51 protein-coding genes are annotated in these 46,897 nt (G+C 51.2%); 34 read left to right on the top strand and 17 right to left on the bottom strand.

Going from position 1 to position 46,897, the window contains the following annotated elements; all coding sequences use genetic code 11:
- The 6 genes from IGR76_02305 to IGR76_02330 form a co-directional block, all read left to right on the top strand.
- On the top strand, positions 1–176 hold a 176-nt coding region (locus tag IGR76_02305; protein ID MBF2077365.1), incomplete at its 5' end, for an IS5/IS1182 family transposase.
- A 123-nt stretch (positions 177–299) separates the two neighbouring features.
- Positions 300–551: a hypothetical protein gene (locus IGR76_02310; GenBank protein ID MBF2077366.1), complete on the top strand. Its 252-nt coding sequence runs from the start codon at positions 300–302 to the stop codon at positions 549–551.
- A complete protein-coding gene (locus tag IGR76_02315; GenBank protein MBF2077367.1) occupies positions 548–2,104 on the top strand; it encodes a glycosyltransferase family 39 protein in 1,557 nt (518 codons plus the stop codon). The genes IGR76_02310 and IGR76_02315 overlap by 4 nt, the downstream gene beginning before the upstream one ends.
- Before the next feature lie 282 nt (positions 2,105–2,386).
- Positions 2,387–2,728, top strand: coding sequence for a hypothetical protein (locus IGR76_02320; protein ID MBF2077368.1), 342 nt, complete (start codon positions 2,387–2,389; stop codon positions 2,726–2,728).
- Positions 2,676–2,942 carry a hypothetical protein gene (locus tag IGR76_02325; GenBank protein MBF2077369.1) on the top strand — a complete coding sequence of 89 codons (267 nt, stop codon included), beginning with the start codon at positions 2,676–2,678 and terminating at the stop codon, positions 2,940–2,942. The genes IGR76_02320 and IGR76_02325 overlap by 53 nt, the downstream gene beginning before the upstream one ends.
- Before the next feature lie 268 nt (positions 2,943–3,210).
- A complete protein-coding gene (locus IGR76_02330) occupies positions 3,211–3,507 on the top strand; it encodes a 4a-hydroxytetrahydrobiopterin dehydratase (protein MBF2077370.1) in 297 nt (98 codons plus the stop codon).
- Between the two features lie 23 nt (positions 3,508–3,530).
- Here the strand turns inward: IGR76_02330 and secF are convergent, their stop codons facing one another.
- Together secF and secD are read right to left on the bottom strand one after the other, a co-directional pair.
- On the bottom strand, positions 3,531–4,565 hold the full coding sequence (gene secF, locus IGR76_02335; protein MBF2077371.1) for a protein translocase subunit SecF: 1,035 nt from the start codon (positions 4,563–4,565) through the stop codon (positions 3,531–3,533).
- Positions 4,562–5,992 carry a protein translocase subunit SecD gene (gene secD, locus IGR76_02340; protein MBF2077372.1) on the bottom strand — a complete coding sequence of 477 codons (1,431 nt, stop codon included), beginning with the start codon at positions 5,990–5,992 and terminating at the stop codon, positions 4,562–4,564. The genes secF and secD overlap by 4 nt, the downstream gene beginning before the upstream one ends.
- A 238-nt stretch (positions 5,993–6,230) precedes the next feature.
- Here secD and IGR76_02345 point away from each other — a divergent pair, with 238 nt between their 5' ends.
- The 4 genes from IGR76_02345 (at position 6,231) to IGR76_02360 (ending at position 10,203) form a co-directional block, all read left to right on the top strand.
- On the top strand, positions 6,231–7,544 hold the full coding sequence (locus IGR76_02345; GenBank protein MBF2077373.1) for a glutamate-5-semialdehyde dehydrogenase: 1,314 nt from the start codon (positions 6,231–6,233) through the stop codon (positions 7,542–7,544).
- A 33-nt stretch (positions 7,545–7,577) separates the two neighbouring features.
- Positions 7,578–8,057 (top strand): hypothetical protein, encoded by a 480-nt coding sequence (locus IGR76_02350; GenBank protein ID MBF2077374.1) that lies wholly within the window; start codon positions 7,578–7,580, stop codon positions 8,055–8,057.
- A 2-nt stretch (positions 8,058–8,059) separates the two neighbouring features.
- Positions 8,060–8,440: a dihydroneopterin aldolase gene (gene folB / locus IGR76_02355; GenBank protein ID MBF2077375.1), complete on the top strand. Its 381-nt coding sequence runs from the start codon at positions 8,060–8,062 to the stop codon at positions 8,438–8,440.
- A 149-nt stretch (positions 8,441–8,589) separates the two neighbouring features.
- Positions 8,590–10,203 (top strand): FkbM family methyltransferase, encoded by a 1,614-nt coding sequence (locus tag IGR76_02360; protein ID MBF2077376.1) that lies wholly within the window; start codon positions 8,590–8,592, stop codon positions 10,201–10,203.
- Between the two features lie 435 nt (positions 10,204–10,638).
- On the opposite strand, the gene IGR76_02365 is transcribed toward IGR76_02360, so the two are convergent.
- Together IGR76_02365 and IGR76_02370 are read right to left on the bottom strand one after the other, a co-directional pair.
- On the bottom strand, positions 10,639–11,373 hold the full coding sequence (locus IGR76_02365; GenBank protein ID MBF2077377.1) for a circadian clock KaiB family protein: 735 nt from the start codon (positions 11,371–11,373) through the stop codon (positions 10,639–10,641).
- Between the two features lie 17 nt (positions 11,374–11,390).
- On the bottom strand, positions 11,391–12,773 hold the full coding sequence (locus IGR76_02370) for a PilT/PilU family type 4a pilus ATPase (protein ID MBF2077378.1): 1,383 nt from the start codon (positions 12,771–12,773) through the stop codon (positions 11,391–11,393).
- Between the two features lie 414 nt (positions 12,774–13,187).
- Here IGR76_02370 and rpsO point away from each other — a divergent pair, with 414 nt between their 5' ends.
- On the top strand, positions 13,188–13,457 hold the full coding sequence (gene rpsO / locus IGR76_02375; protein ID MBF2077379.1) for a 30S ribosomal protein S15: 270 nt from the start codon (positions 13,188–13,190) through the stop codon (positions 13,455–13,457).
- Positions 13,458–13,478: 21 nt separating this feature from the next.
- Positions 13,479–14,006: a PAM68 family protein gene (locus IGR76_02380; GenBank protein MBF2077380.1), complete on the top strand. Its 528-nt coding sequence runs from the start codon at positions 13,479–13,481 to the stop codon at positions 14,004–14,006.
- A 100-nt stretch (positions 14,007–14,106) separates the two neighbouring features.
- Here the strand turns inward: IGR76_02380 and IGR76_02385 are convergent, their stop codons facing one another.
- The 3 genes from IGR76_02385 to IGR76_02395 form a co-directional block, all read right to left on the bottom strand.
- Positions 14,107–15,483, bottom strand: a complete 1,377-nt coding sequence (locus IGR76_02385; protein ID MBF2077381.1) for a hypothetical protein — start codon at positions 15,481–15,483, stop codon at positions 14,107–14,109.
- Between the two features lie 167 nt (positions 15,484–15,650).
- Positions 15,651–16,781, bottom strand: coding sequence for a HetZ-related protein 2 (locus IGR76_02390; GenBank protein ID MBF2077382.1), 1,131 nt, complete (start codon positions 16,779–16,781; stop codon positions 15,651–15,653).
- Between the two features lie 146 nt (positions 16,782–16,927).
- Complete coding sequence (locus tag IGR76_02395; GenBank protein MBF2077383.1) at positions 16,928–17,197, bottom strand: hypothetical protein; 270 nt, start codon at positions 17,195–17,197, stop codon at positions 16,928–16,930.
- 147 nt (positions 17,198–17,344) lie between these two features.
- On the opposite strand from IGR76_02395, the gene IGR76_02400 reads away from it, so the two are divergent.
- The 4 genes from IGR76_02400 to cysK all read left to right on the top strand — a co-directional run bounded on the left by IGR76_02400 (position 17,345) and on the right by cysK (position 21,212).
- A complete protein-coding gene (locus tag IGR76_02400; GenBank protein MBF2077384.1) occupies positions 17,345–18,397 on the top strand; it encodes a dipeptide epimerase in 1,053 nt (350 codons plus the stop codon).
- 64 nt (positions 18,398–18,461) lie between these two features.
- Entirely contained in the window at positions 18,462–19,436 is a 975-nt protein-coding gene (locus IGR76_02405; GenBank protein MBF2077385.1) for a DUF1611 domain-containing protein, read from the top strand.
- A 279-nt stretch (positions 19,437–19,715) separates the two neighbouring features.
- The gene (locus IGR76_02410; protein MBF2077386.1) at positions 19,716–20,153 is read left to right on the top strand and encodes an Rrf2 family transcriptional regulator; all 438 of its coding nucleotides are present in this window, start codon (positions 19,716–19,718) and stop codon (positions 20,151–20,153) included.
- 96 nt (positions 20,154–20,249) lie between these two features.
- Entirely contained in the window at positions 20,250–21,212 is a 963-nt protein-coding gene (gene cysK, locus IGR76_02415) for a cysteine synthase A (GenBank protein ID MBF2077387.1), read from the top strand.
- 8 nt (positions 21,213–21,220) lie between these two features.
- Here cysK and nrtS read toward each other — a convergent pair whose 3' ends face one another.
- Entirely contained in the window at positions 21,221–21,487 is a 267-nt protein-coding gene (gene nrtS, locus IGR76_02420; protein ID MBF2077388.1) for a nitrate/nitrite transporter NrtS, read from the bottom strand.
- 60 nt (positions 21,488–21,547) lie between these two features.
- Here nrtS and IGR76_02425 point away from each other — a divergent pair, with 60 nt between their 5' ends.
- From IGR76_02425 to IGR76_02490, 14 genes are all read left to right on the top strand, one after another.
- On the top strand, positions 21,548–22,255 hold the full coding sequence (locus tag IGR76_02425; GenBank protein MBF2077389.1) for a J domain-containing protein: 708 nt from the start codon (positions 21,548–21,550) through the stop codon (positions 22,253–22,255).
- A 174-nt stretch (positions 22,256–22,429) separates the two neighbouring features.
- On the top strand, positions 22,430–23,794 hold the full coding sequence (gene der / locus IGR76_02430) for a ribosome biogenesis GTPase Der (GenBank protein MBF2077390.1): 1,365 nt from the start codon (positions 22,430–22,432) through the stop codon (positions 23,792–23,794).
- A 5-nt stretch (positions 23,795–23,799) separates the two neighbouring features.
- Positions 23,800–24,747, top strand: coding sequence for a hypothetical protein (locus IGR76_02435; protein ID MBF2077391.1), 948 nt, complete (start codon positions 23,800–23,802; stop codon positions 24,745–24,747).
- A complete protein-coding gene (locus IGR76_02440; protein ID MBF2077392.1) occupies positions 24,744–26,183 on the top strand; it encodes an anthranilate synthase component I in 1,440 nt (479 codons plus the stop codon). Before IGR76_02435 ends, IGR76_02440 begins: the two co-directional genes overlap by 4 nt.
- 247 nt (positions 26,184–26,430) lie before the next feature.
- Positions 26,431–26,844, top strand: a complete 414-nt coding sequence (acpS, locus tag IGR76_02445) for a holo-ACP synthase (GenBank protein MBF2077393.1) — start codon at positions 26,431–26,433, stop codon at positions 26,842–26,844.
- Between the two features lie 184 nt (positions 26,845–27,028).
- Positions 27,029–27,226 (top strand): PipX family protein, encoded by a 198-nt coding sequence (locus IGR76_02450; GenBank protein MBF2077394.1) that lies wholly within the window; start codon positions 27,029–27,031, stop codon positions 27,224–27,226.
- Positions 27,227–27,404: 178 nt separating this feature from the next.
- Positions 27,405–28,091 carry a YggS family pyridoxal phosphate-dependent enzyme gene (locus tag IGR76_02455; protein ID MBF2077395.1) on the top strand — a complete coding sequence of 229 codons (687 nt, stop codon included), beginning with the start codon at positions 27,405–27,407 and terminating at the stop codon, positions 28,089–28,091.
- A gap of 902 nt (positions 28,092–28,993) precedes the next feature.
- Positions 28,994–29,590, top strand: coding sequence for a cell division protein SepF (locus tag IGR76_02460; GenBank protein ID MBF2077396.1), 597 nt, complete (start codon positions 28,994–28,996; stop codon positions 29,588–29,590).
- Positions 29,591–29,721: 131 nt separating this feature from the next.
- Complete coding sequence (gene proC / locus IGR76_02465; GenBank protein MBF2077397.1) at positions 29,722–30,525, top strand: pyrroline-5-carboxylate reductase; 804 nt, start codon at positions 29,722–29,724, stop codon at positions 30,523–30,525.
- A gap of 137 nt (positions 30,526–30,662) precedes the next feature.
- Positions 30,663–30,956, top strand: a complete 294-nt coding sequence (locus tag IGR76_02470) for a hypothetical protein (protein ID MBF2077398.1) — start codon at positions 30,663–30,665, stop codon at positions 30,954–30,956.
- A 65-nt stretch (positions 30,957–31,021) separates the two neighbouring features.
- Positions 31,022–31,246 carry a protein kinase family protein gene (locus IGR76_02475; GenBank protein ID MBF2077399.1) on the top strand — a complete coding sequence of 75 codons (225 nt, stop codon included), beginning with the start codon at positions 31,022–31,024 and terminating at the stop codon, positions 31,244–31,246.
- Entirely contained in the window at positions 31,218–32,060 is an 843-nt protein-coding gene (locus tag IGR76_02480) for a GUN4 domain-containing protein (GenBank protein MBF2077400.1), read from the top strand. The genes IGR76_02475 and IGR76_02480 overlap by 29 nt, the downstream gene beginning before the upstream one ends.
- Before the next feature lie 34 nt (positions 32,061–32,094).
- A complete protein-coding gene (locus IGR76_02485) occupies positions 32,095–32,247 on the top strand; it encodes a hypothetical protein (protein ID MBF2077401.1) in 153 nt (50 codons plus the stop codon).
- 231 nt (positions 32,248–32,478) lie between these two features.
- The gene (locus IGR76_02490) at positions 32,479–33,489 is read left to right on the top strand and encodes an ABC transporter permease (protein ID MBF2077402.1); all 1,011 of its coding nucleotides are present in this window, start codon (positions 32,479–32,481) and stop codon (positions 33,487–33,489) included.
- Positions 33,490–34,363: 874 nt separating this feature from the next.
- Here IGR76_02490 and mutY read toward each other — a convergent pair.
- The 7 genes from mutY to efp form a co-directional block, all read right to left on the bottom strand.
- Positions 34,364–35,464 (bottom strand): A/G-specific adenine glycosylase, encoded by a 1,101-nt coding sequence (gene mutY, locus IGR76_02495; GenBank protein MBF2077403.1) that lies wholly within the window; start codon positions 35,462–35,464, stop codon positions 34,364–34,366.
- Positions 35,465–35,618: 154 nt separating this feature from the next.
- Positions 35,619–35,972, bottom strand: coding sequence for a DUF760 domain-containing protein (locus IGR76_02500; protein ID MBF2077404.1), 354 nt, complete (start codon positions 35,970–35,972; stop codon positions 35,619–35,621).
- Positions 35,973–36,139: 167 nt separating this feature from the next.
- Positions 36,140–37,444 (bottom strand): type III glutamate--ammonia ligase, encoded by a 1,305-nt coding sequence (glnT, locus tag IGR76_02505; protein MBF2077405.1) that lies wholly within the window; start codon positions 37,442–37,444, stop codon positions 36,140–36,142.
- A 131-nt stretch (positions 37,445–37,575) separates the two neighbouring features.
- Positions 37,576–38,589, bottom strand: coding sequence for an alpha/beta fold hydrolase (locus tag IGR76_02510; protein ID MBF2077406.1), 1,014 nt, complete (start codon positions 38,587–38,589; stop codon positions 37,576–37,578).
- A complete protein-coding gene (locus IGR76_02515; GenBank protein ID MBF2077407.1) occupies positions 38,586–39,548 on the bottom strand; it encodes a fatty acid desaturase family protein in 963 nt (320 codons plus the stop codon). The genes IGR76_02510 and IGR76_02515 overlap by 4 nt, the downstream gene beginning before the upstream one ends.
- 268 nt (positions 39,549–39,816) lie before the next feature.
- Positions 39,817–40,356 carry an acetyl-CoA carboxylase biotin carboxyl carrier protein gene (accB, locus tag IGR76_02520; protein MBF2077408.1) on the bottom strand — a complete coding sequence of 180 codons (540 nt, stop codon included), beginning with the start codon at positions 40,354–40,356 and terminating at the stop codon, positions 39,817–39,819.
- 84 nt (positions 40,357–40,440) lie between these two features.
- Positions 40,441–40,998: an elongation factor P gene (gene efp / locus IGR76_02525; protein ID MBF2077409.1), complete on the bottom strand. Its 558-nt coding sequence runs from the start codon at positions 40,996–40,998 to the stop codon at positions 40,441–40,443.
- 160 nt (positions 40,999–41,158) lie between these two features.
- On the opposite strand from efp, the gene IGR76_02530 reads away from it, so the two are divergent.
- A complete protein-coding gene (locus IGR76_02530) occupies positions 41,159–42,277 on the top strand; it encodes a peptidylprolyl isomerase (GenBank protein MBF2077410.1) in 1,119 nt (372 codons plus the stop codon).
- Between the two features lie 22 nt (positions 42,278–42,299).
- Positions 42,300–43,322: a thiamine-phosphate kinase gene (locus IGR76_02535; GenBank protein ID MBF2077411.1), complete on the top strand. Its 1,023-nt coding sequence runs from the start codon at positions 42,300–42,302 to the stop codon at positions 43,320–43,322.
- Here IGR76_02535 and IGR76_02540 read toward each other — a convergent pair.
- Both IGR76_02540 and IGR76_02545 read right to left on the bottom strand, forming a co-directional pair.
- Positions 43,315–43,659, bottom strand: coding sequence for a hypothetical protein (locus tag IGR76_02540; protein MBF2077412.1), 345 nt, complete (start codon positions 43,657–43,659; stop codon positions 43,315–43,317). The two genes, IGR76_02535 and IGR76_02540, sit on opposite strands and share 8 nt — an antisense overlap.
- An 89-nt stretch (positions 43,660–43,748) precedes the next feature.
- Positions 43,749–44,477, bottom strand: a complete 729-nt coding sequence (locus tag IGR76_02545) for a sigma-70 family RNA polymerase sigma factor (GenBank protein ID MBF2077413.1) — start codon at positions 44,475–44,477, stop codon at positions 43,749–43,751.
- 544 nt (positions 44,478–45,021) lie between these two features.
- Here IGR76_02545 and nuoH point away from each other — a divergent pair.
- Both nuoH and ndhI read left to right on the top strand, forming a co-directional pair.
- The gene (gene nuoH / locus IGR76_02550; protein MBF2077414.1) at positions 45,022–46,140 is read left to right on the top strand and encodes an NADH-quinone oxidoreductase subunit NuoH; all 1,119 of its coding nucleotides are present in this window, start codon (positions 45,022–45,024) and stop codon (positions 46,138–46,140) included.
- Between the two features lie 127 nt (positions 46,141–46,267).
- Entirely contained in the window at positions 46,268–46,864 is a 597-nt protein-coding gene (gene ndhI, locus IGR76_02555; GenBank protein ID MBF2077415.1) for an NAD(P)H-quinone oxidoreductase subunit I, read from the top strand.
- Positions 46,865–46,897 lie beyond the last annotated feature (33 nt).

Here is a 46,897-nt window from a genome sequence, read left to right on the forward strand (position 1 = left end):
GCTATCATCGTCGTTCGATTGCTGAAACTACCATGTTCCGCTTTAAGACTATTTTTGGGGGCAATCTCAGTGCACGTCAATTTGACAATCAAGCCGTGGAATTGTTCATCAAATGTGTTGCGCTCAACCGCATGATTCAGATCGCTAAACCCGATAGCTACAAGGTTGAAGGTTAATACCAGGACACTCTCAAGGCGAACCTGACCGTTTTTCTAATCATGCAACAAAGCCGAAAAAAACTATAGATTTCTGACGTCCACACGAAACTCAAAAGAATACATGGCCTTCCATCAATGTGGATGATTGAAATCATTGGCACTTTTCCGAATCCTGTTGTACCAATTTCAAAAATTCCGGCTACAGATGAAAGGCTGACATCCCTGATGGTGCAACGCATTCATAACTCAAAACTGAGCATTTCTCCTGCGGAGACGCTGCGCGAACAAAACTCAGAATTGGTATTAGCCAATATCAAAGGCTCTCTTGAATTGGGGTACCAGAGCCTCTACGCTAACAGCAGGCTTATTATGGATGGGAAACGGTTGTTGTGACGGATTTAAAGACTCAGCGATCGCGCTGGCTACGAACGTTTGTCATTGTTGTGGTAGTCCTTGGCGTCTTCTTTCGGGGGTATAACCTGGATCGCAAGGTGTTTTGGTATGACGAAACCATGACGCTGCTGCGCGTATCGGGCAACACCAATGAAACCATTGTGCAAAATGCCTATGATGCCGATATCACAACGGTGGAAGCCCTCCTGACCACCTACCAGTTTCCCAATGTAGACCACGGTTGGGATGATACCCTGGCTGCCCTGAAGGAACATCCAGAGCATTCGCCGCTGTATTACCTGATGGTGCGGGGATGGCTGCAACTCTTTGGCCATTCCACTGCTACGATTCGGGCACTATCTCTGATTTTTGGTCTTTTAGTGTTGCCCTGTGCCTACTGGTTAGGGGTGGAACTGTTTCGAGAGAGGAGGTATGGATGGGCGATCGCCACCATCATGGCAATTTCTCCTTTTCATGTCCTATATTCCCAGGAAGCCCGTGAGTATAGTTTATGGACGCTGACGATTTTGCTCTCTAGCGCCACGCTACTCTGGGCAGAGCGGCGCAAAACCATTCGCGAATGGGGACTGTACGGAGTGACGATAGCTCTAGGGCTGTATACCCATCCCTTTTCCGGATTTGTCTCCATCAGCCACGGCATTTATGTGTTAGCAAGCGATGGATTCCGCTGGACAAAACGACTTACAGCTTACCTCCTAGCATCTGCGTTGGGTATGCTCTTGTTTCTGCCGTGGCTCTGGATTGTCATCCAGCACTTTTCAAAGTTTGTGAGTAATACCCAATCCGTCGGTTTAGAGCGGGAGGGGGTGATGCCGCTGTTTTGGGCATTGAACTTGAGCCGTGTCTTTTTTGACCTGAACCAGGGACCCAGCGCGATTAATCCGCTGCACTACATCCTGGTTGGGCTAGCGATCTATGCGCTGTATTACCTGTACCAGCACGGGCCGCGCCATGCCTGGATTTTTGTGATGACGTTGGCGGGTGTTACCGGACTTGCCTTACTGATGCCGGATATTATTTGGGGGGGTCGTCGCTCTAGCATTACCCGCTACGCGATTCCGTCTTACATTGGCTTACAGATTGCGATCGCCTATCTGTTTGCCCATCACCTGACCACGGATCTAACCGCACCGAACTGGAAACGCTGGCGGACTGGGGCGATTGCCTTTGTGGCGTTGGGCGTGATTTCGATGGCGGTGAGTTCGCAAATTCCGGTGTGGTGGCACAAAAGCTACGCCAAGAGTCGCTACAATCCGACAACGGCAGCGATCGTGAATCAGAGTCCGAATCCGCTGGTAGTCACCAATGAACTGCCGGGATCAATCCTGTCTTTTAGCCATCTGTTGCGTCCGGATGTGCATTTGCAACTGATTACCCGATCGAAAAATATAGCGATTCCAGTGGAGGAGTACGATCCAACTTTTCTATACAAGTCCACCCCCCGCTTCAGGCGGGATCTGGAATCGCAAAACCTAACATTAACGCCCCAGTATGAGGAGGATTGGCTGTGGACGATCGATTCCAAATCTTAATTTGGCAAGCCCTACACCAGTTCATTCAACCAAAATCTGGTCAGTGCTCTAGTTCGCGACTGGAGCAGTGGTTGAAGAGTTACTTATCAGCATCCATATTGTGAATCCGTCATTTGTACCCGTCTAAATATCATGCCGGGATAAAAACCCATGATATGTTTTTGGCGCGGCGCTTGCGCCGCGCCAAAAACAGGGTTGGTTTTCGTGAGCATTTCAGCAGACTTGATATAAAGCAGGAGAACATTAGACCCACGATATGAGGAAACTCGACTTGGCAGATTCATGAGTGGCATTAATCGTGAAATTATCTTAGATTCTAGACATACTGCAAAGCATCTACCTGAAACACCACAAGTACAAAAATTACTGCGACGAGGTAGAGCTGCCCACGTGTTCAATAATGCAGCCACAATAGAAAGAGTGGCTCAAGCAATTATTGAGAGAGGAGAGTTTACAGGGGTCATTCGAGGATATGAGCGTTACGGCTTATATTTTGCTGAGGCGATTGGTTACCGAATCAATCCTGAGAATGGCTCAAGCACTCCACTATTCTATGGAGAGGTAAAAATTGATGCAGAAAGTCGATACCACATCATCCCCCGCACTCGACCCAGCCAAGAATGATTGGAGTTTTGTTGAAGTCTGGATTGATCCAATGCTGTCTCCTCCTTATGTTCTATTGTTGCTAGGTGACCCAGCAGGCCATTGTCGTGTCCACGATCCGACCGAGAATTATAAAGTGATTTTCAGCAGCGAAACCTATGATGAAGCCCAGACTTGGTTACTGGAAGACGAGTATGAACCTGTTGAAGGGAGACTTTCGGTAACCGATCTGTAGGTGAGAAAACTAAGGATTGAGAGAACTCATTGAGTTGAGGGAACGAAGGGTTGAGAGCGTTTTGGTAGCATTACCACAGTTATTTGCCGCCGCTTCTATCAGATGCCAAATGACAAAACAAGCCTCTTGAGATCCCAAGGTTATCTATCATTCGTTCATATTTTTACAAAAACTATAGCGGTTCTCGGAGTAATGTGCGATGCCTCACGGAATGGTCACACGAAGTCTAATCACAGGGCTGTTGGGTTTTAGTATCGCATCAGGGGCGATCGCCCAACCCCTACTGCTCACCCCTACCGAAATAACCGAACATCTGCAAACCCTACCGAACTGGACGACTGACGGACAAACCCTGCAATGCACGTTTCAGTTTGAGAACTTTGTGCAGTCGGTAGATTTTGTAAACCGACTGGTGGAACCTGCGGAAACCATTGGACACCATCCCGATATCGCCATTGCCCATAACCGAGTGACAGTGAGCTTTACGACCCACGATGCCGGAGGGCTGACGCAGCTTGATTTTGACGGTGCAGGGGCGATCGCTGAACCCTGCCCTGCCCGCTAACTTTAACCGCATGCTGATTTTAGCTATTCGTCATTCGGTTCCGGCTCATCGAATCCCGTAAACTCCGCCTCAATAATAGGAGACACCTCCGCCTCAACGGTATCAGCCCCAGATTCCTCTTCTACCAGTTCAAGCTGAGGCTGAGGCTGACGTTCGCGCCAGAGAGCCAGCAACGTACTCGCAATAAAGATACTGGAATAGGCTCCAGCGATAAACCCGATAATCAGTGCCAAGGCAAAATACTTGAGGGTTTCGCCACCAAAGAGGAAGATAGCGACCAAACTCAAGATCGTTGTCAAGGTAGTGTTAATCGAACGAGTCAGAGTTTGATTAACCGCATCGTCCACCACCGTGTCGATGTCCATTCCCGGATTGAGCTTAATCGTTTCCCGGACGCGATCGTAGATAACCACGGTGTCATTCACCGAGAAACCCACGATGGTGAGCAGCGCCACGATGAAAAGGCTATCCACCTCGACCTGAAGCACCAGACCCAGGATCGCAAAGATACCCATCGTCACCAGCACGTCGTGTAACAGCGCCACCAATGCAAACGCGGCATAGTCCAACTGAAACCGAATGGTGAGATAGGCCGTAATCCCAGCAAAGGAAATCAACAAGGCCAGCAAGCCGGAGGTAAAAATTTGCCGCCCTACCGTTGGCCCCACCGTATCAATTTGGGTGGATTGGGGATCAAATGGCCCAACACCTGAGTTGAGAGCATCCAGCAATGTTGTCCGCTCATCAACGCTCAACACCGAGGTGCGGATCGAAACGGCGGTGCCACCGTCTCCAACCAACTGAATGCTGCTATTACCCAAACCTTGAGAAGTCAGCACGCTTCGCAGTTCGCCAATATTAATGGGCTGATCGCACAAGCCCGCCTGGGAACAATCCAACTGAAGCTGTAGACGGGTGCCGCCCACAAAGTCAATGCTGGGACGAAGGGGTGAGCCGATCTGAGTCCATGAAATGATCATGGCGACGATGCCACTCAGAATAACCGCTAGGGAAACGCTCCACCAGAGCGATCGCTGCTTGATAACGTTCAATTTCATAGGGTTGTCTTCGGTTCTGTAGAGAGGGCAGAGGTCTTCAGGTTCGGGCAAAATAGCTCCGGTTTGCGGAGATTAGGGAAGCTGAGGGCAAACAGAAGCAAGGTGCGGCTACAGGTAATCGCGGTGAACATGCTAATGCCAACCCCGATCGCCAGAGTGAGGGCAAAGCCCTTCACCAAACCTGTACCGAAGAAGAACAGGGCGGCACAGGCAATCAGCGTCGTCACGTTACTGTCCAAAATACTGGAGAATGCGCGATAGAACCCAGATTCTACTGAGCGATACAGGGTTTTCCCAGAACGGAGTTCCTCACGAGTCCGCTCAAAAATCAGGACGTTTGCATCCACGGCCATGCCGATACTCAGAATAAATCCGGCAATTCCCGGCAAAGTCAGGGTTACGCCGAGCAGACTAAACGTAGCAAAGGTCAGCAGTGCGTACACCAGCAGCGACAGGTCGGCAATGATTCCTGGCAGTCGATAGTAGGCCACCATGAAGAGTAGCACCAAAACCAAACCACCAGCACCGGCATAGAGACTGCGCTGAATGCTATCTCGTCCCAGGGTTGCACCCACCGTGCGATTCTCCACGATTTCGACGGGAACGGGCAATGCTCCTCCTCGAAGCTGAATCGCCAGTTCGTTTGCAGATTCGGCATTGAATCCTCCGGTGATGCTGGCTCGTCCGCCAGTAATCCCCGTTTCGGCAAACTTCACATCTACCGATGGCGCACTAATCAACTGATTGTCGAGGAAGATCCCGATAGTGCGACCTGTCCCAGCCACACTCTTCGACAATGCTGCAAACTGGTCACCCCCTTGAGCATCAAACTCTAGCCCCACTTCCCATGCAGTTTGATTGATGGGCGCAGCATAGGCATTACGGAGGCGTTCTCCCGTTAGTCCGGTTTTGTCAAACAAGGCGGCAATCGATTCATCGCTAGAACGAATTTCCTCTTGTTTTTTCGCAATTTCCTCTGGGTCAGTGAGGGAGGATAAATCATTCCGCAACTGGTCGTTTTCCAGCATCAGCACCTGCAACACTTGCAGCGACGTTCCTTCTTTCTGCGCCCGGAAATCGAGCTGAGCCGTTTCACCCAGAACCCGTTCAGCCTGTTCCGGATCGCTAACCCCTGGCAACTGCACCAAAAGCTGGTTATTGTTGGGAACCGTTTGCACGACGGCATCAGACACGCCCAATCCATTAATACGTCGGCTGACGACTTCCTGCACCGAGTCTAATTTCTCTGGCGTAATTTCCGGAACTTCAGGAGTAGGGCTAACTTGTAAGGTAAGCTGAGTCCCCCCTTGGAGATCCAGTCCTAACGGTACAGGCGACTCGCCATCGCGCAGGGGCATTACAATCAGTAGACTCGCCGCAACGACAAAACTAATAATGACAACCAGAAGGGAACGTTGACGACCCATATCCTTAAATAACGGTGAGGGTGAGCAAGAGACAAGTTGATGGAGTGGCGATCGCCCTTGGCAGGAAAACTCCCTGACCCACGATTACCACAACCGTTATCATAGCGGGATTTGAAACGGTATCGCCCAGAACAGTTAAGATTTCCAAGCTCAGCCGAATTCTTGCCAGATCCTGGGACTGAATTGGTAATCTGGAGGAATACCGAATTCCTCTGAGATGTCTTGATTTAGGATTGCCATGACTGCTTCCCAAGTTGCACCCCGATCGCTGATTGAAACGGCTCAGCAAACGCAACAGGCCGCCCGCCATCTGGCGCTTTTCTCTGCTGAGCAGCGCAACCAAGCCCTAGAGGCGATCGCCCAGGCATTGGAGGCCGCTGCCCCCGACATTTTGGCCGCCAATCAAGACGATTGTCGGGTTGCCCAGGCGGAAGGCTTAGCGAGTGCCCTCTATGGTCGTTTGAAACTAGACGAAAGCAAGCTGCAAGGCGTCATCGCAGGGGTGCGGGATGTGCAGAAATTAGCCGATCCCCTCGGGCAAATCCAGATTCATCGGGAATTGGATACCGGACTGGTGCTGCAACGGATCACCTGTCCCCTTGGTGTTTTGGGGGTCATCTTTGAGGCGCGACCCGACGCCGTGGTGCAAATTGCGTCCTTGGCAGTGAAATCTGGAAATGGCGTGATTTTGAAAGGGGGTAAAGAAGCGGTTCGCTCTTGCGAGGCATTGGTCAACGCGATTCAATCCGGTTTAGCGAAAACTGCCGTTGATCCAAGCGTCGTTCATTTGCTGACCACTCGTGAGGAAACCCTAGAACTGTTGCGGCTCGATCAGTATGTAAATCTAATTATTCCCCGTGGTTCCAATAGCTTTGTGCGGTTCGTGCAGGAAAACACTCGCATTCCGGTGTTGGGACACGCGGACGGAATTTGTCATCTTTATATTGACGAAGCGGCGGATTTATCAAAGGCTGTCCCCATTACTGTTGATGCGAAAACCCAGTATCCCTCTGCGTGCAACACGATTGAAACGCTATTGATTCATCAGGCGATCGCCCCTCAAGCGTTGCCGCAGATTGCCGATGCTCTGGAGGCAAAGGGCGTAGAGTTGCGGGGAGATCAGCGTACTCTAGCGATTTTGGGTGGCGATCGCGTTCAGCCTGCAACGGATGCAGACTGGGCAACGGAATACAGCGATCTGATTTTGGCGATTAAAGTGGTGGACTCGCTGCATGAGGCGATCGCCCACATCAACACCTATGGTTCTCGCCATACGGACGCGATCGTTACCGAATCCGCAGAGATCGCAACCGTTTTTCGGGGTCAGGTGGACGCGGCGGGCGTCTTTCACAACTGCTCCACTCGCTTTGCCGATGGCTTTCGCTACGGATTTGGGGCAGAAGTGGGAATCAGCACTCAAAAAATGCCCCCCCGTGGCCCTGTAGGTCTAGAAGGATTGGTGACTTACAAATATCATCTTGTGGGCAATGGCCATATTGCCGCAACCTACACAGGTGCAGCACCCAAAGCCTTTACCCACCGAGATCTCTAGTCTGTATCTATTTTTAACCGGGGAGATTCAGGGATGGTTCCACCGCACGAACCGCTACCGTGGCAATGCAATACCGATACAACGCTTGTTCCGCTGACCTTCGATGGTGAAACCGTTGGCTTTTTGAAACCTGAGTACGCGCTGCGCCTAGTCGATTTGCTAAATGACGAAAAGCGCTACCGTCGAGCCTTGAAACTGGCGTGCGAGGAACTGGTGCGCCGCTCCAATGGGCGACTGGGGACAACGGAGATGTTGTTTAAGGAGTATCTAGAACGTGCCAAGACTCCCAGCATAGGAACGCCTGCGATCGCCCTTCTTCTGCGCCATCGCCAGGAAGAGTTAGGTGTGACGGATAAGGAGTTTGTCCAGTTCTGCGATTCCTATCGGCTATCGCCTGATAAATTGCAAGCGATTGATGACGGAGATACCCTAATCGAACATACGATGGTTGCCTCGTTGGCTCGTATCCTGGGCCTTCCCCTCGAAGATGTAATCCAGATTGCAGGCGAATAGGGATGACGCACGATCGCATTTACCTAACTGGAATTCGCGCCTACGGCTATGTCGGCTATATTCCTGAAGAGCAGGTCTTGGGACAGTGGTTTGAGGTCGATGTGACGCTGTGGATTGATCTATCAAAAGCTGGAAAGAGCGATCGCATCCACGACACCCATGACTACCGTAAAACGATTGATACGGTCATTTCATTAGTCAAAACTAGTACGTTCGCCTTAATTGAAGCGCTGGCAGAGGCGATCGCCCAAGCCATCCTATCCAAGGATGAACGGCTAGACCAAGTTCAGGTGCGGGTGAGTAAACCTGCGGCTCCGATTCCTGACTATGCGGGCAGGATTGCGGTTGAGGTGTTGAGAGGGCGATCGCCTAATCCTTTATGAGTCTAACCGTCCCAACATTAGCGTCCCGGTTATGACATGATGTGACAGCAAATTTCTATCTGTTTACAAATAGGATTTATACGGTCAAAAAGCTATAGAACAGGGATGTATTTGTCCTTTTTCATGCCGCCTAATCTTCTCTGTCAATCATGAATTCAAGTTCATCGGCTCTCTACCGCGAGTACCTTCAACATCGATGTCTCCATCTATCCCCTGAAGATTTCAGTACTGCCTTTGATTCCGCCCTTAGTCAAATCTCAACCTTTGACTGCGCCGAACCTGAAACGGCGGTCGAACTGAATGATTTTGGCGTCATGGCGTTGATTGAAGCGGATCAAGCAGATGATCTATCCATGAAGGAACTCTATTTCCAGACTGCCCTTGAAGCCTTTCAGTCGGGTGCTAGAGTTGGAGGCTACCCATTGTGCAATGCCCACTTAGCGATTATGGAAAAAATGGTGGGCGATCGCAGCGCATCAGGGCAAAGTGCCTATACAGGATTAATCCAGTCTTTCTTGCAAAGCAATCCATCTGCACCTCATCCTCCCTTGGGTCTGATCTATCTACCTCGAAAAACGGGGATAGGTGCGATTGAAACTGGCGAGATTTTACACGCTGTGTATCAAGCTCGAAATGGTCTAGAACAAGCCACATTAATTCTAGCAGCCACCCTCTGCGATGCTAACCTTGCCTTCTACACGCCGAATGGATTACGAACCCTACATCTACTTGGACACCTTACACTTCAATCCAGCATCCTAAAGATGCGTTTGGGGATTGCGAGCTTCTATCAAAATCAACTGGAGGGATTACACTATCTGCACCAGGCTCATACTTTAAATCCTAATAATGTCGCTGTTCTGCAAACCCTATTTCTAGCATGCTTAGATATCGGAAGTCGTGACGTAGCTGAGCGTTGGCTGATGCATACTCAGCAGATGCTTATGCAAACCAACTCCAACAGTCCAGAGTGGTACTGGGTAAATCAACAATCTTTAGAGTCATCCTTTACCTACGTACCGTTTGATGGTCTTCAGCTTGCGGTTGAATCTAGTCTCAATAGTATTGTCACGTCCGTGGTGTTAGCCCAAGGAGACTGGTTTGAAGATGAATTAACGTTTTGGCGACATCATCTGCAACCGGGCATGGTTGTAATTGATGTTGGTGCTAACGTGGGAATCTATACTTTTAGTGCAGCAAAACAAGTCGGAAGCACAGGCAAAGTTTTTGCTGTTGAACCGTTTTCAGCTTGTGTGCATCGGTTGCAAGAAACACGTCGTGTTAATCAACTGGATTGGGTGCATATCTGCCCAGGTGCAGCTAGTAATCGCTCTGGCAAAGCTCGGCTTGGCTTAGATAAAGCAAGTGAACTCAATCAAATCATTGCCGATGATGCGAATCCCTCAGTCCAATTTGAAGAAGTCCAGTGCTTTACGCTAGATGAGTTAGTTGAAAAAGAGCAGTTAACACGCTTAGACTGGCTCAAAATTGATGCTGAAGGACACGAAATTCAGGTTCTAGAGGGTAGCCATTCTTTACTGACCCAGTTTAGACCCAATATTCTTTATGAAAATATAGCTGGCGCGATCCATAAGACGAACTTACCAGTGGCAGAGTTTTTGATTAAAAACGAATATGTTCTATACACTTACCAGCCTTACTTTGATTATTTAATTCCGCTCGGCTCGCTTGAAAACTTAAAAGGAAAACTTAATATTATTGCAATTCATCAATCTCGCGTAAACGATTTTTCACAACGATAAGGTGTGAGCATTGGCTTGGAGAAGCTCTCAAGACCAGTAAACGAATTGTTTAAAATGACAACAGCATCCAAACTAATCAACTCTGAACAATTTCCTGCTATTTTCAATCTTAAATAGAGGTGTGAAAATCCTTTTGAAATAACCTCTGAACTTCGATCAGCGGCGATTTCCATTAACCTCTCAGTTCTTTAGCTTAGGAAATATCAGCGTCTTTTGTGGATGCTGCTGTGGTTAAACGAGACAGATTTAAGTAAAACAGCTATCTTTACCTCTTTCACCTAGTTAACGTTTGGTTTTGGCTGTTTAATCTGCCAGTTGAAGCATGTGCTTCATGTATCTAAGATATCGATTTAAACAGCGGGGATCAACTGAATGACATCAAAGTTTAAGCTTCAGAGTCTTCCACTCTTAGAATGTTTGCGAAGTATTTCAGTTCTAAAGGTCGAGGGTTTGACGAAGCTTTTCAAGATCATCTAATCTCCCAACAATGCGCTTTACAGGCAGTGGCCAAACTCGCATTAGAGTAGGTGTTGCGCTGATTTGATGATATTCGGCTTGTTCTGGATGCCGCTGAACGTCAATGACTTTGAGCGTATAGGGCTGCTGTAAGTCATGTTTTAAGACTTCATAGAGAGTTTTGAGTGCTTTTTCAGTCGTGGCGCTGTTTCCTGCAACAAAGAGGCGCAGAACGCATCCCTGGGATTCGACGGATGTAGGAGCGATCGCCAACGGTAAAAGTCGGTGTTGACTGGGCATTGCAGCGTCTACGGGAATAATGAGGTCATGGGTATCCCATAGTTCTGGAAACTGTTGCCTGTGAGACTGTAAGACACTTAAATCACAAACATCTGGATCATTGGATGCAATGTTCCACACCAAATTCTCCATGCCAAACACGGCATTCAGAAGTGATTGATATTGGATAACCCTGGGACAGGCTTCTGCAAAAATGTGGCGAGTCTGGGCGTGGGAGTCGATCACGTAGTCTAGAGTGGCAGTGTAACAAGAGACTAAAAAGTGAGGAGGCTCTGAAAGCTCCAGCGCCTCTTGAAATGCCACACAAAGTTGAAGATGCCATCGATAGGATTTATGTGGATCAATGCAATAGGCCAGATCCCCACCGGGCGTGAATAACGCGATCCCCCTAAAGGATTGGTGAGGATTTGGCACATCAAACCCTGGGGGCACTACACTCGACCCCGCAGGATCTGAGACATTTCGTTGGTTTTGGGTGACATTTCCAATGCCGTTTCTTCCGTAATTCGACCTGCTTCGTACAGCTTATACAGGGACTGGTTCATGGTCACCATGCCATCGAAGTTACAGTTCGGGATAATCGCATCGATTTCATCCACCTCGCCGCGGCGGATAAAGTCACGAATGGCATCAGTGTTGATCATGATTTCGTGGAAGGCTGCCCGCTTGCCGTCGGTCGTACGACACAAGCCCTGGGCAATAACCGCAACTAAGGATTCTGCGATCGCCAGTCGCATTGGCTCTTGCTCAGCGGGTTCATATAGACCTAAAATCCGCTCAATGGTTTTAACCGCACTGTTGGTGTGCAAGGTTCCAATCACTAAGTGACCTGTTTGAGCAGCCTTCAGAGCCGTATTGACGGTTTCTCGGTCACGCATTTCACCCACGAGGATGATATCTGGATCTTCCCGCAGGGATGCCTTAAGTGCATTATCAAACTTGAGGGTATGTAACCCGACTTCGCGCTGCTTAATGAGCGATCGCCGACTTTGGTGAACGAATTCCACCGGATCCTCAATGGTGATGATGTGCTTCGGCATCTCCTTATTGATGTAGTCAATCATCGCCGCCATTGTGGTGGACTTGCCCGAACCCGTGGGTCCAGTCACCAAAATCAAACCTTTGTGATAGTGGCAAATATCCTTGAAGACCGGAGGAAGATTGAGTTCTTCCATCGTCAAAATCTTGAGCGGAATCAGTCGCATCACCATGGCAGGGCCGCGCAAGGTGTCAAAGATATTAATCCGCACCCGGGCAAAGTCGTACTGGGCGGCACCGTCAAAGTCCAGATGGTCTTTGAAATATTGAATGTCCTTATCGGGCAGCACTTCTTCTAACCAACTGAAGAAAGTTGGCTCATCTGTAGCTGGATATTCCGTCGTTTCAATTTCACCCCGGTTGCGGAATCGTGGGATTTCGTTAACGCCCACGTGAATATCGGAAAACCCTTTATCAAAGGCTTCTTTCACTAACTGGGCTAGGGTCGGTGAACCAGCACTCGGCTTGTTCCGGGTGGCTGTACTGCGGATTGGGGGCGGCGCGGCAGGGGCACCAACGCGGGGTGGGCCGGAAGGAACACCCGCAGGCGGCGGGGCGGTGGGTGGCCGATTGGCCGCAGGTGGCGCAGTCCGCTGAGCTGCAGGGGGCCGTGGTGGTGCTGATCCCATCGGAGCAGTGGCACCGGGAGGCATTGGCAGCGTTTGCGGTGATAGCTGCTCAGTGGCATCCGCAGAATTTCCGACGGGTGGACGAGCAGGGGGGGGAGGAACGGGGGGCATTCCCATGGGTTTAGGCGGACGTTGTGCTTCTGTCATAGGACGCTTCAGAATTAATGAAGAGCTAGAAAATCACAGATGGGCGATCGCTCACCCTGGCCACTATTATTTTGGATACCAAGTCTAGACAATGTGCTAACTGACCACGTTAGGCACGCTAGTTGAGCTCGAACAGTAACCAATAGTTGCTTGCTGTTGCTCACCATATTAACGGCACCCAGAGGCTTTCCTCTGGAGGAGGGGCTCAACCCCTGTGCCTGAGCTGTAGTTAGCTTTGGCTGCCAGACAAAACTCCACGCTAGAAAAACTCAGCGCTTTATTCAGGGTTCCCGCAAGTACGCCTTTCACTATCATGAGCGTTTGACACGAAATTTTCCGACTCATGGAGCTTAGAGCTATGATAATATAGATTACTCTATTGTGAATTACGGGCTAAAAAAGTAAGTAACGTCCATGGCTTTGCTGCAAGAGCGTAAACACGAAATTATTTCCGAATACCAGCGGCACGATACAGACACCGGGTCTGCAGATGTGCAGGTTGCAATGTTAACTGAGCGTATTAATCGCTTGAGCGAGCATTTGCGAAGCAATAAGAAAGATCACTCGTCTCGTCGAGGATTGCTGAAGATCATTGGTCAGCGCAAACGTTTGCTAAGCTACATTTCTAAGCAAGATCAGCAGCGCTATCGTGCGTTGATTGAGCGTTTAGGCATTCGCGGCTAATAGTACTGGTACTCACATTCCATGTCGTCAGAAGAAACGCCGAAGAAGAAGGCACCAGAGGGTGATTCCGCAAAAAAGGAAGCTCCCTCTGAGCGTATCTTTTTACCGTTTGAGCCAAAGCGCAAAAAAGCAACTCAGGCAGTCCGGAAAGCGACGGCTCCGACTGCATCCCCTCGCTCTAAGGCTGTGTCCTCCCCATCATCGTCTGTGACCTCTGATATTCCTGAGGTAGTCAATCGAAGGATGCTGAAACGCATGGCCACATTTTGTGGTGTGCCAACGTTTTTAGGCATCTCAACATTCTTTGTGAGCTACTTTGTTACCACACGTGAACTCTTTACGCTCCCCCACACGGCCGTTTTGCTGGTTAGCTTAGGCTTTTTTGGCTTAGGGGTAATTGGCTTGAGTTATGGCGCGCTGTCGGCCTCATGGGATGAGGCTGATCCGGGTAGCGTTTTGGGGGTCTCAGAGTTTCAGACGAACCTTGGCCGTCTGCGGGGCGCATGGCAAGAGGCGGGAGACCGAAAGCGACAGAGTAAGGATAAGTAATTAGCCAAGAGATTGATTCTGGCAAGCGCACCTGAGGTTGTATAGCAACAGAAGAGATAGCAAGGGACAAGGGGTGGATGAGTGCTCTCGAGTTCGAGTTCTAGGATTCTTCGTCGGTAATGGTTTGTAAATCGTGGAGCTGGTCTGAAATCTGGTCTAATGCTTTTTGGAGGTCGAGGAGTTTATTAATACTTCCTCGTACAGACTTAGGTTCTACGTTTGCTCGGCTTCGAATTTCCGCGAGTTTCGTATTAAGCTTGTGGGCTAGTATGAGTGCATCATCACCCAAGCGATCAATTTGCTTTTGTTCATAGAAACGAAGGGCGGCCCCCCGGAGGACTAGAAGCGTTGCTTCTTCGCCGTGGACGCCGCGCATAAAGCGACATCGCAATAGAATATGTTCGTTTCCGTAGATGCGCTCGACTTCCGTTTGTTGGGGCGTCTCAATTGGTCGTAGGGGAACGTGAACAAGACGCTTTAACTCGTTGATCAGGGATTGACAGTAGTCGGGTTTTAATTGATCGACAACGGCTTTTAGAACTCCGTTTTCGCTCCACAAGACTCGTCCCAAACGTTTCTGTTGTTCGATGTAGAGTCGCCCGATTCCGGTTTCAAGCACACGCACGAGGAGTTCTTGAAGCAAAATACTAGGGCTGAGGCGTTGTCCGATCTCTTCAATAGCTTCGTTGCGGTGATGAGCTTGGAGGGATAGTACCGGAACTGAGGATTGAATGAGAGGGGGCATGGCCGCAGGAGTGGTGTATCCCTTTGGCGCGTTGGGATTGATGTGGTGAGGCGTTGGCTCTGGCGCTGCTCTGTTTGAGAAACGCTGTTTGGGGTCAATCGTTGGCTTGGAGGTTAGAGGCGGAGGCGGGGAACTCAGTTCTGGAACAATTGTTTCTGTCTGGGGAGGAGGTGTATCTGGAGAAGAAAGGGGATGAACATCGGCGCTGGGAAAGGACTGAGAATCCTGTAGCCCCTCTTGAAACTGGCGCAAACTTGTTTCATCCAGAATCAAGGTTTGGCGATCGCCCTGATCGGTGGAGGGCGTTGAATTCGACCAATCGTTAGAACCGGTAGGGGGGGGATGGCCTTCTGAGCCTGTCAACGGGATCGGCGTCTCTGGCCGTTTGGCACTGACGTAGTTGAGATAGGCTGACAAAGCAGTTTGCAGCGCGGCTGAGGAAATGGGTTCAACGACTAAGGAATAGTTGACGTAGGAAATCATGCGGCGTACGTAATCGGTGGCCGCAACATCAGTAGCGCTGACCATGCCTAAATGAAGCCGACTTCCTTCAGCATACAGCGGCAGAACCTGGTGATAGAGACAGGCTTCAAACGGCATTAGCCCATCAATAAGTAAGAACATCTGCTCCACATTTAAGCGCCTGGCTAGATTTCCCTCAAACTGAGACAGAACGTTCTTATAGATAGGCGTTAAGGCTGGGTTAGGGCGATCGCTGGAAGAAAACGACATGGTAGGGTCATGATGGAGGATAGTTTCTGTGAAGCAGAATGCGGTTGATCGGGTGAGTAAAGATGGGCGATCGGCTACGATCACACTATGACTGGGATAGCTCAGTCTAAGCCGATCCCGGGTTGGATTAAAGGGAAGGGGCGTAGAGAATAGAATCGGCGTGAACGCTACGCTCCACTGCGGATACTTTGAGCTGCCAAGTAAAGCTTACTCCATTCTCCCAAGATGTAGCTTGTCTTAAGGTTTAATTCCTTCGCAATCATGTCAGCGGTGTGCCCGTCCTTAAGACGATTGAGCAGACGTTGCTGTTCAGTCGTCAGATCATCCCAGAACCTAGTCCATTGCTCAGGGGTGAGACCCAGGTTATGGTCGCGAAGGGAAACACCGAGCCAAGCCGCGACCATGTCTGGCTGCGTCTTAAGACTGAATACACGGATGGCGTGATAGCTGACCTTCTCCCGGAGACGATAAATTTGTTTGATCGGCACGTCCAGCATCGTGGCGATCGCATCTTGAGAGTGCCCTTCCAGATAGAGATTTAGCCATTGGGCGGCTAGGGGTTCCACCTCCTTTTCGAGATACTGGGAAAACTCTTTGCGTACCTGTTCCCGCATGAGCTGCTGTTCTTCCGATGCTTCGCGGTCTTGGTGATCGGCGATCGCCTGATTATCCAGCAAGCTAACCGGATTTTCGGAGTCATCCGGCGTAATTTCTTCGGACACGAGCCGAATTAAATCCCCAGCGGGTACCTGGGTCATGCCGCCCCGCTGCGATCGTCGGAGATAGTTCACAAAGCGATAAACCAGCAAGGGCTGATTGCGAATGGGGCGCAAGCAGTATTCCTCCACGCTGGCTAGCATGAGAATATTCCGGAGGCGTGGATTTTGGGTGCATTCCGCGATCCAGGTCATTTGCTGGCGCATATAGGTATCACTTTGCATCAGCTCTTGAATCACCTCTTGCAGCACGTCCATGACCGTTTGGCTGCGATCGCGTGATAATGATACCCAGGTGCGAATTTTGCTGCGAATCAGGAAAAGGCTACCCAATCGTTGCAGCAGCTTGCGGTAGGCTTGATCGGGATGAGCTCCTAAGTAGCGCTGCAGCAAGATGCGATAACGATAATCTATGGCTTGTCGGGCAATGCCAAGCTGTTCTGGCGTCATCTCGTCGTATCGTTCTAGGTCTGAACCCAACAGCCAGGCGATAATACTTTCCCGATCGGTGCTGGAGTGCGCTGCACAATCCGACTCTAGTCGCGATCGCCAGGTTTCTCTCAGTTCCTCAGCCAATGCCATAGCGCTATTTCCCTTGCGTGCAGATTTCCAAACCTATAAAAGTGTGCATAAATATTAGCGTTTATGATTCACCTTCAATCACGATGGGGTGTGATCCCTCTCAATGTCAGGGGCAACTTTGCCAAAGAAACGCTGTGCGCTTGTAGCTACAACTCGTCTGAATCGTCAATAGTTGCTACCAATCGGCGGAGGGCATCGGTCAGTTGAGCTACGTGTGCCAGAGCATTGTCTTGGTTCTCGGCGAGGGTTTGCACCGAGTCACTCAAGGCAAAAATTTGATAGCCTTGCTGCTGTACCTGATGCGCGAGTGAGTCAACCCGAGTTGCTAGGCGCTCAACAGTCTCTGTGGTGGCAATAACCGCCTCGCCAATTTGTCTAACGATTTCTTCCAAGCGTTTCGATTGAACGTCGTCCACTCCTGCCTAAATCCTATTGATGTCTAAGAACTGCTAACTACTCTATCGTTTCTCAGCCTATCTAAGCCTACTTTATAGTTATGGTATCCAACAGCCTGGATCTGGATACTAATAGAAATTTGGATATTAATTTGACTTCGACCATTGATGCAACTCCACATTCATCGTTTTACGGTTCATAAGCGTGTGCCCTTAACCATCAGTCGCGGCACCTATGCAGAGTCTGAAAATATTTGGGTGCGGGTCTTAGAGGATGGGATTGAAGGCTGGGGTGAGGGGACGGCCTTTTCCACCGGGCACCGCGCACAAACCATTGAGGATTTGACCCAAGCCCTCGACCACCTCGCCCCGCTCCTAGCGCCCGTGTCGCCCCTAGATCGTCAGCAGATTGATGCGCTGATCCAGAAAGTGGCGTTACCCTCTGCCGCGCAAGCTGCCCTAGATATGGCGCTCCACGATTGGGTGGGGAAGCGGGCAGGATTACCGCTGTGGCAGTTGTGGGGGGGCGATCGCCAGCAGATCGTACCGACCTCGGTCACCATTGGCATCAGCACACCCGAAGCTGCTCAACATCGCCTCCGCCTTTGGCGTGACGTGTTTGAACCGCAGGCCGTCAAGATTAAGCTGGGCAGTCCGGCGGGAATTGAGGCGGATCAAGCGATGTTTCTAGCCGTGCGTCAAGACACTCCGACCCAGGTCAAAGTTAGCGTGGATGCCAATGGGGGATGGAGCGTGGAGGATGCGATTCGCATGAGTCACTGGCTTGCCGAGCAGGGGGTGACCTATCTCGAACAACCGCTAGCGGCAGGGCATGAAGAGGGGTTGCGATCGCTCTACCATCAGTCGCCCCTGCCCATTTTTGTCGATGAAAGCTGTTATACCAGTCGTGATGTGGCGCAGTTGAGCGATCGCGTTCACGGCATCAATATTAAATTAATGAAGGCGGGCGGACTGTCGGAAGCCCTGCGGATGGTGCATGCGGCTCAAGCGTGGGGATTGCAGATTATGTTTGGCTGCTATTCAGACACGTCCCTATCCAATACAGCGGCGGCGCATCTGGCTCCCTTTGCCCACCATCTCGATTTAGATAGTCATCTGAACTTGACGAACGATCCGTTCCAGGGAGCAACCCTGCACAATGGACGATTAATACCCAACGAACAACCAGGACTGGGAGTCAACCGTGCATCTAACCCCTAATCATCGCATTGCCCTATTACTACACGACGGTTTGCAAAACGCACGCGGCAAAACTGGGATTTCCATGCTGCGCTACAGCGAGATCCCAATCGTAGCGGTGATCGATGCGGAATCGGTGGGGCAATCCGTTGAAGCCTTGACGGGCATTCCCCGACCAGTTCCGATTGTGGCCTCGGTTGCGGATGCCCTTGCCTACGAACCGAACGTTCTCGCTATTGGTATTGCCCCCTCTGGAGGAGCGTTGCCCGATCCCTGGTGGCAAGAGGTGAAAATGGCTGTTGCATCGGGACTTTCGGTGGTGAACGGACTGCATACGCCAATGGCGAAGGATCCCGACCTGCGATCGCTCCTCCGAGAGAATCAGTGGATTTGGGATGTGCGCCAAGAACCGAAAGGGTTAGGCGTCGGTAGCGGTAAGGCGCGAGAATTGCCCTGTTTGCGAGTACTGGCGGTGGGAACCGATATGTCCGTGGGCAAGATGTCTACCGGGCTTGAACTTTACAGCGCAGCGCAGCGGCGAGGGCTGAAGGCAACGTTCCTAGCCACGGGACAAACCGGACTCATGCTGGGGCATCCGGGTATTCCGCTGGATGCAGTGCGGATCGATTTTGCCTCTGGTGCGGTTGAAAAAATTCTGATGGAAAACAGTGAGGGGCAGGACATGGTGTTTGTGGAGGGACAGGGTTCCTTCATGAATCCGGCCTCGACAGCGACGCTGCCCTTGATGCGGGGGAGTCAGCCGACCCATTTGATCCTGGTGCATCGAGCCGGACAGACCCATATTTACAACTTTGACCATGTGCCGATCCCGCCGTTGCCTGAGGTGATTCAGGTCTATGAAACTGTAGCTACGGCAGGAGGTTCCTTTGCGCCTGCACCTGTGGCGGGGATCGCTCTGAATACCTTTGGATTATCGGAGGCAGCGGCCAAAGAGGCGATCGCCCAAGTCGAAGCTGAAACCGGGCTGCCCTGTACAGATGCCATCCGGTTTGGTGCCGATCCATTACTGGATGCAATTCTCAAATCAAAAAATACTTAATCGAAAAAATTTCCTTCTCCGAATCCAAAGTTATCCTCGACCCGCACAGATAGCGCAGTGCTCCACGGCTCCATATCTTGGAGGATCAGGTCAGCAGATGCAAAACCGTCTAGCTCAGATCGAATGGGCGATTATCGCTTCTTGCCTTAATCCTTCAGATATCTAGCGACTTCACAGGGCAGCACTTTAGAATTCCTGTAAACCCCACTGGAGAACCGGGGTATACTAAACCTATGGCAACTTTGCCAGCTTACTCACCCCATTTGATTCCTATTGCTTGTGGAACTCTCGTGCAAAACCGAATACGCCCTGTTAGCGCTTCTTGAACTCGCCACCCATCACAGCAGCGGTACACCCCAGCAAATTCGTCAGATTGCTGCTGACCAAAATATTCCGGATCGCTATCTGGAGCAATTGCTCGCAACCCTTCGTCGGGCGGGAATTGTGCGCAGTCAGCGTGGCGCGAAGGGTGGTTATTTGCTGGCTCGCGATCCCTGGAAGATTACCCTCTGGGAGGTGGTTTGCTGTATCGAAGGTCTAGACACCCAAAAACCGAGTTCTAAGGTGCAGCCCAAGACAGCGGAGAGTCAGGTTATTCACGATGTCTGGCAAGCCTCTCGTCAAGCGGCGGAATCCGTTCTCCATCAACATACGTTACAAGACCTTGCAGAGAAACGAGATGCGCGCCGTCAGGTGAATATCATGTACTACATTTAATAGGAAATTAATGGCGATCGCCCAATCTAGGGCAGTATGCTCGGAACACTACGTCCAAAGACCCGATCACGAATCCTCTAATTAATCACTCCTCCTATGCGAATTGCTCAAAATATTACGAAACTCATTGGTCGGACACCGATGGTTCAACTCAATCGCATTCCTCAATCGGAGGGGTGCGTTGCCCAGATTGTCGTGAAGCTTGAAGGCATGAATCCCTCCGCATCCGTGAAGGATCGCATTGGGATCAGCATGATTGAAACGGCCGAGCGGGACGGACTGATTACGCCGGGTCAGACAGTTTTAGTAGAGCCAACCTCTGGGAATACCGGAATTGCCCTGGCGATGGCCTCGGCAGCGAAGGGATATCGCCTAATCCTGACCATGCCAGAAACGATGAGTTCGGAGCGGCGGGCAATGCTGCGAGCCTACGGCGCTGAGCTAGAGCTAACCCCCGGCGTGGAAGGGATGGCAGGCTGCATTCGTCGCGCCCAGCAAATTGTCGAGTCCCTGCCGGATGCCTACATGCTGCAACAATTTCGAAATCCGGCCAATCCCAAGATTCATCGAGAAACCACCGCGTTGGAAATTTGGGAGGACACCGCTGGACAGATTGATTTCCTGGTGGCTGGGGTCGGTACAGGCGGAACCCTTACAGGTGTATCGGAAGTGATCAAGGAACGGAAGCCAACCTTCCAGACGATTGCCGTTGAGCCAGCCAATAGTCCGGTGCTGTCGGGTGGAAATCCTGGCCCCCACAAAATTCAGGGAATCGGTGCGGGGTTTGTGCCAGAGGTGCTTCAGGTGGATCTGATTGATGAAGTAATTACGATTGAAGACGATGAGGCGATCGCCTTTGGCCGGAGATTAGCGCGTGAAGAAGGGCTATTATCAGGGATTTCCAGCGGTGCTGCCCTGGCGGCAGCCATTCGAGTCGGACGCCGTTCAGAGAATCGCGACAAGCTCATTGTGATGGTGCAGCCCAGTTTTGGGGAACGATACCTCAGTACTCCCCTATTCCAAGATCCAGAACTGATTGCGGTCGCTGCCATCAATTAGGGCGTGATCTAGCGAGAGACAGGGCCAGGCAACTCTGACGAACTGTTTTGAGCTTTGAGAGCGCTCGTGTATTGTCCATGAACGTTGACAATGTAAGGGACGCAGTAGGTAAGCAGTGCCGAAATCCAGCGATCGCGAGTCATGGTTCCGCTGAGCAAGGCATGGCCGTGGTTGAGGGCAAATAGTAGGGTTCCAACGACACAGGCAACCTTTAATCCTGTGAGCGCAAACTCTGGATTAGTGAGGTTTTGGATAAACAGACAAATCGATTTCATGACGTTGAGGACAGGCGCTATCGGTATTCCAGCATTCAAAAACATGCCTACAATGTCCCTATGGCACAGAATCATTCTTTCCCAAATCACTACCAAACGCTAGAGGTACCACCTACGGCGACCCAGGCGGAAATTAAGCAAGCCTATCGTCGCTTGGCCAAGCTCTTTCATCCCGACAGTAATCGCCCGACCGCTAACCATGAGCGGATTACCAGCATTAACGCGGCCTATGAAGTGTTAGGAGATCCGAAGCGTCGTCAATACTACGATTGTGAGCTTGGGAACTATGTTGCCCATAGGAGCGATCGCACGACTCGTGAAGCTGAAGCGCAATGCACGCACCGTCGTCGTTCTAGCGGGCAGGCGACCGATGATGCGATTCAACTCTGGATTCGTTATGTCTATCAACCCGTGAATCGCAAACTGGGACAGGTGCTCAGCCCCCTCAAAACCCAGATCAATCGGTTAGCGGCGGATCCCTTTGATGATGAACTGATGGAACAGTTTCAGACCTACTTGGATGAATGTCGCGATCGCCTCACCGAAGCACAGCGCATTTTTCAATCGATGCCAAACCCGGCGAATGTCGCCGGAGCCGCTGCCAACTTGTACTATGCTCTGAGTCAACTGATCGATGGCATCGACGAACTAGAGCGCTTCACCGTTAGTTATGCTGAAAACTATCTGCATACAGGCCAGGAACTCTTTCGGATTGCGGCTCGGCTACGGTCAGAGGCCCAAGACGCGATCCACACTATTGCTCGGTAAAAATGTCTACGTCAGCGATGGTGGGCGTAAAGCACCCAGAAAAATCAGCATCAGCCTATCCCGAACTGACGTTACAATGAAGTTTTGCATTCTGTCCTAACGCCATGCTCTTACTCGCCTGAGATGGATCACATCCGGGCGTTACAATGAAGTTTTGCATTCTGTTCTAACGCCATGCCACTGCCCATTGTTGCCATTATTGGTCGCCCAAACGTGGGCAAATCTACCCTGGTCAATCGCCTAGCTGGAAGCATGGAAGCTATTGTCCATGACGAACCAGGCGTAACGCGCGATCGCACCTATAAAACCTCGTTTTGGCAAGATCGAGAGTTTCAGATCGTAGACACAGGCGGCATGGTGTTTGACGATGATACCGAGTTTTTACCGCTCATTCGTGAACAGGCGATGGCCGCACTGGCAGAGGCTAAGGCCGCAATTTTTGTGGTAGATGGACAAGCAGGGCTAACCGCAGGAGATGAGGCGATCGCAGAATGGTTGCGGCAACAGCCTATCCCCACGCTTCTGGCGGTCAACAAGTGTGAATCCACCGCCCAAGGACTGGCGCAGGCCGCAGAGTTTTGGGTTCTGGGGCTGGGTGAACCGTTCCCGATTTCCAGCATTCACGGCAACGGTACGGGCGAATTGCTCGATCACCTGATTACCTACCTTCCAGTCACAGAAGAGGAAGAGGAACTCGAAGAAACGCGAGTGGCGATCGTGGGTCGTCCGAATGTCGGTAAGTCCAGTTTGCTCAATGCCTTTGTGGGGGAACAGCGGGCGATCGTCAGTCCGATTTCGGGCACAACACGTGATGCGATTGATATGGTGGTGGAACGCAACGACACGCGCTATCGCCTGATTGACACTGCCGGAATTCGCCGCAAGAAAAACGTGGACTATGGCCCGGAGTTTTTTGGCATCAACCGTTCCTTCAAAGCGATTCGGCGGGCGGATGTCGTCCTACTCGTGATTGATGTGTTGGATGGCGTTACGGAGCAAGATCAGAAACTAGCGGGCCGCATTGAAGAAGAAGGCCGTGCCTGCGTGATTGTGGTCAACAAGTGGGATGCCGTTGAGGACAAAGATTCCTACTCGATCTATGAGTACGAAAAGCAGGTTAAAGAGAAGCTGTATTTTCTAGAGTGGGCCGAGATGATCTTCGTCAGTGCCTTGAACGGCCAGCGGGTGCGCAACATTTTGGACGTTGTGGATCGGGCGGCGGAACAGCACAAGCGACGGGTATCCACCTCGGTGGTGAACGAAGTCCTGCAAGATGCCCTCAGTTGGCATACACCGCCGACCACGCGCCAAGGTCGCCAGGGTCGCATCTACTACGGCACTCAAGTGACATCCCGTCCCCCCACGTTTACTCTCTTTGTGAATGATCCCAAGCTGTTCAACGACAACTATCGCCGCTATATTGAGCGTCAGTTCCGCGAGAGTCTAGGCTTTACGGGAACCCCGATTCGGATTTCGTGGCGCGGTAAGAAAATGCGGGAACTTGAACGCGGTAGTGCAAACCGAGCAACGCGCGTTTAGACGGTATGGATTTACTGCGATCGCTCCCGATTGGGCTGTATCTGGAAAATCCGGTGACCTGGCTGCACCGCATTGATCCCCGCGTGAAGTTGGGGTGGCTACTGGCCTTTTTGCTGACTCCGATCGCGGCGAATATTGACTGGCGATTGGCGATTGTCGGAATCCTGCTGCTGCTCACGTTCGTAACCCAGATTCCGTTTCGCGTGTGGCGTAAGCAGATGGGCCTGGTGCTGCTATTTAGCATTCTCCTGTTTGGTGCAACCTTGTTCGCACCGGATGGCATTGATGTCACCCATCAACCCCGCCTGCCTGCCAATGAATTCGCCATTTTAGAACCTCCCCCCCCGTCTACCTCGGAGGATGCCATCGAACCCGCAGCGCCAACAGCCCCTGACTTACCCCAGCCGACCGCCTACCGCTATGTATTGCTTGATCAGGGTATTTTTCACATCACGCAGCGATCGCTCGAACTGGCAATTCGGGTGGGAACATTGACCTTCACCTTGCTGTACAGCACCAATCTGTATTTGCTCACCACTGCCCCCGAAGAAGTGACCGCCGCGATCGAAAATCTAATGCAACCCCTCAACCGTTTCCGGGTTCCGGTCACGGAAATTGCTTTGACGCTCACCCTATCTCTGCGCTTCATTCCCCTAGTGCTGGAAGAGGTGCAAAACTTGATTCGGGCCGTGCGGACTCGGGCGATTAATTGGAAAAAGCTAGGCATTCGCGGCAGTATTCAAGTCTGGCTTACGTTGGCGGAACGGCTATTGGAAAATCTGCTATTGCGGGCGACGCAAATTGCCAGTGCGATGCAGGTGCGTGGCTTTTTAGGAGCCGATCGCCATCGGGTGCGCTGGCATATCTTTCGCCTCAAAGCGTTGGATTACGGTGTGCTGCTGCTACTCGCGGCCTTCATTGGCTGCCGGGTGGTATGGGGAGGATTGGCATGACCCCCGTGCAGCCGTGGGTGTGGCGATCGCTCCCGCTTCAGCAGCGCTCCGGCTCGGATATCTTTGCCGCTCTAGTATCGAACTCGTCCGAGATTGCAGTACTGCTAGAAAGTCCCAACGAGCCGCCGAGTTCCGTGGTGTCGCCGCGGTCGTTGCGTCAATATTCCATCTGTGCAGGATCTCCACGGGCGTATCAAGGGCGATCGCAGATTTGGACACCCTCGATGGGGCAAATATTTTCGACGCTTAAGATTCTCCACCATCGGCAGCAGGAATCCACCGTTCCTGAATGCGTGCAGCATTTGCCTTTTACGGGAGGATACCTGGGTTGGTTAGGGTACGATGCCGCTTGGGATATTGAAGTGTTGCCCTACGCCCGGGCTGACCAACTCCCGTTTCCGGTGGCGTTCTGGTACGAGCCGGAGTGGTTTACGGTACTGGATCATCACAATCAAGTGCTGTGGTTGGCCGCTAGCAGTCCAGCGCAAAGTGACAAGCTGGAACAGCAGTTGGAACAGTCTCCACGGAGCGATCGCCCTTTCATTGCTGAACACGGCAGGCGATCGCCCCTCACTCCCCAACTTGCCGCAACTCAACAGGACTACGAAACGGCGGTCATCAAAGCCAAGCAGTACATCCGAGCTGGGGATATCTTTCAAGCGAACCTCTCGCTGCGATTTAGCACGCAAACTCAAGTCTCCTCTTGGGACGTCTATCGCGCCTTGCAAACCATTAATCCCTCTCCCTTTGCGAGCTATTGGCAAACCCCGTGGGGATCGGTGATGAGCTGTTCGCCGGAACGGTTGGTGCAGTTGCGCGATCGCCAAGCCGAAACCCGCCCCATTGCCGGAACGCGATCGCGGGGGATCACGCCAGAGCAGGATGAACAGCTTGCTGCAGAGCTGTTAGACAACCGCAAAGAAAACGCTGAACACATCATGCTGGTAGACTTAGAGCGCAATGACTTAGGGCGAGTCTGCGAGTGGGGATCGGTCGAGGTGGATGAATTGCTAACCATTGAGCGCTACAGCCATGTGATGCATTTGGTGAGTAACGTCAAAGGGACGCTGCATCCGGACTATGATGCCATCGATCTCATGCGCGCTCTGTTCCCCGGTGGCACGATTACGGGATGCCCCAAGGTGCGCTGCATGGAAATTATTGAAGAACTAGAACCCGTGCGCCGGAGCCTGTTCTACGGTTCATGCGGCTATTTAGACCGTCGGGGAAATCTAGATCTGAATATCTTCATTCGGACGCTGTTGGCTGTTCCCCACCGGGCAGGAATGACTTTATATGGTCAAGTGGGGGCTGGCATCGTGGCGGATAGCGATCCGGCTCAGGAGTGGCAGGAGTCTTTGCATAAGGCTCAAGCCCAGCTTGCGGCATTGCATCACGCTGAATCGAAAGCATCGTCATTATCTCCTAGGGTATAAGCCTTACTCCTTCGTTGAATTCTATGCCCAAGGAGTTGAAGCTTCGCGATTGGATGGGATGGGATTTTGCTGATACAGTGCCGTTAAACTTAGATTTTTCAAAAAAGCGCGTTTTCGGGGAGCGAACACGGTAAGATTTGTCGTCAAAGAACTATGACATCTAGACTGTGGCGATCGCCAGTTCATCAGAGAGCAACAACACGCTTGGCAACACATTGAGTCTCTAACCCTAAATTCACAGAACATCTTGGACATTTCAATTGGAACGGACATTGTGTATATTCCCCGTATTCGGAGGGCTGTGGAACGTTTTGGTACTCACTTCTTGGCACGGGTGTATACCTCTACTGAACAACAGGGCTACAAAATAGCGCAACAGTCTGCTTCTCCTAAAGATCCGGCGATCGCCTACTTGGCAGGCCGCTGGGCCGCGAAGGAAGCCGTCGTGAAAGCCCTAGGGACAGGATGGACTGGGTTGAACTATACCGATGTCGAAATTGATCGGCAGCAAAACGGCGTCCCTCGGATTGTGCTGTACGGAACAGCAGCCACACGTCTCCAAGAACGAGGAGTCCCCCAGTGGAAACTGTCTATCAGCCATGATCAGGATTATGCGATCGCCTCTGCCCTTCTCATTGTTCACCCTCATCTCCAGTCGTGAGCAAGCTATGCATCCGCCGATAGTCGATTATTTCTCAGGTTGTGGACATCTTGGATCAGAAGCATCATCCTCAGAATCCATCACGAACATCCCCCTGTTATCCCAACATCGCTTCTTTAGTATTCTTTAGAGCACCTAGGGAATCCTTTTCCTCTCAGCCTTGATTTGTTCAACGGTTACCTACATGGCCACTGAAACTTACCTTAACCATCCCACCTTTGGGCTTCTCTACCGAGTTTGCCTGCTTGAGGAAAGTCGTGAACTGTTTACGACCCTATACGCCCAGCGACTGTTCTTTGTGGTGACCACCACAAGCGACGGGCTGCAATTTGATCCCGTTAGCCGTTCTGATGCGCGCATCCTTGTGGAAAGTCGGATGTGAACCCTGCGTCGAGAAGGGGCTTAGGAGTATGGAAAACTTCAAGATGTCCACCGACAGGCATTTCATTAAGGCTTGGAGTAACGGGTTCCATCGAATTCTGGGACGAGCCTCATAGATAATGAAGATAGATTGAGGTGACCTCTGCTTCAATTCTGTTGCTGAACCGATTAACAGTCTCATGAATTCTTCCTGGCCAACAACGTCTATTGCCGATCGAATCCATCACATTCGTCAAACAATCCCAGTCTCTGTCCGGCTCATCGCAGTCAGCAAACAAGTCTCTAGCGCTGCCATTCGCGCAGCCTACGATGCGGGTGTTCGCGACTTTGCCGAAAGTCGTATTCAAGAAGCGATCGCCAAACAAAACGACCTTTCTGACCTTCAGGATATAACGTGGCATTTTATTGGACATTTACAAACGAACAAAGTGGCGAAAGCGGTTCAGCATTTTCAGTGGATTCATTCCGTCGATAGCTTGAAACTAGCAGAATATCTTGATAGGTATTGCGATCGCGCTGATGATGCTCCCTATCTCTGCCTTCAAGTGAAAGTCTTGCCTGATCCAAATAAGTATGGTTGGTCGGTCGATGAACTGATGGCTGACTTGCCAAAGTTGGATGCATTGAAACATATCAGAGTGCGGGGACTGATGACGATCCTGCCCTATGGGTTAGAGGAGGCCACCATGCGCCGTGGATTTCAAGACACCCATGCCCTTGCGGAGCGAATTCGCCAACAGTCCTGGAAACGATTACAAATGCAGGAACTCTCGATGGGCATGTCGGATGACTACTCGCTGGCGATCGCCGCAGGAGCCACGATGATTCGGTTAGGGCGCACCTTATTTGGCGATCGCACAGCCTAACTCTTAATCTGAGGCGCAACGGCCTTGGTGCAGAACACGGCTACTTCTCCATAGAGTGCGCTTGATCCTTGACAAGACAATGGCTCTTTGGGGATTATTGTGTGTCGGCTGTGTGAGTGCCTATGCCACTAAATTGAAAACTAACTAAACGTAGTGGACAATAAATGAGTAAGGCACTACACTTAGCGTAGTTTCCCTGGAAACCATTTAGGTGTATCTCAGACTGAATCGACGACTCTCAGCGAGAGCAGCGATTGGTCTAGTGTTATGGGGAAAACCCTCGCCCAATTCGCCGTTATGGAGAAAAGTGAGCCAGGGAAGTTTCCCAACTATAGGTGTGAACGCTATATCAGTTCAAAGCACATTATAAGTGCAGCAGGATTGAAGTTTAACCCTTTATTTAGATGAGAGTGTTTGCACTAGAGCATGACTGACTTCTGTGAACTAATTTAAATGTTGTTCGTTAGGAATTACTGAATTCACTAATCATTTAATTGATGGCTAGCAACATTGCTTTACGTTTTAAGTTCATAGGCTGTAACAAAAACGGTTCAATCTTAAATGAACCTTAAGTCAATCTTTAGTACAACGTTTCCATTCCAAACTTTTGGAAATCTTTTGGAAATTTTTGTGCAACCTAAATTGAATATTGAATTTATGGAATTGATGTATACTGTGAGGTCAAATCATCTAAACTCAAATAGGGCATTACATCAGGGTGCATGTTTGAGTCTTAGGGACAAGTCTCAAATGTGAGGCTGCGTGGAGTTTTTAGTGTGTCTGCCCTAGATGAGTTTCATTGTGTGTGCAAGTCCTCTTCGTTCTCACCAGCCATTGTCTAGAAGATGGTGCATCCATTTTCTATGATTGTCTGTCGTATTAAGCGTAATGGAGCGTGAACAGTGAGCAATATATTCACCAAACTTCGGGATTTTGTAGGGCTGAACGACCCCGTTGAATACGAGTATGAGTATGACGAGGTAGATGGTGAGGACTACCAAAACATCTATCAAGAAGAGCAGGTGGCTCCTGTCCTTGATGATGAGCCTCGTCGTCGTCGTATTCGTGAGCGATCCACAATGATGTCTACTGAAATAGGAGCAGGTGCTGCGATGAGCAATGTGATTGGTATGCCCGGTGCGGCTGGCGGAATGTCCGAAGTGATGGTGATGGAGCCTCGCAGCTTCGAGGAGATGCCCCAAGCCATCCGTGCATTGCGTGAGCGTAAATCCGTTGTTTTGAACCTGACGATTATGGATCCTGATCAGGCCCAACGGGCTGTCGATTTTGTTGCTGGTGGTACCTATGCCATCGACGGTCATCAAGAGCGGATCGGCGAGAGTATTTTCCTCTTCACACCGAACTGTGTTCAGGTCAGCACTCAAGTAGGTGGCGTGATGGATCCCGCTATGCCTCAACCCGCAGTTCGGACGATGCGTCCGGCTACGGCTCCTGCCCCCTCTTGGGTTGCCGAGCAGCAAGTTCGTATGGCGCAATAGCAGAGTCTATTTAAACCTATTGTTGCTTTGCGATCGCGTTCTAACTCGTTCCAAAAACGATAACGGAGTTCGTTATTCGTTCGCTGCTTTAGACGCTAGTAAAAAAGTCTTTTTAGGAGACAAACGCTCAATTGGCAACGAAACTTGGAATCATTGGCGGCGGGGTAATGGGCGAAGCCCTGTTATCCCGTCTCCTTTTTAAGGGTACATATGCACCGACGGATGTCTTTGTTAGCGATCCGTCGGCAGATCGTCGTGAAACGCTGGCAAGTCAGTATCAGGTTCATGTGTCCGAACAGAACCAATCCGTTGTAGATGCAGCCGATGTTTTGTTGCTGGCCATCAAGCCTCAGCTCTTTGACGTAGTTATTCAGGCACTTGTTCGTCAAAACCCTCAGCAGCTTGTGCTTTCGATTTTGGCTGGCGTTCCCTTGGCGCGGTTGGAAAGCGCATTTCCCAATTATCCCGTTATTCGTGCGATGCCCAATACGCCAGCAACCGTGGGAGCCGGCATGACAGCGATCGCTGGCGGAACTCACACCCAACCGACTCACCTGGATCTCGCGATGCAGGTGTTTGGCGCAGTCGGAGAGGTGGTGGAAGTGCCAGAACGACTGATGGACGCCGTCACAGGACTTTCTGGATCGGGACCTGCCTACGTGGCGCTAATGGTAGAAGCCTTGGCGGATGGAGGAGTCGCGGCGGGTCTGCCACGGGCGATCGCCCAACAGCTTGCGTTACAAACCGTACTGGGAACGGCGGAGTTATTGAAAGCGTCAAACCTCCATCCCGCAGAACTCAAGGATCGAGTGACGAGTCCAGGGGGAACAACGATTGCCGGAGTTTCCCACCTGGAACGACAGGGGTTTCGCTCTGCATTGATAGAAGCGGTGAGGGCTGCGGCTATGCGATCGCAGGAATTGGGGCGATCGTAACAGAGCATCGAGAGTCTTGGCATGGGCAATGAGTTAATACTTGTTGTCCGCAGATAGTGACGGAGACTTTTCAGCTCCGCCTGGGTCACTTTATAGTCGTGTTGCTACTCTCTACGTGTATCTGGATCGTTTTTGGTATGGATATTAGCACTCTCCTCGTTCAACTGGCGATCGCCCTCGTCTGCGCAGGACTGGCAACGGTTTTGCTGCCACGACGCATTCCTGGAAAGTTGGCTGGATTAATTTTGATTGGTCTAGGTGGTGTATGGCTGGGCAGTTGGGCTGCCGAGCTATTTCGGCAACGCTTTGGTTTAGATCTGCCATTCCTGCATTGGGACTTTCAAGGGGTGCCGATCATTCCTTCTGTCTTGGGATCTACGGTGATTCTCTATGTGGTGACAACGCTTTTGAAGTGGGGGCATTACGAGTAGGTGACTTTGAGGCTTTGAGTAGTGGAAGGAGAACCGCTCAATGAGCAATCCGTAACAAGGGCAGGATGTCTCCAACGCAGGCTGTATCCTGTTTTCGAGAGCTGGCAGATGCGTTCCATACGCTGCACCAGAAAGGCTTAATTCATTGCGATGTTCATCCCGGTAACATTATTCTGCGTCCAGATGGCCAACCTATTTTGATTGACTTTGGTTCGGCAAAACTGTTGCAACCGGGGAGGTTTACGGTGACTACAACGGTCAATGAGGGTTTTGCCCCCTATGAACTATGAACAGGGAAATCAAGAGGCTGGCCCTCAGCCGACGCTGGATGTTTATGCTCTAGCGGCGACCCTGTACTACGCGGTGACTGGCCCAAAACCGCAAGCCTCGATGAACCGTAAAATGTTTGGCGATAAGCTTGAACCCCCCAAGCAATTGTGTAGCGAGATTCCCAACTGGCTAGATCGAGCGATTTGGCAGGGAATGGCCTTAGAGGCCGACGATCGACCTGCTTCGATGCAAGCCTGGGCTGGTTTACTGACGCCACCGCAGCCAAAGCCCCTGCCTCAACCTGTCTATTCTTCGCCTCAACCACGTCCCCAACCTGCACCGCAGCCATCAACCGTGTCCTCCACTCCTAATGGCTCTACCCTATCGAGGCAAGAGTTTCTGAGAGGAGTGGCATGGGGAGGGTTTGCCGGTCTTGGCTTGCTCACAGCTTTTGGCATTAGTCAGTTTTTCAAGAAGGAAACGCATGATCCAATATTGAGTTCAGATAATGCTCCCTCATCCGCAACGTCTACAGAAACAGGTTCACCTCAGTCGTTTCAAGCGGATTATGATCAGCTAGAGGAACTTTTGCAGGCAGGGCAATGGCAAGAGGCCGATCAAGCAACCTTGGATCTCATGCTGAAAATTGCGAATCGGGAGGAAGAAGGCTGGTTAGATATCGACAACATTGAGAATTTCCCCTGCGACGCTTTAGGGAAAATTGACCAGCTTTGGGTGAAAGCAAGCAATGGCCAGTCAAGCGAGGAAGACTTGTATGAAACCCATCGCACAAGCAAGATCATGTACTGGCGAGTCGGTGGATGTCGGCATTGATGTTCACAAACGAACTTATTCGATAGTGGCAAGGGTGAACCAACTGGAGGTAAAACGATGGACAACCGCAGCATCGCCTGAGAAGTTAGGACAGCAACTGCGTCAATTTTTTCCAGAGGCTGAGGTTTATAGCGCTTATGAAGCCGGGTTTTCGGGCTTTGGATTGCACCGAGAATTAGGGGGCTGAGTTGTTTGCTCAGATGCACTCTCTGATTGGTACGGCCAAGCGTCAGGGCATTTCTGCCTTCGATGCCATTTTGCGTGCCCTACCCTCATCTCAGACCGATTGGCTATTCAGTTGAGCTAATGACGATACAAATGGTAGGGACGATATCTACTAAACTACTAAACAAGATTTGCCAGTCCAACAGCCTCAAACCTTGACCCTCACAAGGGGGGGCAGTGCAAGTTTACATCCATGACTCGATATATTCTGAAACGCCTCCTGAACTTAATTCCAGTTCTCCTTGGGATCACCATGCTCGTGTTCCTATTTTTGCATTTGATCCCCGGTGATCCGGCCACCATCATGCTGGGCGATCGCGCCTCGGCAGACCAGGTCGAAACCCTACGCGAACGTATGGGACTCAACGAACCGCTGCCCTTGCAGTATGTAACGTTTTTAGGTAACTTGCTCCGTCTGGATTTGGGACGCAGTATCTTTACCGGATTCCCGATTATTGAAGAAATCAAAATTCGTTGGCCTGCGACGTTTGAACTGTCCTTAGCGGCCATGCTGCTGGCGATCGCCCTTGGCATTCCCTTGGGAGTGCTGGCGGCGGTTCGCAAAAACAGTATTTTAGACAACGTCCTGATGACGGGATCGCTGCTCGGCGTATCCATGCCCGTGTATTGGCTAGGGCTGTTGCTGGTCTATCTCTTTGCGGTCAATCTCCAATGGTTGCCCCCCAGTGGACGCATCAGCATTGAAGGCGGGATGCAGTTTCAGCCCATCACAGGGTTCTTTGTGCTAGATGCTCTGCTGCAAGGTAATATGCAGGCACTCAAAGACATCTTGGCGCATCTGACCTTACCCGCCCTTGCCCTCAGCACTATTCCACTTGCGATCCTGGCGCGAATTACCCGCAGTGCGATGTTGGACGTTCTCTCTCAGGACTACATCCGCACTGCACGGGCGAAGGGATTGCGGGAGTTTTGGGTGATTGGTAAACATGCGCTTAAAAATGCGATGCTCCCGGTGGTCACGGTGATTGGGCTGGAGTTTGGAACGTTGCTAGGGGGAGCGATTTTAACGGAAACGATTTTTGCATGGCCGGGGATCGGAACGTGGATCTATGACGGCATTCTGGCGCGAGATTATCCGGTTGTCCAGGGCGGAATTATCTTTGTGGCGATCGCCTTTGTGCTGATCAATCTGGTGGTGGATCTGTCCTATGCGCTTCTCGATCCACGGGTGCAGTTTAAGTGAGTGATTTTCATTTAATGACCGAGAACAATACGGTTATACACTGCTAGTGAACTCAGAGGAATGCCAATCGCCAATAGGCATAAGATTATTAGGCATAAGATTATAAGGTCTGCCATGGAAGTCGCCCAGCGTGGGGTTAGGATTAGTTCAACGATAGGTCGGTTAGTTTTAGGTGCCATCCCCCGCAGGAGTCATCCTCTAGGAGACATAAACACTCTCAATGCCTTGCCTACATGAACACTACACACACTCTGACGCAGAACTCCCGACAACGATAGCAGAGATTCACGAATTGATACGTATCGAAACGCTGTGAATCAATCCTGTAAACCTTTGATAACTGAAGGGACGATCGCCCCATGAGAATTGAGGGAGAACATCAACCAACCTCCATACTCCATCACTCTCCCTTTGTGACCTTTACAGTGCTACACCCCACATTCCGCCCTTTAGAGTGTCACATTGAGAATGTAAGCGCATAATTTTCTCAAGGTTGACGCCAAGGGGGTGCGGTATTAACAGCGATTTGGCGGGGGCTCACGAAACTCCATGATTTAATGGAAGGAGCGCAACTTGCCGCTAAAACCTAGGCTCAGCAAGTGTTTAGCCGATCTTTGCGTAAGGGATAGCCCGTTGGGAGAGGTCTAGGGAGAGGGTTGAAAAACGCTTGTGCACAAAAATCATACGTCCGTTCAGCAACGCCGAAAATTGCACCACTAGGGGGCGACGTGAACAAAAGTTGTACAACAGCTTTGAGTGACACTCTGTCAGGTCAAAATAAGGACGCTTAAAAATACTAGAGAGCCTGATTCTATTCCGTTTCAAGCTCTCTTTCTTACTTATCTTTGTTGCAAACTTTAATGAATAATCCAGGCTAACCTCCTTTCATAGGTTTGCCTGAGTCTGCCGCGATTTGTGATCTCTCCGCCAAAATTGCATCAATGATTTGGACATTGGCCTTGGGAAAGGCATACTCCCGCAAATCTGAGGGCTCAACCCAGCGCACTTCGTCGCATTCGATCGGTTGCGGGTCGCCGCTGAAATGCCGACAGTGATGGACATTTAGCGTCACTCGAAAATGGCTGTAAGCATGATCTACCACGATCAGGCGATCGCCCACCTCGATCTCAATCCCCAACTCTTCCTGAATTTCCCGCGCAATGCAGGTTTCAATCGTTTCATCCGGTTCCACCTTGCCCCCCGGAAACTCCCAGAGGCCGCCCAGCAAACCGTCCTGCTTGCGGCGATCGATCAAAATCTGGCCTTGATCATTCCAAATCACAGCAACGCCAATGATCTTGTGAGGCACGGGGGCACGGGTTTCAGCCATAGGAATCTCCTGTTGAACGTTCAAATTATACGCCTGACAGGGCGATCGCCAGGGACAGCGATCGCACACCGGAGTTTTCGGCAAACACACCGTTGCGCCCAAATCCATCAAGGCTTGATTAAAATCGCGGGGATGCTGTGGATCGAGAAGCTGATCGGAATGCTGCCAGAGCAGAGATAGCGCTTTGTTGGGTGGGCGATCGAGGGCAATGAGTCGCGCCAAAACCCGTTTGACATTGCCATCCAGGATCGAGAGGGCCTGATTGAAGGCCGAACTGAGAATGCCGCCTGCGGTCGTGCGTCCAATGCCCGGTAGCGCTAAGATAGCATCAAGATCGGTTGGAAACTGTCCGTTATGCTCTGAAACAATGATTTGTGCGGCTTTGTGCAGGTTTCGCGCCCGTGCATAATAGCCCAAACCTTCCCAGGCTTTGAGGACGCTTTGCTGATCGGCGGCGGCTAAGGCATTTATGGTCGGAAAAGTCGCCAACCAGCGCTCGTAATAGGGTAAAACCGTTTTGACCTGGGTTTGTTGCAGCATAATTTCCGAAACCCAGATAGCGTAGGGATTACGGGTTTCTCGCCAGGGTAGAGTGCGCCCCTCACGGCTATACCAATCAAGGAGCGATCGCCGCAGTTGATCCAAATTCGTCTCGGTCCATCGAGGAAAACGCTCTGTCACGCTTGAGCCATCCGTAATTCACCGCTTTCCATAGTAAAACCCGATGACTCCTTTACTGGAACCATCGGGTCTGCTGAATCATGACAAAACTCAAAACCGTTACACGTACCGCACTTCCTTACTCTGCGTCTGTGCCTTCAGCGCCTGCAGAATCAAACATCTGAAACGTCTTCTCAAACTGCATCCGCTGTTCGACGTTGCGGAGGAAGTACCCATTCATCATCGCCGACGCGATCAACCGACCAAGCTGTTCGCGGCTGGTTGTGATCGTCACTCCAAAACCTTCAGGAGGCAGGCTTCCCAACATCCCGATAATGTTGTGCTCCATCACCTGAGCTACTTCAGAAGATTCGGGCTTGGAGAGATGGGCGATCGCCTCTGGACTCATGGACTGTACGTACTGCCAAAGAGAGTTCGCGGATTCACCCTCTCGACCAAGAAAACCTAAATTTTGTTTCGATGGGGTATTCACGTTGGGAACCTCGTTCGAGTGGAAAACTACGTTGTTTCTGACTTATCCCTACAGTAACAACTGGGTTCACCAATCCTGAATGGGGCGAACCGAACCCCAATGGAGGGATCGGCACACTTCAAGGATCCTAGTTTGGAACCGTCGGGCGATCGCGCAGAGCAATATCCTCAACAGTCCAGCGTATTTTCCACTTCCCAAGAGGAAATATGGGCACTGTATTCATTCCAAACCTGGTGTTTCAACTTCAAATAGGCGTTGGTGAAAGAGTATCCGAGCGCATTAGGTAGAATGTCATTTGCCTCTAAGCATCGCAACGCATCCAAAAGATTGGGGGGAAGCTTGCGAACCGTGTCCGGCACTCCGTCTACATAGCTATTCGTGTCGTACCGGGGGCCAGGATCGCGTTTTTGGGTAATTCCGTCGAGTCCAGCCGCAATTAATGCCGCAGGCAATAGGTAGGGATTCACCGCACTATCGGGTAGCCGAAACTCAAATCGGCCTGGGTCGGGAATGCGAATGGCGTGGGTACGGTTGTTGCCGCTGTAGCTGACGCTGCTGGGCGACCAGGTTGCCCCAGAGTAGGTGACGGGGGCGTTGATGCGCTTGTAGGAGTTGATGGTGGGATTGGTAATGGCGCAGAGGGCTTCGGCAGAATGCAGCACACCACCGATGAAGTGATAGGCCAGGGAGGATAGCCCTAACTCACCATTCGGATCATGAAAGAGATTCGTTTGGCCGTCGGTGTCCCATACGGAGATGTGGGTGTGGCAACCGTTTCCGGTGAGGTGGGCGAAGGGTTTAGGCATAAAGGTGGCGCGGAGACCGTGCTTTTCGGCGATCGCCTTCACCATGTACTTAAAGAACGCATGGCGATCGGCAGTCACTAGGGCATCGTCATACATCCAGTTCATTTCAAACTGACCGTTGGCGTCTTCGTGGTCGTTTTGGTAGGCTCCCCACCCTAGGGTCAGCATCACATCGCAGATCTCGCGGATCACGTCATAGCGACGCATCAACGCTTGCTGGTCGTAGCAGGGCTTACTCTGGCGATCGCGCCCGTCCGAAATTGTAGAACCATCGGGAGAGATCAGAAAATACTCGCACTCGACTCCGGTTTTGACCCGATAGCCTAACTCTGCGGCCTGAGCGATCGCCCGTTTCAGTACCAGTCGCGGCGTTTGCTCTAAGGGTTGACCATCAATGCTGTAGAGATCGGCAGGCATCCAGGCGACATCGGGTTGCCAGGGCAGTTGACAGAGGCATTCTGGATCAGGGATAGCGAGAATGTCTGGATCGGCAGGAGTCATGTCTAACCAGGCGGCAAATCCGGCAAATCCCGCACCGTTGGCTGCCATAGTGTCAATGCTTTCGGCAGGAACTAGCTTAGAGCGCTGTACCCCAAACAGATCGGTGAAGGAGATTAGAAAATAACGGATGCCTTGTTCGCGGGCAATGTCAGAAAGGGTGGTCATAGGTAATGGGAGAACGAAAACAGTAATGGCGATCGCAAGTAAGCATCGCTACCTTACACATTTGGGGTGTCCCCTTTGGTGGCGTAGGACACTGCTTTGGACATCCCTTCAGTGCTAGTCCGCCATGGAATCTAGCCAACCAGCAAATCTTGAACTGCTTGTCGGATAAAGGTTTCGTCTTCGGGATTTTGATAAGGATTCCCAGCCCGATGTCCCCAGATTGAGGGAATAACCCGATATTCAGCATGGGGAATCAGCCTCGCTTCGGCTTGGCAATCGTCGGGGGTGAAGTAGAGATCGGTGGCGGCAGGCATCACCAGGGTTTTGGCTTGGATAGAGGACATCGCCCGCAGGTAGTCGCCCTGATAGGTGGGATTGTTGCTGACATCGCACCGGAGCCAGATGTCAATCATGGCCAGAAGATTGTGGGGGTCGCGTTTGCGATAGTTAACCTCCCATCCCCGCAATAGGTAATCCTCCAGCGAGGAAAAGCCAAGGGGACGATAGAGTTCTTCGCGGTAGTAGGCTTGGGATGCCGCCCAACTGGCATAGATTAGCGCAAAGGCATGGAAGCCCCGATCGGGAACGCCCTCAAAGCGATCGCCCGTCCAGGCTGGATCGGCAGTGAGCGCGGCTCGCAGACTTTTCAGAAAGATCCGGTTGTGGTCGGTGGTTTTGGCGGTTCCGCACAGCGCCGCAATCCGGTGTACCCGATCGGGATAGAGTGCGCCCCAGTGATACGCCTGCTGTGCCCCCATCGACCAGCCGTAGACAAGCGCTAGTTCCTCAATTCCAAAGACTTCGCGCAGCAGGTGCTCTTGGGCGCGGACGTTATCGAAATGGGTGACGTAGACCCCCGACTGCGCCAAACAGTAGGCATCGCAGTTACTCGGCGAACTGGATAGACCGTTGCCAAACATATTGGGAATAATGATGAACCACTGGGTGGGGTCGAGAATTCGGTTCTCCCCAATCAGCCATTCAATATCGGGATGCTGCGCTCCGTAGGAGGTGGGATAGAGGATCACATTGGAGCGATCGCCCTTCAATTCCCCATAGGTCTGATACACCAGACGTGCTTCCGGAAAAACAACTCCACACTGAAGCGCAAAATCTCGCAGCACAAAGGGTTGTGGTTCTCTCATTCCGTCTCTGATCCAAATGCACTAACAATCGCCTGATTCACCTGAGTATAGCCCTGTCCGATGTGGACGAGATGAGGGGCAAGGGACTGATGGGCGATCGCCAACGCATGGAACGGAATCGACGGATAGAGGTGGTGTTCCGCATGGTAGGGCATATTCCACATCAGGAACCGGAGCGGAAAGAGCGTATGGGTGGTGCGGGTATTGGTAAGCGGATTCTCATCCTGGGTACAGCCTGTATGTTCGGCCAGCAGCACAAAGCGCAGAATAGGCTGACCAATGGCTAGGGGTAAGAGCCAGTAGAGAAAAACGAATTCTGGATGACCGAAAGCGGTGGACAGGGCGATCGCCCCAGCATAGGTCAGTAACTGGAGGCGGGTAGAGCGAATCACTTCCGCATAGGCACTTTCGGAAATGAAATAGAACGCCTGAAGTTGGCCTGTCGCGACCTTGAAGTGGGTTTTGATTTTGCCGATCCACCAGGGAATGCCGCTGAGTTGGAATAGATAGTCGCCCATCGTTTGGGGAAGGGGATCATCCCGTTCGGGATCTTTGCCGGGAATCTGGGTATAGCGATGGTGCCACTTGTGATAGCGACGAAAAAAAGCGCTGTTGTAGAACGAGAGCAATCCGGCACACCAGCCTACTATTTCGTTCAGCTTCTGATTACGAAAGGCGGTGCGGTGGCTGCACTCATGCATGGGGGCAAACATAGAGGCAAAGCTGAAGCCGTAGACAACTAGGGCTGGCAACGCAATCCACAAGGTCTCTCGCTGAGTCGCCCATAGATAGCCACTCACACCCATGACAAAGAGATGCCCTGCGAGATGCATGAGCCCTTTTACGTTAGAGCGCTCGTTGAGCTGATTAAGTGTGGCGTTGGAAAAGAGGTGGTGCGGATTGGGCGTCTGGGTTTGGCTGGTTGGTTGATCTGCTGAATGAATGACATCCCCTAGCATGGGAATTCAACTCCTGAATGCTTTTTAGCTGAATTTTAAAGTCTCAGGCGATTTCTTGAGTCAAGCGACCTTGACTACACTTGTTATAACAAGTCGAGTGGGGCTACTTTGTATGATTCAATACCCAAAACAAAGTCGAGGTTTGAGTTACACACCCAAACCTCAAAGCCAGTATTCGCATTACCCCAACAGTCAAGACTTGCTGCTGTTTATTACCGTTATGGCTTCAGGCTTTCGAGTCATCCACACGGACAGAGCCTCTTTCTAGCTAGTTGGGTTTCACCCGCATCAGCACCTGACCGTATTCTACAGGCTCAGCGTTTTGAACCAAAATCTCGATAATTTCACCTGAGACTTCCGCTTCAAGTTCGTTCATCAACTTCATCGCTTCAATAATGCAAACTGTCTGCCCTATCTGGATGCGATCGCCCACATTCACGTACGCAGGTTCATCCGGGGCCGGGGCGCGGTAAAAAGTGCCCACCATCGGTGAGTGAATCTCTAAGTACTTCGTTTCCGACGATGGTGGAGCTGATGACGGAGCTGTCGAGCCAGAACTTGCGGCGGGAGGAGGACTGGTTGGGGCGATCGCGTCACTCGGTGCAGCGCTGGGCATGGCAGGATAAGAAGGCGGTGCCGCAGCACTCCCAGGTTTGCTGATCGGTAGCTGAGCTGGTGTTGACTCCGCAACCCAGGTTCCCTTGCGTAGGGTCAACTCAAAGTCATCACTTTTGAGCGTGAGTTCCGCAACATCTGTCTGATTTAAAACCGTAAGCAGTTCGCGAAGTTCTTCAAAATCAAATTTCACAGCTGACAAGCCCGTTAAATCATGGTCATATCACTAGCGGGTTGGATGTACACAGCCGCACCTCCAACCCGCGATCGCCCAGTCTTACTCTCGTCCGAGATAGCTATCGGAGCGAGTATCAATCCGAATTTTTTCGCCAATGGAAATGAACAAAGGCACCATGACCTGCGCACCTGTTTCTACAATGGCGGGCTTTGTCCCACCCGTTGCGGTGTCACCCTTCACGCCCGGATCCGTCTCAGTCACTTCCAGCGTAACGGAGTTCGGCAATTCCACCTCAATGACCTGATCGTTCCAGCGGACGATGTTCACTTCCATCCCCTCTTTCAGGTACTTAACGCCGCTTCCAATCTGGTTTGCGTTCAACCGTCCTTCCTCGTAGGTTTCCATGTCCATGAAGACATAGTCTTCGCCATCTTTGTAGGTGTGCTGCATCACGCTCTTTTCAATGACAGCCTGAGGAACCGTTTCACCCGCCCGGAACGTGCGCTCGACCACGCTTCCGGTTTGAGCATTTTTCAGCTTCGTTCGGACAAAGGCTGATCCTTTACCAGGCTTTACATGAAGAAACTCCACCACCTTCCAAACAGAGCCATCTAACTCGATGCTGACACCGGGACGAAAGTCATTACTGGAAATCATGAATCTTGCTGTTGAGGGATAACAATCGGCAATTTATTTTACCCTCAACCGGGGAACTCGCAGCACGAGTTTTCACACCAGCTTAATCAACCGGGGTGTCCAGCCTGTGGCAAGATTAAACATGGGTTTGCAGATTATTTGTTGAAATTTTTCTTTACTAATGATTGATACTGCGCAACGCCGAAACCGCTTCAGTCTTTTATCCCTCCTGGCAATCGCGAGTGCCTTTGTGGTGAGTTGGTTAGGGTGGATGAGTCCTGCTCCTGCGGATGTTCTGATCAGCGGCCTTCCCCCTGGAAATGCCATTACAGATGGTAAAGCCTTGCTCCGATATGCTCTACCCATCGACAACAAATCCGTTCGCGATTTGCAAGGTACGATTGAGCAAATTTCTGAAGCCTTGCGTGCCCGACGTCGCCTCAGTGTTGTGAATACAAATTTACTACAAGCCGAACGAATTCTAGACCGAGCAGAAACGTTGCTGTTACCCAGCGTTGTACCCAGCAAAGTTGACGATGCCAATGCTCTCATCGATCAGATGAAAGCGAAAATTTTGACCATGCGTGAAGCTATTGACGCTCAGGATAAAGAAACCATTTGGCTTGGGCGTGGTGAATTACTGGATCTGATTGGGCTTCTAGAAGAAGACATGGTGCAAGGCTTCCCCTTTGAGGTGCCTGAGGAGTATAGCAATCTGCCCCAGCTTAAGGGTCGGGCAACCATTGCTATGGAAACGACCCAAGGGTCAATGGAAATGGTTGTGGATGGCTATAATGCGCCAGTTACGGCGGGCAACTTTGTCGATCTCGTTCAGCGTAAGTTCTACGATGGCTTGCCGTTTATCCGCACTGAAGATTTCTACGTGGCGCAGGTCGGCGACCCACCGGGGCCAGAGGATGGATTTGTTGACCCGAAGACGGGAGAATACCGGGCGATTCCCTTAGAAGTGATGGTTGAGGGGGATTCTGTACCGACTTACGGCATTACCTTAGAGGATGCGGGACGTTATCTAGATAAGCCAGTGCTGCCCTTCTCAGCCTACGGTGCGTTGGGGATGGCACGTCCGGGTGATGATCCGAATGGCGGATCTTCCCAGTTCTTCTTCTTCCTGTTTGAACCAGAGTTGACCCCCGCAGGGCTGAATCTACTGGACGGACGCTACTCTATCTTTGGCTACGTCACGAGCGGTAAAGATACCTTAGGGAAGATTCACGAGGGCGATCGCATTCTGTCGGCCAAGGTGATCAAAGGCGCAGAGAATCTCGTGCAGCCATCCTAGCCCCCTAGAACTTCAGAATCCTATGGTGCTTGTTCGGGAGTTGGGTGAGCATGGGCTACTCCAACTCCTGTTTCAATACTGCCCCGCTTCGATCGTGGGGGACGATGCTGCCCTGCTGGCGATCGCCCCTTCGCAGTCGTTGGTGGTGACTACCGATCTCCTGGTTGATGGCGTTCACTTCAGTATTGGTCATGCAACCCCCAATCTTTACACCACCTCCCCGGCAGATGCAGGATGGCGAGCTGCTGCTGCTAATTTATCCGATTTAGCCGCGATGGGTGCGTCGCCCCTGGGAATCACCGTTGGCCTAGGATTGCCGGGTGATTTGCCCGTAGACGTGGTCGAGGGATTTTACATCGGAATGTTCAATTGCCTGACCCTCTACGGCACACCCATTGTAGGAGGGGATGTCTGCCGCTCACCCACGCTGACCGTAGCGATTAGCGCCTTGGGTCAGGTGGAGCCAGTCTATGCCATCCGGCGATCGCACGCCCAACCTGGCGATGTGATTGTGGCGACGGGTGTTCATGGTGCATCGCGGGCAGGACTGGAGCTATTAATGAATCCCGAACGTCAGGGCGATCTTATCGCTTCAGAGGTTCAGACGTTAGTTCAGGCTCACCAACGACCCCGTCCGCGTCTGGATGTGATTCCCGATCTGCACCGGGCGATCGCCCAAACTGGCGCAGACTTTCGAGTAGCAGGCATGGATAGTAGTGACGGATTGGCGGATGCCGTCTTACAGATCTGTCAGGCTAGCCAAGTGGGAGCCATCCTCGATCGCGATCGCCTCCCGATGCCCGATTGTTTTTCGGATTGGCTATCCACGGAACAAGCCCTAGACTGGACGCTTTACGGTGGGGAAGATTTTGAGTTGGTGCTTTGTGTACCGGAATCCGTGGCGATCGCTCTTTGTGCGGAGCAGCCTGATCTTTTTCCCATTGGGCACATCACAGCAGAGCGGGAGATCATCGTGCGCGATCGCGCCCAGGTCAATCCGGATATCTACCTTTCCGAGAAAAAGCGATTCCAGCATTTTAGCTAGAGCCAGTACCGTCAACGGATGGAGCGATCGCCTCTGGATTAACCACCCCTGTTTGTGCTAGAAGCTCAAGCACCTGTTCTGCGGAAATCAAACGCTTCAACATCACCTGACCAATAGAGGTTTGTCGGTTTGCGGCGGCAACCGGATCGGGTCTGACCTCTAGCATCAGCACCACATCTTCCACCCGATGCAGCCAAAGGCGCTCGCTATTTTCGGTGATGCAGATGTTCATCCGATAGATTTCAGGACTCCGCCGCCACGCAGCATCATCCCATAAACCATTGGTTCCCCAGACCCGTCCTATCGTCCAGTCTTCGGTCAAGAAAAAGTACTTCACAGTCGTTCCAAGCGTGATAACAACTCTGTAACTTATTTACGCACGAGTATCGCCGAAACCGAGCCGCTTTCTAAAATTATGAGCCAGAATCAAGGCTGTTCAAAGCTAGGTGGCGAAAATAACGCGTCCATATCCTGCTCAAGATCCAAGGGATCTTCGGCTTCCGATGGACGTAAGGGGCGATCGCCCAAGTAAATTTCGCGAATATCATCCGGCAAAAGCTGCTGAAGCTGTTGATAGCCCTCTGCAAGATGGTGCTTAATTTCTGAGATTGATAACTGTTCCCCTTCCGCTTGAAGATAGGCGGCAATTCGAGTCTCACTCCAGTGAAAGGTGTAGGACATCAGTACCACCAACCGCTGAGTCGGATCTAGCTGCTCCAATGCCTGTTCCACATAGCACCAGAGCGGCGGCGATGCATGCTGCAGCGAATAATGGATTGACTCAACCGGAGGCAACTCAGAGCGATTGATGCACAATGCTGTGATGTTAATGATCCAGCTTTGAAGGGTCATTTTGCGGGTTGAGGCATTGGGATCAGAAACGGCCTGTTGAGCCACGGCCCGCAAATCTAGTCCACCCAGCTCGTGATACATGTGTCGCCACGTGGTCGCAAAGAGATATTCGGCCTGGACGGGCGATCGCACCGAATGCTGAATCAGACTGTACACCAACGCACTATAACGACAAAAAATGGCTGTAAAGTACTGACCAGACTCCGGTTGCCGTTGAAACAGCGTCAGTAAGTCCTGATCACTGTAGTGAAACAGCGACGTGATCAGCGGATGGCTACATTCAGGAAAATTCGGGACTTGCACAGGATTTAGCCAGACGTTAGCGGGGCAATGGTTGAACTAGAGAAGTCGTAGTGGATGTAGTACACCCTGACGATTCTACACGCCGAAATCAGGAAACCTAGAAAATTTACATCAAGATTACAACAGTTCACCAGATCTGACGCATCCACCAGTGAGCATGAGCCTCGATATCGAATGCGCAATGCCTGGACGCCGATAACCTCCGCTGATGGTTGGCATAGACTCTAGGTGATACTAATCCCGCCTAACGTCAAATGGCACGGACTAAAGGCCCTAAATTGAGCCAATGTTTAGTGAATCTTATCGGAACTCCCAGAACTTCTTTCGTTAGCGATCGAGAATTGTCAATCCATGCAGCGATATACTGAGACAGTGCACAGGTGAAAATTCTTAACACTTAGAGCTATTGGATTTGAAAAGAGCTATTGGATTTGAAAACAGTAGTTTTTAGATAATCAGGCTCATCGGGTTTCACCTCTTCTTTCAGTTCAGCCCTGCACAGCAGGTTGAATGTCATGCCCTATCTAGTCCTCGTCAAACGGTTATGAACTCAGGGATAGACTTACAACAAAGCTTTATTGAATTGCTGATGCAGCTTGGGCTTCCCGCTGGAGTCGCAAAGCTCATCTGGATTCCCTTCCCCTTACTTCTGATGCTGATTGGAGCCACGGTTGGTGTATTGGTGACCACCTGGCTTGAACGAAAGATTTCAGCAGCAGCACAGCAGCGAATCGGTCCTGAGTATGCTGGTCCCCTAGGGTTCCTCATTCCGGTTGCTGATGGACTGAAGCTCCTCGTTAAGGAAGACATCGTACCCGCGAAATCCGATCGATGGTTGTTTACCTTGGGGCCTGTAATTGTGGTGGTTCCGGTGTTTTTGTCCTACATTGTGGTGCCTTTTGGACAAAATATCCTGATCACAGATCTGAATGTTGGCATTTTTCTATGGATTGCCCTATCTAGCATCGCGCCTATTGGTCTACTGATGTCGGGCTATGCGTCTAATAACAAGTACTCTCTTCTGGGAGGCTTACGGGCTGCGGCTCAGTCCATCAGTTATGAAATTCCGTTAGCTTTGTCTGTCTTGGCGATTGTGCTCATGTCTAATTCATTGAACACCGTTGATATCGTTGATCAGCAGTCTGGATATGGAATTTTGGGCTGGAATATCTGGCGACAGCCTGTGGGTTTCATTATTTTCTGGATTGCAGCGTTGGCAGAATGTGAGCGTTTGCCCTTTGACTTGCCCGAAGCTGAGGAAGAACTTGTGGCAGGTTACCAAACGGAGTACGCGGGGATGAAGTTTGCCCTGTTCTACTTGGGTTCCTATGTTAACCTGGTTTTATCGTCCCTCTTGTTTGCCGTGCTGTATTTGGGGGGCTGGGAGTTTCCCATTCCGGTGGAGTTCATTTCCAATAGTCTGGGTCTAAGTGAAGCAACGCCTGGGTTGCAGGTCATCACTGGAGCCCTTGGTATTGTGATGACGATTCTCAAAGCTTATTTGCTGGTCTTCCTGGCGATTCTGCTGCGCTGGACTGTACCCCGGGTTCGGATTGACCAGTTATTGAACTTGGGATGGAAGTTCTTGCTGCCTGTATCTCTGGTTAACTTATTGGTAACTGCAGCGTTGAAACTCACATTCCCCGTTGCCTTTGGTGGATAGGGTGAATGCGTGTTGAACCGTAGTTCAGCAAACTGGGCGATCGCCCCACCTGTTTAAGTGATCTAAATTAAGCCAATTAACCGATTCTCGATTCCCCATTAATGTTCTGAGGAGAACCGAAAATATGTTGAAGTTCCTCAAGCAAGTGAGCGACTACACCAAAGAAGCTGTCCAAGCTGCAAAGTACATTGGTCAGGGACTTTCCGTCACCTTCGACCACATGCAGCGTCGTCCCATCACGGTGCATTACCCCTACGAAAAGCTGATTCCGTCAGAGCGCTATCGTGGCCGTATTCACTTCGAGTTTGATAAGTGTATCTCCTGCGAAGTTTGTGTGCGCGTGTGCCCCATTAACTTGCCCGTCGTAGACTGGGAATTCAACAAGGAAACGAAGAAGAAGAAGCTGAACCACTACAGCATCGACTTCGGAGTCTGTATCTTTTGTGGGAACTGTGTGGAGTACTGCCCAACCAACTGCCTCTCTATGACGGAAGAGTACGAACTGGCTGCTTTCGATCGCCACGAGTTGAATTACGACAACGTTGCCCTAGGACGCTTGCCCTACAAGGTCACGCAAGATCCAATGGTGACTCCACTGCGAGAACTGGCCTATCTGCCGAAAGGTGTGATGGATCCCCATGATCTGCCTGCCGGATCTCAGCGTGCTGGGAAGACTCCAGAGGAAATCCTGGAAGCAATGGAAAGCAGCGCTACTAAATCATAGGGACGCATTTTAGCAAGTCGCGCAAAGGGCTAC

This window comes from Synechococcales cyanobacterium T60_A2020_003 (assembly GCA_015272205.1).
GTDB lineage: Bacteria > Cyanobacteriota > Cyanobacteriia > RECH01 > RECH01 > JACYMB01.

Coding starts and splice junctions, on each gene's coding strand:
- IGR76_02380 (MBF2077380.1), top strand. CDS start 13,479: ATGTCGTCAGAAGAAACGCCGAAGAAGAAGGCACCAGAGGGTGATTCC.
- IGR76_02515 (MBF2077407.1), bottom strand. CDS start 39,548: ATGCTAGGGGATGTCATTCATTCAGCAGATCAACCAACCAGCCAAACC.
- IGR76_02405 (MBF2077385.1), top strand. CDS start 18,462: ATGCTGCGCTACAGCGAGATCCCAATCGTAGCGGTGATCGATGCGGAA.
- der (MBF2077390.1), top strand. CDS start 22,430: ATGCCACTGCCCATTGTTGCCATTATTGGTCGCCCAAACGTGGGCAAA.
- IGR76_02530 (MBF2077410.1), top strand. CDS start 41,159: ATGATTGATACTGCGCAACGCCGAAACCGCTTCAGTCTTTTATCCCTC.
- secD (MBF2077372.1), bottom strand. CDS start 5,992: ATGGGTCGTCAACGTTCCCTTCTGGTTGTCATTATTAGTTTTGTCGTT.
- IGR76_02440 (MBF2077392.1), top strand. CDS start 24,744: ATGACCCCCGTGCAGCCGTGGGTGTGGCGATCGCTCCCGCTTCAGCAG.
- IGR76_02480 (MBF2077400.1), top strand. CDS start 31,218: ATGAGGGTTTTGCCCCCTATGAACTATGAACAGGGAAATCAAGAGGCT.
- IGR76_02475 (MBF2077399.1), top strand. CDS start 31,022: ATGTCTCCAACGCAGGCTGTATCCTGTTTTCGAGAGCTGGCAGATGCG.
- IGR76_02345 (MBF2077373.1), top strand. CDS start 6,231: ATGACTGCTTCCCAAGTTGCACCCCGATCGCTGATTGAAACGGCTCAG.
- IGR76_02370 (MBF2077378.1), bottom strand. CDS start 12,773: ATGACAGAAGCACAACGTCCGCCTAAACCCATGGGAATGCCCCCCGTT.
- IGR76_02435 (MBF2077391.1), top strand. CDS start 23,800: ATGGATTTACTGCGATCGCTCCCGATTGGGCTGTATCTGGAAAATCCG.
- IGR76_02450 (MBF2077394.1), top strand. CDS start 27,029: ATGGCCACTGAAACTTACCTTAACCATCCCACCTTTGGGCTTCTCTAC.
- folB (MBF2077375.1), top strand. CDS start 8,060: ATGACGCACGATCGCATTTACCTAACTGGAATTCGCGCCTACGGCTAT.
- rpsO (MBF2077379.1), top strand. CDS start 13,188: ATGGCTTTGCTGCAAGAGCGTAAACACGAAATTATTTCCGAATACCAG.
- nuoH (MBF2077414.1), top strand. CDS start 45,022: ATGAACTCAGGGATAGACTTACAACAAAGCTTTATTGAATTGCTGATG.
- IGR76_02510 (MBF2077406.1), bottom strand. CDS start 38,589: ATGAGAGAACCACAACCCTTTGTGCTGCGAGATTTTGCGCTTCAGTGT.
- IGR76_02310 (MBF2077366.1), top strand. CDS start 300: ATGATTGAAATCATTGGCACTTTTCCGAATCCTGTTGTACCAATTTCA.
- IGR76_02490 (MBF2077402.1), top strand. CDS start 32,479: ATGACTCGATATATTCTGAAACGCCTCCTGAACTTAATTCCAGTTCTC.
- IGR76_02425 (MBF2077389.1), top strand. CDS start 21,548: ATGGCACAGAATCATTCTTTCCCAAATCACTACCAAACGCTAGAGGTA.
- cysK (MBF2077387.1), top strand. CDS start 20,250: ATGCGAATTGCTCAAAATATTACGAAACTCATTGGTCGGACACCGATG.
- IGR76_02360 (MBF2077376.1), top strand. CDS start 8,590: ATGAATTCAAGTTCATCGGCTCTCTACCGCGAGTACCTTCAACATCGA.
- nrtS (MBF2077388.1), bottom strand. CDS start 21,487: ATGAAATCGATTTGTCTGTTTATCCAAAACCTCACTAATCCAGAGTTT.
- glnT (MBF2077405.1), bottom strand. CDS start 37,444: ATGACCACCCTTTCTGACATTGCCCGCGAACAAGGCATCCGTTATTTT.
- IGR76_02535 (MBF2077411.1), top strand. CDS start 42,300: ATGGTGCTTGTTCGGGAGTTGGGTGAGCATGGGCTACTCCAACTCCTG.
- IGR76_02350 (MBF2077374.1), top strand. CDS start 7,578: ATGGTTCCACCGCACGAACCGCTACCGTGGCAATGCAATACCGATACA.
- IGR76_02320 (MBF2077368.1), top strand. CDS start 2,387: ATGAGTGGCATTAATCGTGAAATTATCTTAGATTCTAGACATACTGCA.
- IGR76_02390 (MBF2077382.1), bottom strand. CDS start 16,781: ATGGCATTGGCTGAGGAACTGAGAGAAACCTGGCGATCGCGACTAGAG.
- efp (MBF2077409.1), bottom strand. CDS start 40,998: ATGATTTCCAGTAATGACTTTCGTCCCGGTGTCAGCATCGAGTTAGAT.
- IGR76_02455 (MBF2077395.1), top strand. CDS start 27,405: ATGAATTCTTCCTGGCCAACAACGTCTATTGCCGATCGAATCCATCAC.
- secF (MBF2077371.1), bottom strand. CDS start 4,565: ATGAAATTGAACGTTATCAAGCAGCGATCGCTCTGGTGGAGCGTTTCC.
- IGR76_02325 (MBF2077369.1), top strand. CDS start 2,676: ATGCAGAAAGTCGATACCACATCATCCCCCGCACTCGACCCAGCCAAG.
- IGR76_02470 (MBF2077398.1), top strand. CDS start 30,663: ATGGATATTAGCACTCTCCTCGTTCAACTGGCGATCGCCCTCGTCTGC.
- IGR76_02385 (MBF2077381.1), bottom strand. CDS start 15,483: ATGTCGTTTTCTTCCAGCGATCGCCCTAACCCAGCCTTAACGCCTATC.
- IGR76_02400 (MBF2077384.1), top strand. CDS start 17,345: ATGCAACTCCACATTCATCGTTTTACGGTTCATAAGCGTGTGCCCTTA.